Origin of the sequence: Paraburkholderia sp. 35.1 (assembly GCF_050436525.1) — a bacterium.
GTDB classification, from domain to species: domain Bacteria; phylum Pseudomonadota; class Gammaproteobacteria; order Burkholderiales; family Burkholderiaceae; genus Paraburkholderia; species Paraburkholderia tuberum.
The window spans coordinates 1,832,439-1,890,109 of record NZ_JBNDMJ010000003.1; the positions used below are offsets into that span (position 1 = coordinate 1,832,439).

A 57,671-nucleotide genomic window follows, 5' to 3' on the forward strand; every position below is an offset into this window, starting at 1 on the left:
GTGCCCTGCTGGATGTCAGTGGAGGTCAGCAACCGTGCCTTGAGTAGAATGACGAGCACGAACCCGAGGATCGCACCGACGAGCGGACGCGTGGCGTAGAGCGGCCACCAATGGGTCAGGTCGAGCTTACCGGTGTAACAAGCGTGCCCAACGAAGTCGACAAGCGATCGCAGAATGGCGCCGAGCGTCCCCCCCATAAACCCAAGCAGCAGCAACAACTGGATCTGGCCGACCTGCGTGGCGCCGGTCTGGTAGGCGAGCTTGTCGATCGCTGCCTGGTAGGAGCGAATGGTCGCATTGGTCGTCGACGCAGAGGTGGTCGAACCCACCTCTTCTTTGGGTCCCGTATCAAACTCAAGCAGATCCCGCAGTCGCAGTTGCAGTTCGGCGTCCAGCGACCCACGGTAAGTCAGCGAGTGATGTTCTGGATCATAGTGGAAAGCGGCAGGGCCGTCCTTGAGGTGCACGCCGGCCGGTAGTTCCCATGACACCGAGCTCTCGACGAAAGTCGCCTCGTTGAACTTCCGAATGGTGACGTACGCCCAGCTAATCGTGCCGAACGCCACCACCAGATGGCACAAGATGAGAATAGTCTTCTGCCATTGGGTAGCTGGGTGTAGCGGGTCATTTTGGTTGTCTCCGGATGCCTCTGCTGGAGCTGGGGTCGGAGCCGGAGGCAGGTTCATGTCACTCATGTCATTCTCGTCTTCTTTGTTGTGTCAGCAGATCGTGGCCAATCGCCGCAGGGCCGGGATGATGCCCGGCACTATGTCGACCAACGCGTCGCGCGGACGCCCCGTCGGCAGTGGCAGGTGCGCATAGCGGGCGAGCCTAAGGGCCCGCAGGACAGCGTACCAGGCAATGAGATCGTCCTCCTCGTCGGACAGGGCCTGCGGCCAAGCCTGTCGAAACTGCGGAAAAAACGGATCGGGACCGTGTACAGCAGCGGCGTAGCCCAGCGTCGCCAGCGGGTCTCCGCTCAGACAGCCCTCGAAGTCAATCAATCCGGCGACACGACCGTCTTCCTTGACAAGTATGTTGCCAAAGTTGACGTCGCCCCAAACGAGTCGCCGCGTCGCGCGCGCTGGTGCCGGCGGCCCGGCGCGAACAACGCGCTCGATTTCGCCCGCGAGCGTCGGCTCAAGCAGGCTATGGTGCTTAATCGACACCAAACCGGAACGCATCGCGTCGTGGACGAAGGAGTCCCATGAAGCGTCGCGCGCCGCCACGCTCGATACGAGCTCGCCCGAACCTACGAACGTAAGATCCTGCAGCCGGTAGAGATGCCCGGCAAGATCTTCAGCCAGGACGCGACGACGCGCGTCGTCGAAACCGGGCAGCCGGTCGGACAGAGTCTCGCCCTCGATGCGACGATATGCCACGTAGTTGAGCGGCGCAGACGGTCCAGCTCGCGAATCGCCAATCGGCTGCGGCACAGGCAAACCGGCACGGCAACAGCGCAGCAGCAGGTCGGGCTCTTGGTGCACGAGCGCCGACCGGGACGCCGGGTAAAACCGCACGATCACATCGTCGTCGCGTTCGGTGCGCACGCGGCACTTGAAAGTCATCATGCCCTGATGCAGCAGTTCGACGACGAGCACGCGTGTGCGCAACAGACCGCCGACAACGCGCGCCGCGGCCTCGGTGAGCGTAGAGACCGACGTGTGGTCCGGGGTGTTAGCCATGCACCGTCTCCAGGGCGCGCAGATCGGGCCGGAAGAACAGGCGCGCAAAATCGTCAAGCTGCGCTTCGTAGTTGCGATGTGCGCGCAGCCAGTCCCGCGTCAACGGATCGAATGTCAAGTCGAGCGTGCTCGCATAATGAACAATCCGGAACCAGAGCACGACGTTGCGATCTAGAGTTGCGGTCGGAACGTAGGGCCCGTGTGGGTAGTCAAAGCGGACCATCTTCATCACTCGTCGCGCCGCGTCGCGAGCCCCATTCTGTGGGTCGAAGGCTTCGCCCGTACGCAGATCGAAGGCGACCGCATTGGCCGTGAAGTCAAACTGGTCCAGGACGTCCACGATGTCTTCACAAGGCCAAAGGCCCGGGGCAAAATCCGCGACAGGGATCAGATCGGCGTACCTCACCTCACGGTCCGTGGGGTACCAGCGCGGTGAGCCGTAGGGGGTGGCATCCAGGCGGCCGGTACACCCGAGGTAGTCGATCGCCGACGCAACGGATGTGCCCTGCAGGAAGAAGTCGAAGTCCTTGGGGGCTGCTGGAACCCCCATTAGTACATTACGGACGACGCCCCCCGCCACGTAAACCCTCAGGTCATCGAAGGTCTGCATCGCCTCGGCCAGCGAAGGGTAGCCACACCAGACCTCAAGGTGTCTTCGAACGTCGACAAAAGCGTGGGTTAGAGTCATCGTCTTAGGCTGCGGCAGCCACACGGCTGCTTTCTATTTGGCCGCCGATTGTAGCAGGCTGAATCTCGGTCATAACTACGGCCCGTAGCGCCAGCGCCCATATAGCGCGGCATGTCCAAGGCGTGGCGCCGTCCGACATGCCGCTAAACCTTGTGACGCCTATTCCGTCTCCGCACTCCGCGCGTCGAAGGTTGCCAGCAAATAGAGCGCCAGCGCCCCAGAGAGATTTACCGCAAGCTCCGCGTGCCTTGACGCTGGTCTGGCCGCGCGCTTTCCCGTACCGTGGGCGTCACTTAGCCTGTTTCTCAGTGCGCCCAACCCCTCCACGACCGACTGGCACCCACCAAGGATTTGCTTGAACACGCCCTCGGTATGCTGGCTTGGAGCAAGGTTCAACGCCTTGGAAGTAAGACGGTATAGCTCAGGCAACTCGGGCGAGTCTCCGTAGACAATCTCAAGTTCATCAAGTATGTGCTTGCACGTGGTCTCAAGGAGGGTCCGGGCCATCGTTATGGCTCCTTCTGGGTCAGCCTGTCGCCGTTCTAGCGCTTTGCGCCAAGCCGTCTGGAGGTACTCAGCATCAAACTTCTCAATCGCGGCAGTTACTACGTGATCAGCCGGGCTAGATGCACCCTGCTCAATTCGCTCCAAGAGCGGCCTGAACTCGTTCCACAAGTAGGCTCGGCGCTCCGCATAGGTTGGGAACTTCTGCTTTATGAACTGCCAGAACTGGCTCAGGTCTCGGCAGGTTCTAACGAACTTCGGGGCCAGAGCCGCATATTCTGGGCGCGCAAGCAGTGAAGCCCGCAGGCTGCCATAGTCGCCCTCGTAAGCAGGGCCGTTGGTGGCGTGCGACACGAGGATGTTTTGCAGCGATTCAACTTCGTCCAGCAGTTGTGAAGAGTGCGGCACGCTCAATCTCCTGGGCAATGCAACCCGTTGCAAAAAAAGATCGGACAACGCGCCCCCGCTAGGATGCCGCCTGTTCGTAGCGGGAGCGTAGGCGCATGACAGTCTGGCGGCTCGTATGCAAGTCGCGGGCGATTGATGCTATGGAGTGCCCCTGTGCGAGCCTTTCTCGCGCCTGGGCCTCTTGCTTCTCTCCGAGCGCCCGGGGCCGGCCGAGCAACTTGCCTCCGTCGCGTGCGCGAGCGATGCCGGCAGCCGTGCGTTCCAGAAGCAAGTCGCGCTCGAACTCCGCAACGGCGGACAGAACGGACATCGTCATCTTCCCTGCCGCGCTTGTCAGGTCGGCCCCACCGAGCGCGAGACAATGCACGCGGATGCCCGCCCGCTCCAGGTCCTCGACAGTTGAGCGCACATCCATCGCGTTGCGCCCAAGCCGGTCGAGCTTCGTCACCACCAGCACGTCGCCGGCCTCCAGCCGGTCGCGCAGCTTGGCGAAGCCTTTGCGCTGGCTCGCCGCAACGGACCCAGAGACGCACTCGGCGACCACGCGGCGCGGCTCGATGTTGAAACCCGCCGCCCGTATCTCATGGACTTGATTGTCGGTGGTCTGCTCGGCGGTTGACACACGGCAATACGCGAAAACTCGGCCCATTGTTGTTCTCCAGTTCGAAAAGGCTGTACGAAACAATGACAGGGTACAAAACTGTGTCAAGCAGATTTTTGGACAGGTCGCCGGAGGCAGTCCGAAAACGACCGGTTTTGGACAAGCTATGTAGCTAAATCGGGCAGCAAACGACCCGTTGCAGCCGGTCGAGCAGTCTCTGTTCTAAGGGTAGGTATCGGAGTGGAACGATCATTCCGTGCCGTCGCCTGGGGGGCAAGTCATCGGCCTCTGCGGACGCTTAGACCCGTGAGTTGGTGAGGCGGCTTACGCCGTGCAAGGATGACGTCTTGCTCGACCCTCGAATTGCTCTCGAACTTAAGTTTGATTTCTCTATAAGCAATCAGCTTGTCGTTCACCAGATCGAAAGGAAGCGCCCGCAAGGTTAGGGATGGTGTTCAGAACTCGTTTTGCCGCACTGAGCCATCCACATAGGGCCGATGCGGTGGAAGCGGTGCGGCACCTGGCTCGAATGCAGCGCTACGTTCGGCATAAGGAAGGCGCCGATTGCCTGCCCGCGCGGGCGGCTTTTGCGCTCATGCAGCGGCCTCGCGCATCAGTCGTTCGCGCGTCATCCACAGATTGCTTAGAGCGAACAGCGTGTGCAACTCTGCGGGTTCTTCATCAAGCCGCGATAGCGCAACTTTAGATGCCACCGTGCGCGGCGATGAACATGGCGACGGCCGACCGGCAATAGGATTCGATTTCGTTGTCATCCTCTGCTCTCGCCTCATCGAAGCGTGCGACAAGCAGAAGATCGGATCCTTTGAAAAGCGCGGCAAACAAGCGGGCGGATCGGAGAGCATCGGGTACGTTCAGAATCGCTTTCGCGTGCAACTGACGCAACACGGCCTCGATTTGGGCGATGACATGGGCGGGCCCGGCTTCGTAATGGAGCTTGCTTAACGACTTTTGATTCGTCTTGTCGGCCAAAACCATGGCTTCGACACTGCGGACGTCCGGGCTCAACAGCGTGCGAAGCAGGGATGATCCCACCGCCATGAGCTGATCTTCGGCTGAACCGTCGACGCTTTCAGAAAGGGCCTGGGGTGCAAATTGATGGCAGTGGGCCACCATGGCCGCGCTGAACAGCGCCTCCTTGTTCTCGAAGTGCCGATAGATGCTGAGCTTGGATATCTTCGCCCGCTGCGCGACCTTGTCCATGGTCGTCGCTTGAAAACCCAATTCCACAAAGAGCTCGCAGGCGGCGTCGACGATCGTTTGGCGAAGCGCCTCGTTGGCGGGCCGGCCGCGCCGGCTCTGGCTGTTTTCGGTCACAACAATTCCAGTACTTGACAGTATTCAAATTCTTGCACTACGATACCACGCAGTATCTTAAATGTGCAAGCCAAGGACAGGTTTCAACCAGTTGCCCAAATCAGGTTTCCCCGGGGCGCCTGGCGATATCGAATGCGGGATTGTGGGGCCGATCAATACAGCCATCAGCAACTTTCTCGCCAATGCCGAAGCCCTACTCGCTGACCGTCTCAAGCGCGTATCGCTGGACGATATTGCACACCACGCCCAGCCCACCCCTCCAATCACAACACGGAGCCCATCACCATGGATGACGTCATCATCATCGGCGGCAGCTTCGCCGGCCTCGCCGCCGCCCTGCAGCTCGGTCGTGCCCGCCGCAAGGTCACGGTTCTCGATACCGGCCGGCCGCGCAACCGCTTTGCAGGCCACTCGCATGGCTTGCTCGGCCACGATCACAAGCCACCGCTGGACATCCTGGTCGAGGCGCGGCAGCAGTTGACGCGCTATCCAACGATCAGGCTGGTCAATGCCCGGGCCGAGAGCGTGTCTGGCGCCATCGACGATTTCTGCGTCGTCACTGACGATAACGAAAGCCTGAGGGCGCACCGCCTGATCCTGAGCTATGGCGTCGCCGACCAGATGCCTGATGTTCCGGGCTTTGCCGAAAGCTGGGGCACGTCCATCGTGCCCTGCCCCTATTGCGACGGCTTTGAAGTCGCCGGCCAGCATTGGGGCCTCGTCTGGTCCAGCCCGCAGTCGCACCAGTCTGCCAGGCTGTTCCGCGATTGGACGGACAAGCTGACTGTCTTCGCCGATGGTCATGACATTGCGCCCGATATCCAAGTCGATCTGGCGCGTCGCAACATACCTGTCGTCGATGGCCGGATCGTCGAGATCGCCCATCACAAGGGCCATATCAACACCGTCAATCTCGATACCCGCCGCAATGTCGCGGTCGACGTCCTGTTCGCCCATCCGCGCAACAAGCCGTCCGCACGCCTGCATGAATCACTGGGCCTCGCCACGGTCGATACGCCCACCGGCATCGTCCTCAAAGTCGACGAGCGCCGCCAAACCAGCATGCCCGGCATCTACGCCGCTGGCGACCTCGCCACGCCCTTCTTGCCCTCGGTCACCCAGGCTTCATCGCAGGGCGCGATGGCGGGTATCTTCGCCCAGCAGTCGATGGTGGTTTGAGAGCACAGATCCCTGCTCTTGTTGCGTCGTCGCCTTCGAAAAGGTTGGCGTAAATCGACGCGGCGAAAGGCGGATCGTCGAGTCAAGGAGATGACATGGCAAAGCAAAGTGCTGATCAGGTGGGTGACTGGAATGGTCAAAGCGGGGAGCGCTGGGTCGCCAACCAGGCCCGGCTCGACGCTCTGGTGGCGGTGTTCGGCCAGGCCGCGATCGAAGCCGCCGCGCCCGCGACGGGTGAGCGCGTGCTGGACATCGGCTGCGGCGCGGGTGCGTCAAGTCTGGCTCTGGCCGCTCGCGTCGGCGCGGGGGGCCAAGTGCTGGGCGTGGACATATCCGAACCGCTGATCGATCGAGCGCGCGCGCTTGCGCGCCACGATACGCCGGCCCTGTTTCAGGTGGCCGACGCCAGCAGCGCAGAGCTGCCCGAAGGCGCGTTCGACATTCTGTTCTCGCGTTTCGGCGTGATGTTTTTCCCCGATCCGACAGCGGCGTTCGCCCATATGCGACGCGCGCTCCGGCCGGGCGGCCGGGTCGCTTTCGTCTGCTGGCGCGGTGCGGCCGAGAACGATTGGATGCGACTGCCGGTGGGCGCGCTCAAGGACATCGTCCCGCCGAGCGCGCTCCCCGATCCCGAAGCGCCCGGCCCGTTTTCGTTCGGCGACCGGAAGCACGTGGCGCGCATCCTGACGGCGGCCGGTTTCACCGAAATCGTTATCTCGCCCTTCGACGCGGCCGTCCCATTCGGCGAGGGCGAAACGCGGGACGCGGCGATCGACGACGCAGTGAGGATGACGCTTGAGGTCGGCCCGCTGTCGCGTGCGCTCGCTGGTCAGCCCGACGACATCCGCGCCCGTGCCTCCGCCGCAGTTCGTGCCGCCTTCGCGAGCCTCCCCGGCGAGGGGTCGGTGATGATCAACGGCGCGGCATGGGTCGTCATGGCACGAAATCCGGCAAGCTGACAGGGATTAACAGGGGAGATGCCTCCGCTCGGTGGAACAGGGCGTCTTTGGCCGGCCAGATTGATGTCCCTTCTGGCCGCTGAACGAGCGCTCGCCTTGCGACAATCAGATGGCCGGTTGCGAAGCAGAGCCGACGCCTGAGCGGCCTTCCGGCGGCGCATGTGACCGGCAGTTTGTGGCCGAACTGGGCCTGACGACCAGACACCGTACGCCCGATCAAGTCCAGACTTCTACAGGTGCATTGGATGACGGGAATCGCCTCTTGAGTCGATTACTTGACGAACCCTCGCTGCCTTCTCTCCGCGTCGATCCGCTCCACTTCACCTTGCCAGTGCTTTTCTTGGTCGGCGTCATTGGCGTTCATCGCGCGAAGCACGTTATTCATCGCCTCTATCTTGGCTCGCCTCAAGTTCGCCTTGACGCGAAGCGTCTCATAGTCGCCATAGTCCACGGGTTTATAAGCTCCGCCCAGCACCGAGTGTGCATAGATTCTGTACATCTCAGTGGCAATGACGGCTGCCTGCTCGCCATCCATGCCTTCGCTTTCCAACGCGAGTACAAACGCATGCGTGTCCATTGAACATCCTTATCGCAGTTCATTCACTTCGGCAGGTGACGCCAACACAGCCCACTCCCATGTCGCGGAACCTGCGGGCCATTTTGACGTCCACGTCCTTCCCCAAAGGAGGATTGCATACCAACCCTGACAGCCTTACAGTAAATGTATCCATGACCGAACACACATCGTCATAGCGAAGCCAGCCGCTCTGTCGGTGAAAGCGCATCAGCCCTGAATGCGGGCGGCCCCACTGAAGTCTTTATATGGGCGCGTGACGGGCCGGCGCCACTATGGCAACCGGAACACCGTCTGCTTCTCGGCACGGAACTGCCCCAGCTCGTTCAGCGCTTCATCTACACGGCCCCGGATCTCCTTCTTCATTCGGGATCACTTCCAGATGTGTAAAAGGATGCCCGTGGCGAGCCCGATAGCGACCGCAGCGGACCAGATTTGGTTGCGCAGGCCGGACACGGCAATCGTCAAGTCCTGCTTCGTCGCAAGCTGGTCGATCGAGGTCCCCTCGTTGATGCACTCGGCCAACGCTTCAGCCGCTTCCTGGGTCATGCCGCCCTTGGTTTGCATGTGCCGTGCAAATTTGAGAGTGTCGATCATGCTCTTCTCCGTTGTGTCAGCTAACAGCAGGGTGGTCTCACGGACCAGCCGGCCGTCAGGATGGTCCCACAGACCAGGCTGCCGTCAGGGTGGTCTCACAGACCAGGCTGCCGTCAGGGTGGTCTCACGGACCAGCCGGCCGTCAGGATGGTCCCACAGACCAGGCTGCCGTCAGGGTGGTCTCACAGACCAGGCTGCCGTCAGGGTGGTCTCACAGACCAGGCTGCCGTCAGGGTGGTCTCACAGACCAGGCTGCCGTCAGGGTGGTCTCACAGACCAGGCTGCCGTCAGGGTGGTCTCACAGACCAGGCTGCCGTCAGGGTGGTCTCACAGACCAGGCTGCCGTGCCAGCGCGACTGCTTGGTTGATGCGGTGGATCGTGTCGGCATGCGTGCTGCGGAAGTACAGGCTGGTCTCCTGGTGCTCGCCGAACACCGTGACGATCGCACGGGCTTCATCGAGCGTGAAGACAGCCTGCAAGCGGTTGCGAGCGTTGCGAGCTTCGAACGCCGGGCGGGGTAGCATCCCCTTAGCCATCCACCGGTAAAGCACCTGGAGGTCCCGGTTTAATGCCTGCGCCAGCTCGTCGAGCATGACCGTTTTCGCGCTGCCACGCGCTACGCCGTTCTGCTCGATGTCGCGCGTCTTCGCGAAGGCGTCAAGCATCGGGAGATTACGCCGGCAGTCCTCGCCCTCACTCACCTCGAATCCGGCAACGCGACGCGCCTCAAACTGCGTCTGTCGCGCGCGTTGTAAAACCTCGGTCCGATAGGTCGGGTCGTCCTGATACCGCTGGCGACGACGAGCGTTGCGTTCCTCGCCCCAGTAGCGATCCTTCTTCGAATCTGTAGGAGCCGTTTTGGTAGTTCCCATGCGCCCTCCTAGTTTGTCTGGATGCAACTATGACATGGCAATGGGACATATGTTAGATATTTCGCATACCTAATTTTTGCAACCGGTTTCAAAATCTGTGTATCCACCTCCCCGACAACATCGCTACGCGCGCAGCCACACGATTGTCTGGCAGCTAAAAGCGCATCAGTCGCCAGCCTCGAATGCGCGTGCCGCCGCCAAACCCGTTATAGGGGCGCGTGACGGGCCGGTGCCATTGGGGCAACCGGAACACCGTCTGCGACCTATCAAAGACAAGGGTGACGAACTGGAAACGATGCACGACGGGCTCTATGTCATTCGCACCTCCCAACTGTCAGCCCATGTCATGCCATGTCTTGTGAGGTTTGCTATAGGCAGCCACCGCTCAGGCACATCGGTAAACGAATTTAGGTTTGCGTGCGTGTTCTTAAGAGCATGCAACCGGTTTCAAAATCCGCATAAAAAAGACGACAACGCTCATTTGAGATGTCATAGATGACTGTGAGCGGTGAGACCATCGCTCCAGCTTTTAGCCCGCCCCAAGGTCCCATATCGGCGTTGCGTCGACGCCAAGGTCTTCGATTATCGAGCACGCCGCCACCAACAATTCGACTCGATCATGGGTAGACAGACTCCCTAAGAAGCTTCTGACGTAGCGCGACGCGTCGGACAGCGCCCTATCGCCACAAGCCTGCCCCCGCTCCGCTCGCCAGCGGACGCTATCGAGAAACTGAGTGCGTGCTTCTCGCGGAAGCCGGGCACTGACGAGATAGCTGCGTGCTTCGCTCGTAGTCAGTTGAATTCGCTTGAACTCAATCCCGAGGAATTCAATCCCGTCTCGTACGTCACGCGGCTCTTCCCAGTCGATTTGCAAGGGCCCCGCCGGATGCCTTTCAAAAAACTGCTGAAAACGGCACACTTGTGCACTCACATCGTCTTGCGACTCTCCCAGCACAAACAGGTCGTCGCCGTAAGAAAACACGCGGCCAGGCGGTAACGGCTGCAACCCTGCTTCGATTAGCCAGTAAGCGACAAGCGGTGATGAGGCTGCGCCTTGTGGCAGAGCCAGCGAGGGTCCGGATGCAAAAGACTCGTCACATCTCCGTAGGTAATGCTCATATCTTCGGTGGTCTCTTTCTCTCTGGTCGATTGCCTCCTTTACGTCGATTGCTACAGTGTGTTGAATGACCTTGGGCGTGAGTGGCAACACCTCCTGCGCCAAGTCAAGTCGTATGTTGTCAAAGCAGTTCCGAATATCGACCTTCGCGCAGTGAGTCAGCAGAGGGTTGTCTTTGAGCATTTGCGTGATCGTCTCCACGACGGTCGACATACCTCCGCCATACAAAGCCTGTCCGCGATACATACGACACGAAGCCGCAGCCAGTGCCGCATCCACCAATCGCTGACGCGTGGAACGTACGATTCCGAACGTGTAGAACGTCCGCCAACGGCCATCGCCTTTTGACTTGCCTCGGCGATAGAACGGCTCCAAGCAAGGGACCGAAGGATCAAGCGACCACGGCAGCATTTCGCCCCCCTCTTGCTGATCTCTCCATCGTGCGTAGAGCGCCGCCTCGCGCTCGGGCAAAGTCTGAAATCGGAATGGCCCTTTGCCACCGAGCCACGTTTCGTGGAGAACATGGAAGTGGACCAAACGTGACCGCAAAAAGGTCTTCACCGCCTCCCTTAGTACTCGCTTAGGCCGCTCGGTCGTCAGACACAATGACTCTTGCCGAACGCCCTCGATCAATTCCCCGTAGCGCTTAGCGCAACGCCGACGCCATTGTTGAAAATTAGGATCGCATCGGTAGCCATAAACCAGCGGACTGAGACCACGGTCCCGCACGAGTCGGGGAATGATACGAGGCAGTTGCCGAGTCGATCCGGCTGCATGCTGGGGGGAAAGCAACCTGTTCGCCGACGCGCCACGCGATTCCGCCGGGATGATTGTTGACCGAGCATCGGCAATGGAGCGAGGCGTGATGATCATTTGCTCACCTCATACAGAGAGAGCGAGTCGCCCCCGGTGCTCAGCCGAGAGTCGATCCAGCGACCAATATCCTCCTGACGCCATGCAACCGCCCGGCGACCGATACGCACTGGAGCAGGAAAACTCCCGCTTTTGATCATGACGTAGATGGAGCTTTTGCGGAGGCCTGTAAGCCCGCAGACATCAGGCAGCCGGTAAAGACGCAGTCCGAATTGTGTGTTTTCCATAGGAGTTCATCCGTGTCCGAATGGCTCCATTGTGGGAAATCGCACGGCGGCAACAAGAGGGGTGGATTTTGAAACCAGTTGCAAAACGCGGTATTCGATGCGGAGATGCACCGTGGCGTCGAACTTTGATGAGGAACGCGCGAGAACGCATTTCCGTACGTTTTCCGTACGACGGCAACAGAAAAGTTGCCCTATTCGCCAACTTGCTGTTTTATATATGCTTTTTGGTGCGCCCGGCTGGGATCGAACCAGCAACCCCTGCCTTCGGAGGGCAGTACTCTATCCATTGAGCTACGGGCGCTTCACCACAAAACTGCGGGGAATCTACGCGAAAGCGCGCCAACCAGAACGGACGCGACGCCAACGCGAGAGACCGCAAGGATACCCGGTTTCGGCCGAACCGTCCACAGGACGGCCTCCGACGCCCATCCGAGCGTCTTCCCCGAGCTCTGCCATCGTCCATGCCGATCCGGGTAAACGCCTGCTGAACACCGTCCTGGCCCCCTCGCCGCCGCCGAAAGCTTGCGTCTATAATCGTCCGTGGCTGATAAAGAACAAGAAGTTGCCGTCGCGCTGTACCGCTCACACACCCACGGAGACGAGACAAGCATGAGCGAAGCACCACACGGAGCCCCGATTAAAACCCCAGCACAGCTCATCGCCGCGGTCATCGCCGGGTTTGCTGTGCCGATCGTCATCATCGTTCTGCTCGCCGTCTACGTCGATAATTCGACGCGCACCGGCGCCGGCACCGACTCTCTCTCCGAAGCCGAAGTCACCTCCCGCATCCATCCGATCGCCCAAGTCGAGATCCGCGACGCCAACGCACCGCGCGTCTACAAGACCGGCGAGGAAGTCTACAAGGCGGTCTGCTCGGCGTGTCACGCGTCGGGTGCCGCAGGCGCGCCGAAATTCACCAACACCGCCGACTGGGCGCCGCGCATCGCGCAGGGCTTCGACACGCTGTGGCACACCGCGCTGTCCGGCAAGGGCGCCATGCCGCCGCGCGGCGGCACGAGCCCCGACGACTACAGTGACTTCGAGATCGCGCGCGCGGTCGTCTATATGGCGAACAATTCGGGCGCGAGCTTCCCCGAGCCGGCGCTGCCGGCATCCGGCGCGGCCGCGGCATCCGGCGCGGCAGCGGCATCCGGTGCAGCAGCGGCATCCGGTGCAGCAGGTGCATCGAATGCGGGCGCGGCCCAGGCCGCCGCGGCGATGGCCGCAATGGCCAGCGTGCCGCAGACTCCCGCCCCGGCAGCAGGTGGCGCGCAAAGCGCGGACGCCTCGCAGGCCGGCAAAGCGCTGTATCAGTCGGTATGCCAGGCCTGTCACGCGACCGGCGTGCTGAACGCGCCGAAGTTCGGTGACAAGGAAGCATGGGCGCCGCGCCTGAAGGACCCGATGAACACCGTCTATAACTACGCGCTGCACGGCAAGGGCGCGATGCCGCCGAAGGGCGGCTCGAACGCATCGGATGCGGACGTGAAGGCCGCGGTCGACTATATGGTCAGCGCGGTGAAGTAAAGCACGCGGCATCGGTCGTCGCTGAAATGAAAAATCCCTGCATGCGCTAACGCGATGCAGGGATTTTTTATGTGCAATCGCAAGCAACCGCACCTGGTGGGCACTTGCCGTCCCGCCCGCTCACGACTTCTGCAACAACGCCTTCAGGCTCGCGAGCCGGTCCTTCGGCGACATCGGCGCTTCTTCCGGTGTCGGCGGCGGCGCATCGTCGAGCAGCATTTCGTTGATGAAGCGCGACGCCTCGCAGACGACCGTCTCCCGCGCCCGCTTGCGCTTCTTGCACCAGTTCAGATGCAAGCTGCGCTGCGCGCGCGTGATCGCGACGTACATCAGCCGGCGTTCCTCCTCGATGCGCGCGTCATCGATCGGCTCGTCGTCCGCGCCGCCGCGATGCGGCATGATGCCTTCCTCGACGCCGACCAGGAACACGTGCGGATACTCGAGCCCCTTCGACGCATGCACGGTCGACAGCCGCACCGCATCCGGATCTTCCTCGCGGCCTTCGAGCATCGACATCAGCGCGACCGTCTGGATCAGCCCGAGCAGGTTCTTGCCGGTGTCGCCGAAGCCGTCGGCGGTGTCGTAGCCGGTCGCCTCGCTGCCGCTGCCGTGCTCCGGCTCTTCCTTCGTGCCCTTGCGCTTGAGCCACTCGATGAACTCCAGCACGTTCTGCCACTTCGCCTGCGCCTGGCGTTCGTCGAACGCGTCGTACAGATACGCTTCGTAGTGGATCGCCTCCATCAGCTCATTGAGTAGCGTGCCCGCCGCGTCCTTCTCCGCGCGGTCGCTCAGGCGCTGCATGAAGTCGCAGAACGCGCGCATCGGCTCGATCTGACGCGGCGACAGACGCGCCTCGATGCCGCCCATGTAAACCGCCTCGAACAGCGACACCTTCGCCTGACCCGCGAACGCGCCGAGCGCCTCCAGCGTCGTATTGCCGACGCCGCGACGCGGTGTCGTGATCGCGCGGATGAACGCGGGATCGTCGTTCGCGTTGGCGATCAGACGCAGGTACGCGCAGATGTCCTTGATCTCGGCCTTATCGAAGAACGACTGGCCGCCCGACAGCACGTACGGAATCCGTTCGCGGCGCAGCACCTGCTCGAAGATGCGCGCCTGGAAGTTGCCGCGATAGAGGATCGCGTAGTCGCGGAAATTCGCGCGCCGCTCGAACTTGTGCGCGGACAGCCGAAACACGACGGACTCCGCCTCGTGCTCCTCGTCGTTGCAGCCCGTCACCGTGATCGTGTCGCCCATACCGTGCTCGGACCACAGCTTCTTCTCGAACAGCTTCGGATTGTTCGCGATCACGTTGTTCGCGGCGCTCAGGATGCGCACCGTCGAGCGGTAATTCTGTTCGAGCTTGATCAGGTGCAGGTTCGGGAAATCCTTGCCGAGCTGGCCGAGGTTTTCGAGGGTCGCGCCGCGCCAGCCGTAGATCGCCTGATCGTCGTCGCCGACCGCCGTGAACGCCGCGCGCTTGCCGGCCAGGAGCTTCACCAGTTCGTACTGGCATGCGTTGGTGTCCTGATACTCGTCGATCAGCAGATAGCGCAGCTTGTTCTGCCAGCGGTCGCGCACCTGCTCGTTGTTCGCGAACAGTTCGGCGGGCAGACGGATCAGATCGTCGAAATCGACCGCCTGGTACGCATGCAGCGTCGCCACGTAGTTGCGATAGACGATCGCCGCCTGATGCTCGTCCTCGGTCGAGGCGGTCGCGATCGCCTGCTCGGGCATGATCAGGCCATTCTTCCACAGCGAGATGATCGACTGGATCTTGCGAATGAAGCCCTTGTCCGTCGAGCCGACCTGCTCCTGGATCATGCCGAAGCAGTCGTCGGAATCCATGATCGAGAACTGCGGCTTCAGGCCGACATGCTCCGCCTCCTGACGCAAAATCTGCACGCCGAGCGAGTGGAAGGTACACACCGTCAGCTGGTTCACGGGCACCTTGCGGCCTTCCTTTCCGGGTGAGGTCAGCGTCTTGCCTTCGAGCAGCTTGCCGACGCGCTCGCGCATCTCCGCCGCGGCCTTGTTCGTGAACGTGACGGCGGCGATGTGGCGTGGCTCGAAGCCCTTCGCTTCGATCAGGTGCGCGATTTTCTGCGTGATCACGCGCGTCTTGCCGCTGCCGGCGCCGGCGAGCACGAGACAGGGACCGTCGAGATAACGGACCGCTTCACTTTGAGCGGGGTTCAGGCCTGCGGACATCGTTTGTGGACGGGTAATACGGTTGAGGGCCGCTGAGGTCGGACCGGCGGGTGGCGCCGGCCGAAGGCCCGGGGCATGCTGCGCGGCGCAGTGCGCGCGAGAGGTGCGATGTTAACATGGCCACTGCGATGGCCACCGCGATGGCCACCGCGATGGACGCCCTCGTTGGATGCCTCGATGGTTCGGACGCCCCGACGGGCTGCGCGCAACGCCGGCAGTCATGCTCAGCCCCCAGTCCAGCCCACAAATGCCACAATGACCAGATTGCGCGCCGCCGCCGCGGTGGCAAGGCGGCGCGCCGCTCCTCCAGGAAGACTCGCATGTCCGCATCGCTGAAAATTGGATTGATGGGCTACGGCTTCGCCGGCGCGACGTTTCACGCACCGGTGATCGAACACTGCGGACGCGCGAGGGTCGCCGCGATTGCGACCGGGCAATCCGAGCGCGCGCACGCCGACTTTCCGCACGCGAAAATCGTCGCCGATCTCGACGCGCTGCTCGCGCTCGACGACATCGACTGCGTCGTGATCGCGACGCCCAACGACACCCACTTCGACCTCGCGCGCCGCACCCTCGAAGCCGGCAAGCACGTGGTCGTCGACAAGCCTGTCACGCTGAGCGCCGCCGACGCCCACACGCTTGCCAATATCGCGCTCGCGCGCGGCAAGCTGTTCGCGCCCTTTCACAACCGCCGCTGGGACGGCGATTTTCTGACCGTGCGCGATCTGCTCGCGCGCGTGGAACTGGGTCGCCTCACGCAGTACGAATCGCATTTCGACCGCTTCCGGCCGGGCGTGCGTCAGCGCTGGCGCGAAGACGTGACGCGCGGCGGCGGTCTGCTGTTCGATCTCGGTCCGCATCTGATCGACCAGGCGCTCGCCCTCTTCGGCGCGCCGAAGACCGTATCGGCGACGGTGCGCACCCATCGCGACGACGCAAGTGCACCCGACTACGTGCACATTCAGCTCGGCTACGACGAGTTCGAGGTCGTGCTGCACGCAAGCGCGTTGACCGCGTTGCCGGGAGCGCGCTTTGCGATCCACGGCACGCGCGGCAGCTACGTGAAGTACGGCCTCGACACCCAGGAAGATCAGCTGAAAGCGGGCCTGCGCCCCGGCGACGCAGGCTTCGGCGCCGGCAACAGCCCCGGCGTGCTGCGCGTGCTCGAAGGCGACGAGGAAGTCGAGTGCGAATTGCCGACCCGCAACGGCGAGTACGCAGGCTTCTATATTGCGTTGGCCGACGCGATCCAGAACCGCGTCGCATTTCCGATCAGCACGCGCGACGCGGTCGACGTGATGACGATCATCGACCTGGCCGCGCGCAGTTCCGAGCAGGGTGTGCGACTGCCGTTCGAGCGCATTCGCTGAACCCCGCCCCGCTGTGCGTCGACACCGCGCCACCACGATCTGTGTACCAAAAACGGGACCGCCTTTAGCGCCGCGAACGCTGTCGGCGCTGGCTTTCCTGACGTTCCGAAAAAGGAACATAACGTTACAAATTCGCCCGCTGCAGAGTCAGCGGGCATTCTTCGTCAGCCGTTGCTAGTGAGGTAGCAACCCAACACGACAACGACTCCGGGAGAATCCATGTCTCGAATCATCCGTGCCCTTGTTGCATGCGCGCTGCTCGGCTCCGTCGCCGCCTGCGTGGTAACGCCCCCGCCGACGCCGCATCCGGGCCCGACTCCGCAGCAGATCGCGGACCAGCGTCTGCATCAGGTCGACGGCCGCATCGACAATCTCGCGCACCGTATCGATAACCGCGTGAATCAGGGCTATTACCCGCCGCCGCAAGGCGCCGCGCTGCATCATCGTCTCGAGACGATTCGCCAGGAAGCGCATGACATGGCCGCCCAGCATGGCGGCGGTTTGTCCGCGGAAGAACAGCGCGTGCTGAATCAGGAACTGGACAATGCGGCTCATGCGATCGGCGAGTGAGTCAGCGAGCAAGTGGGCAAACCGAATCGGCAAACGAGCCACCAGGTGAGCCCCCACTACCGCTCATCGTGCGGTCACGGATGGCACCGGGAGAAGCAACTGAAAAGCGCGGGCACCACGGTCCGCGCTTTTCTTTTTGACGCCCCCGAACAGCCACAGCCGGCCCCACACCGCTCCCGGGCCTTTATTTGACAAGCCCCGGCCCGTCGCGTAAATTCGCCGCACGCGTCGGGAGAGCGTGCTGGCAGGCGAAAAATCGCAGGCCGCGCCGCCGAAGGGGCACACCCGCAAACTCTCAGGCAAAAGGACCGACCGCGTCGAAAAACCCGTCTTCCGGCGGCTTTTTCGCACTCTGGAGAGCGGCAGTAGCCATCCGCGTCGCACGTCGTGCACCGCAGGCAGGCTGCCCACCGAAGGGGCGCGCGTTTCACCGTGACGGATCGAGCTCATTGAGCCAGTCGCGGCGGCGCAATCTCTCAGGTATCGAGGACAGAGGGGTCATGCAGAACCACGCTCGCAGGCACACGGCCGCGAGGCAGTGCGCCGCATGGCCTTTTTTGTTTCGCGAGATGCCCGAGGCCCCATGACCGAACTCAAACACACCCCGCTCCACGCCGCTCACCGCGCGCTCAATGCTCGCATGGTCGACTTCGGCGGCTGGGACATGCCCGTCAACTACGGCTCGCAGATCGAGGAACATCGCGCGGTGCGTACCGACGCCGGCATGTTCGACGTGTCCCACATGTGCGTGGTCGACTTCACCGGCGAGCGCGTCCGCGCGTTCTTCGAATACGCGCTCGCGAACAACGTCGCGAAGCTGCAAACGCCGGGCCGCGCGCTCTACTCCTGCATGCTGAATCCGAACGGCGGCGTGATCGACGACCTGATCGTCTATTACTTCGCCGAAGACCACTTCCGCGTGGTCGTCAACGCCGGCACCGCCGACAAAGACATCGCCTGGTTCGGCCAGCTCAACGCGGGCGGCTTCGGTCTCACCATCACGCCGCGCCGCGATCTGGCGATCGTCGCCGTGCAAGGCCCGAACGCACGCGAAAAGGCCTGGCAAACCGTGCCGGCCGCGCGCGCCGCGACTGAAACGCTGAAGCCGTTCAACGCCGCGCGCGTCGACGGCACGCCGTTCGGCGAGCTGACCGTCGCGCGCACCGGCTATACCGGTGAAGACGGCTTCGAGATCATCGTGCCGGCTACCCACGTCGAAGCGCTGTGGAATGCGCTCGCGGCCCACGGCGTGCGCCCGGCCGGTCTCGGCGCGCGCGATACGCTGCGCCTCGAAGCCGGCATGAACCTGTACGGCCAGGACATGGACGACAATGTCTCGCCGCTCGACGCGGGCCTCGCATGGACCGTCGACCTGGCCTCGCCGCGCGAGTTCGTCGGCAAGAGCAGCCTCGAAGCCGACGGCTCGCGCGCCGCGTTCGTCGGCCTGATCCTGCTGAAGGAAAACGGCAAGGCCGCGGGCGTGCTGCGCGCACATCAGAAAGTCGTCACGCCGCACGGCGGCGGCGAAATCACCAGCGGCACGTTCTCGCCGACCATGCAGGAATCGATCGCCTTCGCGCGCGTGCCGAAAGGCGTGCAGCCGGGCGACACCGTGCACGTCCAGATTCGCGACAAAGCCTGTCCCGCAAGCGTGGTAAAACTGCCGTTCGTGCGCAACGGCAAGGTGCTGGCGGTCTGAGCGGCCGGCGCACGCCCCTAAATTCAAACACTACCGAACATACCGTTCAGGAGCATCCAATGAGCATCCCGGCCGAACTGAAATACACCGAATCGCACGAATGGGTCCGCACCGAAGCGGACGGCACGCTGACGGTCGGTATCACCGACCACGCGCAGGAAGCGCTCGGCGACATCGTCTTCTTCGAAGTCCAGGAACTCGGCAAGTCCGTGACCGCGGGCGACACCGTCGCCGTGATCGAATCGGTGAAGGCCGCCTCCGATATCTACGCGCCGGTCTCGGGCGAAGTCATCGAGGCGAACACGACCGTCGCCGACTCGCCCGACACCGTCAACAGCACGCCGTACGACAGCTGGCTGTTCAAGATCAAGCCGGCCGCCGATGCGTCGCTCGACCGTCTGCTCGACGCCGAGGCGTACGCGAAGTCGATCGGCGCCTGAGTCGCCGTTTGTTTTAACCGTCAGGCGCGGCGCTCGCACAACGGCGCGCCGCGCCGCCAGGAACACCCATGAAGCTCGAACACCCGGATCGTCTGATGAACCGCACTCCTCTCTCGCTCGCCGCGCTCGAAGTGCACGACGCCTTCGCCGAACGGCATATCGGCCCGGATACGGCCGACCAGCAAGCGATGCTCGAAGCACTCGGCTTCGCGTCGCGCGCGGCATTGATCGACGCCGTCATCCCGAAGACGATCCGCCGCACCGAAACGCTGCCGCTCGGCCCCTTCGCGCAACCGAAGAGCGAAGCCGAAGCGCTCGCCGCCTTGCGCGAGCTCGCGGACAAGAACCAGGTGTTCCGCTCCTACATCGGCCAGGGCTATTACAACGCCCATACGCCGACGGTGATCCTGCGCAACGTGCTCGAAAATCCGGCGTGGTACACCGCGTACACGCCGTACCAGCCTGAAATTTCCCAAGGCCGTCTGGAAGCGCTCCTGAACTTCCAGCAGATGGTCACCGACCTGACCGGCCTCGCGATCTCGAACGCATCGCTGCTCGACGAAGCGACCGCCGCCGCCGAAGCGATGACGCTGCTGCAACGCGTCGGCAAACCGAAGTCGAACGTGTTCTTCGTTGCCGACGACGTGCTGCCGCAGACCATCGAAGTCGTGAAGACGCGCGCGACGCCGGTCGGCATCGAAGTGAAAGTCGGCCCGGCCGCTGAAGCCGCCGACGCCAACGCATTCGGCGTGCTGCTGCAATACCCGGGCGTGAACGGCGACGTGCGCGACTACCGCGCGCTGACCGAAGCGATCCACGCGGCGGGCGGCCATGTCGTCGTCGCCGCCGACCTGCTCGCGCTGACGCTGCTTACGCCGCCGGGCGAATGGGGCGCGGACGTCGCGGTCGGCAATACGCAGCGTTTCGGCGTGCCGGTCGGCTTCGGCGGCCCGCATGCCGCGTACCTCGCGGTGCGCGACGAATTCAAGCGGCAAATGCCGGGACGTCTGGTCGGCGTAACCGTCGACGCGCAAGGCAACCCCGCGCTGCGTCTCGCGCTGCAAACGCGCGAGCAACACATCCGCCGCGAGAAGGCGACCTCGAACGTGTGCACCGCGCAGGCGCTGCTCGCGATCATGGCGAGCATGTACGCGGTCTATCACGGCCCGCGTGGCCTGAAGACGATCGCACTGCGCGTCAATCGCATCGCCACGCTGCTCGCCGAAGGCGCGAAGCAGCTTGGCTATAAGCTCGTCAACGAAACTTTCTTCGACACGCTCACGTTCGACACCGGCGCCCGCACGCAAGCGCTGCACGACGCGGCGACGGCCAGGCGCATCAACCTGCGCCACGTGAGCGCGACGCAAGTCGGCCTGTCGATCGACGAAACCACCACGCGCCACGATCTGGCCGACCTGCTCGCGGTGTTCGCTCAAGCGGCCTTCGCGAGCGACGTGCCGCAAGTCGACGCGCTCGACACCGCGCTCAACGCATCGAACTCTGCGTCGGTGCCGGCCGCGCTCGAACGCACGAGCGCGTACCTGACGCATCACGTGTTCAACCGTCATCATTCGGAAACGGAAATGCTGCGCTATCTGCGCAGCCTGTCGGACAGGGACCTCGCGCTGGATCGCTCGATGATCCCGCTCGGCTCCTGCACGATGAAGCTGAATGCGACGTCGGAAATGCTGCCGGTCACGTGGCCCGAGTTCGGCCAGATCCATCCGTTCGCACCGACCGAACAAACCGTCGGCTACCGCGAGATGATCGATCAGCTCGAAGAGATGCTGGTCGCCGCGACCGGCTATGCGGCCGTGTCGCTGCAGCCGAACGCGGGCTCGCAGGGCGAGTACGCGGGTCTTTTGATCATCCACGCCTATCACGCGTCGCGCGACGAAGCGCATCGCGATGTCTGCCTGATTCCCGCTTCGGCGCACGGCACGAATCCGGCGTCGGCGCAAATGGCCGGCATGCAGGTCGTGGTCGTGGCATGCGACGCGCAGGGCAACGTCGATATCGAAGACCTGAAGAAGAAGGCCGCGCAGCACGCCGATAAGCTCGCGGCGATCATGATCACGTACCCGTCGACGCACGGCGTGTTCGAGCAGAACGTCCGCGAAATCTGCGAGATCGTGCATGCGCACGGCGGCCAGGTGTACGTGGACGGCGCGAACATGAACGCGATGGTCGGCCTGTGCGCGCCGGGTCAGTTCGGCGGCGACGTCTCGCACCTGAACCTGCACAAGACCTTCTGCATTCCGCACGGCGGCGGCGGACCGGGCGTCGGTCCGGTCGCGGTCGGCGCGCATCTCGCGCAGTTCCTGCCGAACCAGACTTCGTCGGGCTACCAGCGCTCGGAGGATGGCATCGGCGCGGTGTCGGCCGCGCCGTACGGCTCGGCGTCGATCCTGCCGATCTCGTGGATGTACGTCGCGATGATGGGCGCGAAGAACCTGACCGCCGCGACCGAAACCGCGATCCTCAACGCGAACTACGTCGCCAACAAGCTCGCGCCGCACTATCCGGTGTTGTACTCGGGCCCCGGCGGCCTCGTCGCACACGAGTGCATTCTCGATCTGCGTCCGATCAAGGACACGAGCGGCATCACCGTCGACGACGTCGCGAAGCGCCTCGCCGACTATGGCTTCCACGCGCCGACGATGAGCTTCCCGGTACCGGGCACGCTGATGGTCGAACCGACCGAGTCGGAGTCGAAGGAAGAGCTCGACCGCTTCATCGAGGCGATGATCGCGATCCGCGAGGAAATCCGCGCGGTCGAGGAAGGCCGCGCGGAGCGCGAGGACAATCCGCTGAAGCACGCGCCGCACACGGCGGCGGTCGTGATCTCGGACGATTGGAAGCACGCGTATGCGCGCGAGACCGCAGCCTACCCGCTGAAGACGCTGATCGCGAACAAGTACTGGCCGCCGGTCGGTCGCGCGGACAACGTGTACGGCGATCGCAACCTGTTCTGCTCGTGCGTGCCGATCGCCGATTACGAGTAAGCAGCGCGAGTCGGCGAGACGTCATGCGCGGCGCGGTGAAGGTCCGTCGGCGTTTGCGAGCGGTCCACCCGCGGTCCTGTCGTTGAAAGCCGCAACCGGCTAACATCACACACCGAATCAGCCTAACGAGGAGTTTCGCATGGCGCGAAAGGTGCGATTGATGCAAAGCCGGGCCGAGGCGGCAGGCGTCCGTCCGTGGCGGCCCGCTTACGCGGTACTGTTGGCCGCAGCGGCCGCGTTGCTGCCGCTGCGCGCGGCGCAGGCCGCGATGAATTTCTGCGCGGCGCCGGCGCTGCAAACGAGCGAGCGCACCAATGCCGACCCCGGCGTCAAGGCGCTCGTCGCCAACGTGCAGGCACATCTGAACGAGCAGCCGCATGCGCTCGCCAAATTGCACACCGAGGGCACGCTGCCGCACGAGGGCATCTACGATCAGAGCGTCGAAGCGGAGAAGGATCTCGACCTGCTGCGCGACGCCGCGCTCGCGTGGCGCGCGACCAGCGACGACCGCTTCCTGAAGCTCGTCGACCGTCTGCTGTACGCGTGGGTCACGACCTATCAGCCGAGCTTCAATCCGATCGACGAAACGCGTTTCGAAGGTCTGATCCTCGCGTACGACATGACCGCGAGCGCGTTGCCCGTCAAAACGCGCAACGCGGCGATGGCCTTTCTGACGAAGCTCGCGAACGGCTACATCGCGCAGATCGACGCGCAGCCGCGGCCGCTCACGGGCACGTTCCGCAACAATTGGCAAAGCCACCGCATCAAGCTGATCGCGATGGCGGCATTCACGCTCGACAACCGCAAGATGATCAACGCCGCGCAGCGGCTGTTCGTCGAGCATATCGGCGACAACATCGCCCCGGACGGCTCGACGATCGACTTCGGCGAGCGCGATGCGCTGCACTACGTGACCTACGATCTGCAACCGCTGGTGACGGCCGCGCTCGCCGCGCGCCGCCACAACCGCAACTGGCTGCAAGAAAAGGGCGCGAACGGCGCGACGCTGCTCGCCGCGCTGAATTGGCTCGTGCCGTTTGCTACCGGCGCTCAGACGCATGAGGAATTCGTGCATTCGAACGTCGCGTTCGATGCAAAGCGTCGCGAGGCCGGCTTGCCCGGCTATTCGGGTCCGTGGGATCCGAAGAACGCGACGGAACTGTTTCACCTGGCGGCCCGTCTCGATGGACGCTTTACGCCAGTCGCGCTGCAGCTCGCACCGACGCCGCCCGCGTGGCTCGCCGTGTGCTTGCCGCTGCCGGCGCGCTAAACTCTTTATCTATAGGCAGGGAGCAGTACATGGCAGTCAGCGTCTTCGATCTCTTCAAAATCGGCATTGGTCCGTCGAGCTCGCACACGGTCGGGCCGATGCGCGCGGCGCTGATGTTCGTCCAGGGACTCGAGCGCGACGGGCTGCTCGCTTCCACCGCATCGGTGAAGGCGGAGCTGTACGGCTCGCTCGGCGCGACCGGCAAGGGCCACGGCACCGATCGCGGCGTCATGCTGGGCCTGATGGGCGACGCGCCCGACACCGTCGATCCCGAGACGATCGCGCAACGGCTCGAAGCAGTGCGCACGTCGCGCCAACTCGCGCTGCTCGGCACGCACGAGGTGCCCTTCGTGCAGAAAGAGCACATCGCGTTTTATCGTCAGGCGCTGCCCGAGCATCCGAACGGCCTGAAGCTGTTCGCCTTCGATGCGCAAGGGGCAACGCTGCGCGAGTCGACCTATCTGTCGGTCGGCGGCGGCTTCGTCGTGACGGCCGGCGCGCCGAACACGAAGGTGTTGAGCGCCGTCGATCAGCTTCCGCATTCGTTCCGTACCGGCAACGAATTGCTCGGTCTCTGTGCGGCGAGCGGCAAGAGCATCGCGCAGTTGATGTGGGAAAACGAGCGCGTCTGGCACAGCGAGGAAGAGACGCGCGCCGGTCTGCTGAAGATCTGGGACGTGATGCAATCATGCGTCGCGCGCGGATGCGGCATCAACAATCCCGATGCCGATGGTCACTTGCCCGGACCTTTCCAGGTGAAGCGGCGCGCGCCGCAGCTGTATCGCACGTTGACGGGCAACCCTGAGCGCGCGTTGCAGGACCCGCTGTCCATGGTCGACTGGATCAACCTGTACGCAATCGCCGTCAACGAAGAGAACGCGGCGGGCGGGCGCGTCGTCACCGCGCCGACCAATGGCGCGGCCGGCATCATTCCGGCGGTGCTGCATTACTACACGCGCTTCATGCCGGGCGCGAACGAGCAGGGCGTGATCGACTTCCTGATGACGGCCGCCGCGATCGGCATCCTGTACAAGCTGAATGCGTCGATCTCCGGTGCGGAGGTGGGCTGTCAGGGTGAAGTCGGCGTCGCATGCTCGATGGCCGCGGGCGCGCTGGCCGCCGTGATGGGCGGCACGCCGAAGCAGGTCGAGAACGCCGCGGAAATTGGCATGGAGCACAACCTCGGGCTCACCTGCGATCCGGTTGGCGGCATGGTGCAGATTCCGTGCATCGAGCGCAATGCGATGGCATCGGTGAAGGCGGTCAATGCCGCGCGCATGGCGTTGCGCGGTGACGGCAGCCACTATGTGTCGCTCGATTCGGTGATCAAGACGATGCGCGAAACCGGCGCGGACATGAAGACCAAGTACAAGGAAACGTCGCGCGGCGGCCTCGCGGTAAATATCGTCGAGTGTTGAGTCGTTGAGCGCGGCATTCAATTGCGTGCGATCGCATCGGAAAAGCGCGGGCCCTGCGGCTCGCGTTTTCATTTGCGCAATCGTGTTGCGCGCACGCCGATCGAACAGTTGCGCTGCGCCATGACAGCGCCCACGTGCTCGGCGTAAGCTGTCGAAGCGCCCATCGGCCGCTGTTGCACGTTCCGCCGATGCGGCTCCATCCCAACGCACCCACGCACTGCCAGGAGGCTTCTTCGCAATGTCGCTGCCGAATACTCCCGCTTCCCATTCCGCTTCCAATTCCGCTATCGCTTCCCATACCGCACGCACGACCGGCGCGCGCCTCGTCGTCGAGGCGTTGCTCACACACGGCGTCGAGCGCGTGTTCTGCGTCCCCGGCGAAAGCTTTCTCGCCGTGCTCGATTCGCTGCACGACGAAACCGGGCGCATCCAGACGATCGTCTGCCGTCACGAAGCCGCGGCCGCGAACATGGCCGAAGCGCTCGGCAAGCTGACCGGCCGCCCGGGTGTCGCACTCGTCACGCGCGGGCCGGGCGCGACGCATGCGTCGATCGGCGTTCACACTGCGTTTCAGGACTCCACGCCGATGATTCTGCTGATCGGTCAGTGCGCGCGCGAACATCTCGATCGCGAGGCATTTCAGGAGATCGACTACCGGCGCATGTTCGGTCAGATGGCGAAGTGGGTCGCGCAGATCGACGACCCGAAGCGCATCCCCGAATATCTGAGCCATGCGTTTCATACGGCCACCTCGGGGAGGCCCGGGCCGGTCGTGCTGGCGCTGCCCGAAGACGTGCTGAGCGATGCCTGCGACGCGGTACCTGGCGCACCCGCTTATCACCGCGTGGCGGCGTCGCCATCGGCCGCGCAGATCGCGAAGCTGCGCGAGTTGCTCGAAGGCGCGCAACGGCCGATGGTGATCGCCGGCGGCAGCGGCTGGACAGCGGCCGCATGCGCGGACCTGCGGCGTTTCATCGAAAACTGGCAGTTGCCGATTGGCCTCGCGTTCCGCTTCCAGGACACCTTCGACAACGAGCATCCGAACTATGCGGGCGACGTCGGTCTCGGCATCAATCCGGCGCTCGCTCAGCGCATTCGCGACGCGGACTTGCTGCTCGCGCTCGGTCCGCGCCTCGGCGAAGCGACGACCAACGGCTACACGCTGCTCGACATCCCGAAGACGAAGCAGACGCTCGTGCACGTGCATCAGGGCGCGGAAGAACTGGGCCGCGTATATGCGGCCGATCTGCCGATCGTCTCGGGCATGCCTGAGCTTGCGGCGATGCTTGCGGAACTGGAACCATCGTCTTCCGGCAGGCTCGCCTGGGCGGGTGCCGCTGAGGAAGCGCATCGCGCGTATCTGGATTGGCGCAAGCCGCGCCCAATTCCCGGCGACGTGCAGATGGGCGAAGTGATCCAGCAGTTACGCGCCCACTTGCCCGACGACGCGATCCTCACGAACGGCGCCGGCAATTACGCGACGTGGCTGCATCGGCATTTCTCGTATCGGCACTTCCGTTCTCAGCTCGCGCCGACGAGCGGCGCGATGGGCTACGGCGTGCCGGCGGCGCTCGCGGCAAAGTCGCTGTATCCACAGCGCGCGGTGGTCGCGCTCGCCGGCGACGGCTGCTTCATGATGGCCGCGCAGGAGCTCGCGACAGCGATGCAGTACGACCTGCGCGTGCTGTTCATCGTCGTCAACAACAGCCAGTTCGGGACGATCCGCATGCATCAGGAGCGACACTATCCGCATCGCGTGCATGGCACCGGCCTCACGAATCCGGACTTCGCGGCATTCGCGCGATCGTTCGGCGCGCATGGCGAAACCGTTGAACGTACCGGGGATTTTTTGCCGGCGTTGCAACGCGCGATCGAATCGCAGCTGCCGGCCGTGATCGAAATTCGCATGCCGCAGGAAGCGAGCACGCCCGCGGCGACGCTCGAGATGATTCGTGAGCAGGGGAGGAAGATGCGCGGGCAGTGAAAATCGCCACGTGGCCTGACAGCGTGTCGAACGCGTCGCCCATAAAAAACCCCGCCAGAGCGGGGTTTTCTATCAACCGTAGTCAGCAAAAGACTTACTTGCCGCCCACGCTTTGCAGCGTCGTCCACTTGCCATCGACGACCTTGTACAGCGTGATACCGCCCGTTCTTCAGATCGCCGCGCGCGTCGTACGCGAGGTTGGCCGACGTCACGGCCGGCTTCGACGTCTTGGCGAGCACCGGCAGGTACTTGGCAGGATCGGTCGAGTTCGCGTTCTTCATCGCGGTGAACATCGCCATCGCGCCATCGAACGCGTACGGCGAGTACGTTTGCACGTCTTCGTTGAAGCGCGCCTTGTACTTCTCGACGTATGCCTTGCCGCCCGGCATTTCTTCGAGCGGCAGACCGGCGAGCGAAGCCACCGTGCCGTTCGCCGCATCGCCGGCGAGCTTGATGAAGGTCGGCGTGTGGACCATTTCGCCGCCCATCAGCGGCGCCTTCACGCCGAGTTGCTTCATCTGCTTGACCATCGGTGCGGCTTGCGAATCCGCGCCGCCGTAATAGATCAGATCCGGGTTCGACGACTTCAGCTTGGTCAGGATCGACTTGAAGTCGACGGCCTTGTCGTTCGTGTATTCGCGATCGACGATCGTCGCGCCTGCCGCCTTCGCAGCCTTCTCGAACTGATCCGCAAGACCCTGGCCGTAAGCGGTGCGATCGTCGACGATCGCGATCTTCTTCATGCCGAGGTTCTTCACCGCGAACGCGCCAGCGACCGAGCCTTGCTGCGTGTCGGACGTCATCATGCGGAAGGTGGTCTTGAAGCCCTGCTGCGTGTATTCCGGCGCCGTCGCCATCGCGATCTGCGGAATGCCCGCGTTCGCGTAGATGCGCGAGGCCGGAATCGTCGTGCCCGAGTTGAAGTGGCCCAGCATGCCCTTGATGCCGTCATCCACGAGCTTCTGCGCGACCGTCGTGCCGGTGCGCGGGTCGGCCTGGTCGTCGGCCGAGTCGAGCACGATGCGAACCTGCTTGCCGCCGATCACCGGCTTCGTCGCGTTGAACTCTTCGACCGCGAGCGTGATGCCGTTCTGGAAGTCCTTGCCATAGTGCGCCTGTGCGCCCGTCATCGGACCGGCGAAACCGATCTTCACGTCTTCCGTCGATTGAGCGTTGGCCGTCCCCGCCAGCGACATGGCGGCAACCAGAGCTGCGCCTGCCAGCTGTTTCATTTTGTGTTGCATAGCTTCTCCTTGATACCAGGTGTGGATGAAGCGGTGTCGGGGTCGCCGTGCCGCTTCCTTTCTATTGAAGAAATCGCCGAGGTTCGCTCAACCGATCGTCATCAAATTCGCATTGCCGCCTGCCGCCGCGGTATTCACGCTGACCGAGCGCTCGGTGAGCAGACGCTCGAGCGCATAGTCCTCGTCGCCGCTCGCGAGCGCACGGGCCGCGACGCCCTGCACCGACACGATCGGCCCCGCGCGCTTCGCGACCTCCTTCACGAGCGCGAGCAGCTCATCGCTGTCGCCTTCGAACAGCACGGCGTCGAACGGCACGTCGGCGCTCTTCTTCACGCTCGCGTGGGCCTTCAGCGACGCCGGCAATTGCGAAACCAATTGTTCACCGGCCGCGCCCTCGAACAACGCACGATTTCCCGTAGCCAGCGCCGCCGCGAACTGCGCGCGCGCGCCGCTCGCCGTCGACGCGATACACAGCACCGTGCCGCGCGGGCCCAGCGTGTACGTATTGCGCTCGCCGGTCGGCCCCGACAGTACCGCGGTCGCGCCCGCCGGCACATGCGACAGATAGCCGTCGCAACGCGCGGCAAGCTGCGGCTCGCGCTCGGCGATCAGCCAGTCGCGCAACGCGCTCAGCGCGGCCACCGGATTGTCGCCCTGTTCTGCAGCCTGCGCCGCCTGCGGTACTTCGACCACCAGCGCCTGCGCGAGCGACTTCGGCAAACCAGCCGGACGCGTTGCGAGCAGACGCTGCAGGTATAACGCACCGCCGGCCTTCGGCCCCGTACCCGACAGTCCTTCGCCACCGAACGGCTGCACCCCGACCACCGCGCCGATCACGTTGCGGTTCACGTAGATGTTGCCTACGTGCGCGCGGCTGATCACGTGCGCGATCGTTTCGTCGATGCGCGTGTGGATGCCGAGCGTCAAACCATAACCCGTCGCGCGAATCTGTTCGAGCAGCTTGTCGAGCTGGCTGCGGCGATAGCGCACCACGTGCAGCACCGGACCGAACACTTCGCGCTTCAGCTCGTCGATGCTGTCGAGCTCGATCAGCGTCGGCGGCACGAAAGTACCCTGCGTCGCGCCCTCCGGCAGCGGCAGTTGCTCGACCTTGCGGCCCTTGTCGCGCATCGCCGCGATGTGGGCGTCGATGCCGCGCTTCGCGTCCAGGTCGATCACCGGGCCGACGTCGGTCGACAGCCGATCCGGGTTGCCGAGCGCGAGCTCGCGCATCGCGCCCGTCAGCATTTCGAGGGTGCGGTCCGCGACATCGTCCTGCAGACAAAGAACGCGCAACGCCGAACACCGTTGACCGGCGGAGTCGAAAGACGACTGCAGCACGTCGGCGACGACCTGCTCGGCGAGCGCCGACGAGTCGACGATCATCGCGTTCTGCCCGCCGGTTTCGGCGATCAGCGGAATCGGCTTGCCATCCGGATCGAGTCGGCCGGACAGCGTCTTGTTGATCAGACGCGCGACTTCGGTCGAGCCGGTGAACATCACCGCACGCGTGCGCGGATCGGCGACCAGCGCGGCTCCGACCGTCTCGCCATTGCCCGGCAGCAGTTGCACCGCGCCCGCCGGCACGCCCGCTTCGCGCAGAATTCGCACCGCCTGAGCTGCGATCAGCGGCGTCTGCTCGGCCGGTTTCGCGAGCACCGTGTTGCCGGCCGCGAGCGCGGCGGCCACCTGGCCCATGAAAATCGCCAGCGGGAAATTCCACGGGCTGATACAGACCACCGGACCGAGCGGCCGATGCGTGTCGTTCGAAAACTCGTCGCGGATCTGCGTCGAGTAGTAGCGCAGGAAGTCGATCGCTTCGCGGATTTCCGCGACCGCGTTGGCGAGCGATTTGCCCGCTTCGCGCACCACGAGGCCCATTAGCGTATGCATCTGCGCTTCGAGCAGATCCGCCGCGCGCGCGAGGCAATCCGCGCGCGCCTCGACCGGCGTCGCCTGCCAGATCGGCGCGGCGGCCACCGCATGGCCGAGCGCGGCGCTCACGTGCTCCGCCGTCGCTTCGACGACCGTGCCGACGAGATCACGATGGTCGGCCGGGTTGCGCACGTCGCGCCCGGCGCCGACGGCGATCTGGTTGTCTTCGAGCATCGGCGCGGCGCGCCACGGATGATGCGCGCTCGCGAGCAGCGCCGACGACAGCGACGCGAGCCGATGCTCGTTCGACAGATCGAAGCCCATCGAATTGAGCCGTTGCGCGCCATACAGATTGCGCGGCAGCGGAATGCGCGCGTGCGGCGCGCCGAGCGGCACGATTCTCGACGCTTCCTCGACCGGATCGGCGACCAGCTCCTTGATCGCGACGGATTCGTCGGCGATGCGGTTCACGAACGACGTGTTCGCGCCGTTCTCGAGCAGCCGGCGCACGAGGTACGCGAGCAGCGTCTCATGCGTACCGACCGGTGCGTACACGCGGCACGGGCGGTTCAGCTTGTCGCGGCCGGTGACTTCTTCGTAGAGCTGCTCGCCCATGCCGTGCAGGCACTGGAACTCGTACTGGCCGGGGTAGTAGTTGTTGCCTGCGAGCTGATAGATCGCCGAAAGCGTGTGCGCGTTGTGCGTCGCGAACTGCGGATAGACGGCATCGGGCGCGCCGAGCAGTTTCTTCGCGCAGGCGAGGTACGACACGTCGGTGTAGACCTTGCGCGTGTAGACCGGATAGCCTTCGAGGCCGTCGACCTGCGCGCGCTTGATTTCCGTATCCCAGTACGCGCCCTTCACGAGCCGCACCATGACACGGTGACGGCTGCGGCGCGCCAGATCGATCAGGTAGTCGATCACGAACGGGCAGCGCTTCTGATATGCCTGCACGACGAAGCCGATGCCGTTCCAGCCTTGCAGCTCCGAATCGAAGCACAGCGCTTCGAGCAGGTCGAGCGAGAGTTCGAGGCGGTCGGCTTCTTCGGCGTCGATATTGAGGCCGATGTCGTAGCGGCGCGCAAGGATCGCGAGCGAACGCACGCGCGGCAGCAGCTCGCTCATTGTGCGTTCCTGCTGCGCGCGCGAGTAGCGCGGATGCAGCGCCGACAGCTTGATCGAGATGCCGGGGCCCTCGTAGATGCCGCGGCCGCCCGCGGCCTTGCCGATCGCGTGGATCGCCTGCTCGTACGACGCGTAGTAGCGCTGCGCGTCGGCCTCGGTGGTGGCCGCTTCGCCGAGCATGTCGTATGAATAGCGGAAACCGCGCGCCTCGTACTTGCGGCTGTTCGCGAGCGCTTCGGAAATGTTCTCGCCGGTCACGAACTGCTCGCCCATCAGGCGCATCGCCATGTCGACGCCCTTGCGGATCAGCGGCTCGCCGCCCTTGCCGATCAGGCGCGTGAGCGCCGACGACAGGCTCGTCTCGCTATTGGTCGTCACCAGCTTGCCGGTGATCATCAGGCCCCAGGTCGCCGCGTTGACGAACAGCGACGGCGCCTGGCCGACGTGCGATTTCCAGTCGCCCTTGCTGATCTTGTCGCGGATCAGCGCGTCGCGGGTCGCGCGGTCGGGAATGCGCAGCAGCGCCTCGGCGAGGCACATCAGCGCGACGCCTTCCTGGCTCGACAGCGAAAACTCGTGGATCAGCCCTTCGACGCCGCCGCCCTTGCTCTTCGAGCGCAGCGTTTCGACGAGTTTGCCGGCCATCGCCTGCACGTCGCCGGCGAGGTTGGCCGGCAGACGCGCCTGGCCGAGCAGGAACGGCACGCACTCAGGTTCAGGGCGGCGATACGCGGCGGTGATCGCCGCGCGCAGCACCGACTGCGGTTGCACGTTCTGCGCGAAATCGAGGAACGGATGGGACGCGCCGTCTTCCTCGTTCTCGACCGCCGCGCCGTCGGCGAGATCGGCCGTGCCGGTCGCGCCTGACAGTTCGGGCGGCAACTGGCCGTGCTCGATCTTTTCGAGGTAGGCGAAAATCGCCTGCTTGATCAACCAGTGCGGGGTGCGCTCGAGGCGGGTGGCGGCATCTTTGAGCCGGGAACGCAGGAGGTCGTCGACCTTGACGCCAAGGGTGGTGCTAGCCATGTTTCCTTCTCTGATATCGGGCGCGAGCCTGGCGAAAGACTAAAAGTTGAGCGAATCGTACGCCTCCAAATAAAAAGGTGCAACCAAATCGGCAGGTTGGTTGCACCCCGTCGGAAGCCTTATGGAACATGGGTTTCCGGGCGATGACCGACAGTCGAACCGGGGTGTTTTCGATCGGTACTTTCCCTGGCGTGATTCTTTTTGAAATAAGCCTTATCAAACGACTTCGCGCGCCGATATACAGAAGCACGAAGACGGACGGCCCGAAACGTCGGTTTCAGGGCACGCAGAAAAGATAAACGGGGTTCTCGAGGGTTGGTGTAATGGAAAAGTGGCTGGTAATACTGGGCATCTGGGCGCTGTGCGCGGCCTGTGCGGTGTTTTTCATTCGAGGCGCGACACGGGGCTCGAATCGGCGCGAAGAGGAGCGCAAGCGTGCGAGCGCGGCCTCGCGTGGATCGGCGGGCGATACGCGAAACGCGCTGAACGACTGAGATCAGGAGAGGCGCGAAACGGCTCATGAAGCCGGATGCGCGCGAATGTGGGGATTCGCGACTGGATTGGCGCGGGGAGTTGCGCCTGAAGATCGCTGTTGGATCAGCGCGGCCCGAGCGACGGCGCAACCGGCTCGAACCGCGCACAGACATCGCCGGGCGATACCAACTGGTCATGCAGACCACACAGCCGGCTATCGGCGACGCTCGCACCGAACCCTGAACTGAACACGGCAAGCCCTGGGATGCGCTGCTCGAGCGCATCCCGTTCGCTCACGCGATGCCGGCATGCGGCGCAGCAGGGCGCGTCCGCCGCGCAGCTGCGCTCTACGGCGCCTACGTATGGCGCAGCGCCGGCGCCACGATCCATCGAAATCTTCATGGCGTTATCCGAGGCTGTTCCAGTACGACGCGAACACGTGTGCGGACAGCGCGTAACCGATCGCGATATTGACCACCACGCCCGCCGTGAACGCGAGGAACGGCTTCAGACCGGTCGCGGCAAGCGAGCGCAAGCGCGTCGTCAGACCGATGCTCAGGAAGCAGAAGGTGAACGCCCACGTGCGCAGCACCGTGATCGGCGCGACGAACTCCGGCGTGACGACCTTACGGTAATCGGCGAGTGAATAATGGCTCGCGATCCACGTGACCAACGCCGACGCGATCACGAAGCCGATCACGAACTTGGGGAAACGCGCCCAGATCTCACCGGCATTCGCGCGCGCGGCGACGCCGCTGTCCTGCGCTTCCCAGCGCGTCGTCGCGACGATTGCGAGCACGAACGCCCAGATGCCGATCCAGATGTCGCGGCCGACCACCTTCATCAGCGTGAAGGCCTGCAACGACGCTTCCGGCGCGCCGGCGATCGCGCCGCCTGCGTGGCGCGCGAAATCGCCGTAGGCCTGGGCGGCGGCGATGCCCGCGGCGTCGGCGAATTCGGAGGTGCCGATCCAGGCGCCGGCGACGGCCGTCGGCAGTCCGAGCGAGCGCGACGCGAACGGCAGCACGAAGATCATCACGATCGCCCACAGCACGACCAGCGTGATCGCGACCGACGCCTGCTCGCGTTTCGCCCGTACCGCGCCGGCAATCGCGATCGCTGCCGACACGCCGCACACCGCGCCGCCGACACCGAGCACGGCGGCAAAGCGTCGATCGAGTCCGAATGCTCGCGCAACGAGAAAGATCACGAAGAACGTCACCAATGAGACGATGCTCGCCTGGACGACCGCGACCGGACCGGCCCACACGAGCAGCGTGAACGGCAGCGTCGCGCCGAGCAGCACGATACCGACCTTGATGTAAAACTCGACGCGCAGCCCGGCCGCGAGCCACTCCGGCAGCGTGAACAGGTTCGACACGAGCAGCCCGAGCGCGAGCGCGACGAGCGGCGGCTCGAGGTTGTACCTGGACGCGTCGACCCATGCGCCGAGCGTCAGAATCAGCGCGGAAGCGACGAACACCACGACGAACGCGGCGAGAAACGCGCCGACGCGCTGCCGGAGCAGGGCGACGCTCGCGCCGAACAGCACCGCGAATGTCGCGAATAGCGCGAAGTAGTTGGGTAGATGCTTGCCGATGTCCTGCGCGGCCTGCGCGACGCTCGACCATTTGGCCGGCGCGACCGCGAGCCACTTGATGCTGCTGCCCGACGCGAACAGCGCCCACGCGATCACGATCACGAGCAGGCCGACGCCCGCGGCGAGCCAGTCTTCGGTCAGCGAAAAGCCGCTGCCTCGTGCGGTTTGCGCGTCTTGTGTACCTTGCCGCTGACCCGGCGCGGCGCCCTCCGGCACGGTGTGATGGGTGTCGCTCATTGCAGATGCCCCGCGAAAGTTGAGTGGCATCGGCGCGAAGTTATTGTCGTTTAGCCCCAAAATGCGCCGATTTGGCGACTATAGGCGAGCGGGATCGCAAAGCGAAACGATCATTCGCTCTATGGATATGACTCAAAGAAGTATGGCGGGCGTCATCTGGCCCGTGGCGTCAGATGTCGAGCGGATCGACTTCGAGGTTCCAGCGCAGCACGCCCTTGAGCACGCGCAACAGTGGCTGCCACGCGCGCAGCGTAGCCTGCAGCGCCGCGCGCGATGCGCTTTCGATCAGCAGCTGCGCGCGATGCACGTGCATCACCTTGACGATCGTGAGCGGCACTGCGTCGTAGACGGTGACGCGCCCGGCGGCAGGAATCCGCGCAAGTTCGGCGGCGGCCTGCTGCAGAAACGCGAGCGCCGCTTCGAGCGTGCGGCCTTCGGCGCGCAACAGCGCCTGGTACACGAACGGCGGCAGGTGCGCGTCGCGTCGCTCGGCGAGCGTCGCATTGGCGAAGCCGACGTAGTCATGACGGCACAGCGCGTGATACAGCGCGTGACGCGGATAGCGCGTCTGCACCAGCACTTCGCCCGGCAGACCGGCGCGGCCCGCGCGGCCGCTCACCTGCATCAGCTGCGCGAACAGGCGCTCGCTCGCGCGGAAATCATGCGAAAACAGCGCGGTATCGGCGTTCAGCACGCCAACCAGTGACACGCGCTGGAAATCGTGTCCCTTCGCGATCATCTGCGTGCCGACCAGAATATCGACCTCGCCCGCGTGCACGTCCGAGAACAACGCCTGCGCGCTGCCCTTGCGGCGCGTGCTGTCGGCGTCGATTCGCAGCACGCGGGCGCCCGGCACCGCGCTCGCAAGCGTTTCCTCGACGCGCTGCGTGCCGCGCCCGAGCGGTGCGATATCGACGTTGCCGCACTCCGGGCACGAACGCGGGATACGAGACTCCCAGCCGCAGTGATGGCAGCGCAGCGCGCGCTCGGGCTTGTGCAGCACGACGTAGGCGCTGCAGCGCGGACAACCGGCCACCCAGCCGCACGCGTCGCAGGCGAGTTGCGGCGCGTAGCCACGGCGGTTGAGGAACACGAGGCTCTGCTCGCCGCGTTCGAGCCGCGCCTTCATCGCGGCGATCAACGGGCCCGACAAACCTTCGATCGATGCCCGCCCGCGTCGGCGCTCGTCTTCGAGATCGATGAGACGCACGCTCGGCAGTACGGCCTCGGCGACGGCGCGGCGCGACAGCGTGAGCCGCTCGTAGCGGCCCTGATCTGCCTGCCACCAGCTCTCGAGCGACGGCGTCGCCGAGCCAAGCACGACCGGCACGCCGAGTTGCTTCGCCCGATAGATCGCGAGATCGCGCGCCGAATAGCGCAAGCCTTCCTGCTGCTTGTAGGCCGGATCGTGCTCCTCGTCGACGACGATGATCGCCAGCCGCGGCAGCGACGCGAGCACCGCGAGCCGCGTGCCGAGCACGATGCGCGCGCGGCCGGTGTGCGCGGCGAACCAGTTGCGGGCGCGCTCGCCTTCGGCGAGGCCGCTATGCAGCGTGACGATCGCGCTGGCGTCGAGCGCGGCGAAGCGGGCGCGGAACGCCGCCTCGAACTGCGGCGTCAGGTTGATTTCCGGTACCAGCACGAGCGCTTGCGCATCGGGCTTGCCGGCCAGAATCGCGGCGAGCGCGCGCAGATACACCTCGGTCTTGCCGCTGCCCGTCACCCCGTGCAGCAGGAACGGCGCGAAGCCGTGGGCGTCGTGGATCGCTTCGACGGCACTCGCCTGTTCGTCGGTGAGGGTTGGCAGGGCAGGCGCGGGCATGTTCGGCAGCGACGCGGCGGCGGGCACCGTGGCGGCGTCGATCACATCGAGCGTGACCCAGCCTGCCGTCTGCCATGTGTCGAGTGTCGCCAGCGCCTTCGGATGCAGCGCGCGGGCGTCGGCAGCGAGGAGGAAGTCGGCTCGAGCGAGCGCTTGAGCGAGCGCTCGGAGCGCGGTCGCGCGGGCCGGCAAGGCGTCAGGCAATACCGTGCGGCCCTCGGCCGTCAACCGATAGCGCTCTTCCGGCGCGAACAGCCGCGACCAGCGCGACGCGTCGCGCAGCGCCTGCGGCAACCCCGGCAGCGCCACCTCGCCGAGACCGCGCTGATAGTAGTCCGCGGCGAATGCGGCGAGCGCGAGCCAATGTGTCGACACCGGCGGACACGCGGTGCAGACCTGATCCACATCACGCAGGCGCTCGGCCGGCACGTCGCTGTGAGCGGTCACTTCGCAAACGAGCCCCACCACGTGCCGCTTGCCAAACGGAACACTGACGAGCGTGCCTACGACAGCCGCCGTGGAGATGTCGCAGCGGTAGTCGAACAGGGTCGGCAGCGGATGGTCGAGCGCGACGCGGACGAACATTTCGTTCACTCGGCGTGGCGCTGAGGATGAGCCGGCAGGAGGCCAACTCGCGGCGCGGGGTGGGTCGCATGGGACGCGAAGCCGTAGAAGTTAAAGTAAAACCTTAATTTCACCGCTAAGTTTTGGATTCGACTGAACAATTGCGCTCGGCTCGCGGCCCTGTGGATAACTTTGTTGAGAACTTCGCTTCGACGGGCCGCAAACGGCGCCGCGACGGCCTTGTGTGGGATTCCGCACATTTCATCACGCGCCCCGCAAACCCTTGCCCGGCAAGGCTCAGATCAAATGCGCCGAGTATGTGCAAGGGTCGGGGCACGATTAAAGTCTCTGCCGCGCCGCAGCGTGCGAAGTGTGCATAAGTCAGCTCTTGACTTTCGTAAGACCACCATCTGGCGGCGGATTCGCGGAGCCGCGGTCCTTAGGGCGAGAGCCCAATTCGCTGCGGTGCAACAAGAAACGGTAATGATTACACACTCACGCGGGCGTAGGTGCGCCACTACGAATAACGCGGCTGTGACGATGCACTTCGTCGACCAGTTCAGCAACATGCTCTGGCGGCGTGAACTGTGAAATGCCGTGACCCAGATTGAAAACGTGGCCGGGATGGTTGCCGAAACTGTTGAGCACCGCGCGCGCTTCCATGCGGATCGCGGCAGGCGGCGCAAACAGCACCGACGGATCGATGTTGCCCTGAAGCGCCACCTTGCCACCGACACGTTCGCGCGCCGTGCCGAGGTTCACTGTCCAGTCGAGGCCCACCGCGTCGACGCCGCTCGCGGCGATGTCGTCGAGCCACAAGCCGCCCCCCTTCGTGAACGCGATTACGGGCACTTTTTCGCCGTCGTGTTCGCGCTTCAGCTGGCTGACCACCTGCTCGATGTAGCGCAGCGAAAAGCGCTGATAGATGCCATCGGCGAGCGCTCCGCCCCATGTGTCGAAAATCATCACCGCTTGCGCGCCGGCTTCGATCTGCGCGTTCAGATATGCCGCGACCGAGCGCGCGTTGACCTCGAGAATCCGCTGCAGCAGATCGGGACGCGCGTACAGCATCGATTTGACGGTGCGAAAGTCCGCCGAGCCGCTTCCTTCCACCATGTAGCACGCGAGCGTCCATGGGCTGCCTGAGAAGCCGATCAGAGGCACGCGCTGGCGGCCTTGCGCGTCCTTCAGCGCCGAGCGGATTTCACGCACGGCGTCGGTCACGTAGCGCAGTGTCGCGTCGATGTCGGGCACCGCCAGGCGCGCGACGTCGTCTTCGGTGCGCACCGGACGGGCAAATCTCGGCCCTTCGCCGTTGACGAACTCGAGACCGAGGCCCATCGCGTCGGGCACGGTCAGGATGTCGGAGAACAGGATCGCGGCGTCGAGCGGATAGCGATCGAGGGGCTGCAAGGTGACTTCCGTCGCGAAAGCCGGGTTCTTCGCGAGACCGAGGAAACTGCCCGCGCGGCCGCGCGTGGCGTTGTATTCCGGCAGATAGCGGCCAGCCTGCCGCATCAGCCAGATCGGCGTGTAGTCGGTGGGCTGGCGCAGCAGCGCGCGCAGAAAAGTGTCGTTCAGGAGTTGATGGGCCACGTTGCGTGCGACTGAAGAGCTGAGGGCAAAGGAGCATTTTACCGGAGGCGGCTCCGGACATCGCGCGTCGCGGGGTAATGAATGTGGCGACGACGCGTCGTGGGAAGCGGGCGGGAAGCAGCTCGGACGCACCTCGATCAGCTACCGCCCGCCACTGCCCGCACGGGCCCAGGGTCGATGTCTTCCGCTGCCCGGGTCGCCCTGGCTGAACGGCCGATGTTCAAGCCCGCGCTGCCAAGCTACTATCCAACAGCTTTACCAATGAATTGCACACTACACACCACCAGGATACTCGATGAAGAAGGCAGCACTCGCAATGCTCGGCGCGCTCGCCGGCGTCCTGATGCACGTCGGCGTAGCCAGCGCGCAAAACGCCGCGCCCGCGCCCTCCAGGCTCGACGACATCATCAGCCGCGGCACGCTGCGCGCTTGCACTACCGGCGACTACAAGCCGTATTCGTTCTACAGGGGCGATGGCCAGTTCGAGGGCATCGATATCGACATGGCTGAATCGCTCGCGAAGTCGCTCGGCGTGAAGGTCGAGTTCGTCAAGACGTCGTGGTCGAACCTGATGAACGACTTCGTCGCAAAGTGCGACATCGGCATTGGCGGTGTGTCGCCGACGCTCGAGCGCCAGAAGCATGCGTTCTTCACACAGGCTTACATGATCGACGGCAAAACGCCGATCGTCCGTTGCGACGACGTCAACAAATATCAGACGGTCGCGCAGATCGATCAACCGTCCACACGAGTGATCGTCAATCCGGGGGGCACCAACGAGAAGTTCGCGAAGCAATACTTCACGCACGCAAACGTGACCGTTTATCCGGATAACGTGACGATCTTCAAGCAGATCCTCGCGGGCAAGGCGGACGTGATGGTGACGGATGCGTCGGAAACGCTGCTGCAGCAGAAACTCAATCCCGGCCTCTGCTCGGTGCATCCGGACAAGCCGTTCCAGTACGGCGAGAAGGCCTGGTTGCTGCCGCGCGGGGATGTCGCGTTCCAGCAATACGTCGATCAGTGGCTGCATCTCGCTCGAGCGACCGGCGAGTATCAGGCTATCTCGGACAAGTGGTTGAAGTAAGCCGACCGTGTCCGTTGGAGGCCGTCAGCTGCTGACTGATTGGGAGGGCGCCCTGCGCGCGCCTGGAGATTTGGGTGCCGGCAATGATGTAACGAAGGGCGACGTCGTCGGGTCGTATAACTGTCCGGGTCAGGTCCAAGGTGCAGCGATGCGCCCCTTTCCAATACGCGGCACAAGCGGACTCGCTTTGCTGCATTGCATCACAGGTTTTTCATCGAATTGCGATGTATTTCGGGGCAGGGTCACAGCGCTGGTTCCGCAGGAAATTCGTCGCTCGAACGCTGCAGACGCAACCATTTCATGCTGATGAGTGACCCAATTTCTGCTGCACCAGACGTCATGAATGGCATCAATCATGCGTATTAAATTGCGGCGTAGTCATCGGTAATAACTACGTTTTAAAGGTTTCATTTTGGCAATAAATCCCGCAGCGCCTTATCTGGCGGGCGTTACAACCTGAAACACTTTGTTACCGCGTTCATAGGGTAATTCGCCCACAATGCCCTCAACGGTTTCAACACGGATGTGGCTGTGTGCGTGGTGTGAGCGGATACGATGCACTTGCCGGTCGGCGCTTGCCGAAGCCCTGTAAAGGGGCATCCCTGCTGGGGCCGTCATCGACGCAGGGGCGTCGTGATAACCGTCCCATCTTTGGTCTCCTCGCGCTAACCCCGTAGCGTGTGGTTTTTAGCGGGCTCCAGGCCCGCTTTTTTTTCGCCTGCTCAAACGTTTGCGCGCGACGAATCCTCGCCGCGCAACTCCTGTTCTACCGTACCTATTTGGCATATTTGGCTGCGCAGCGTGCTGCGGCGGCGTCACGCCGTCTTGTCCTCTCTGAGTTTCAACTCGCCGATCATCCGTTCGCGCATCACGAATTTTTGCACCTTGCCGGTCACGGTCATCGGCAGTTCTTCGACGAAGCGGATATATCGCGGCACCTTGTAATGCGCAATCTGTCCCTGGCAGAACTGCTGGATTTCTTCTGCCGTCGCCTGTTCGCCGGTCCGCAGCACGATCCACGCGCATACTTCTTCGCCATACCTGGTATCGGGCACGCCGAACACCTGCACGCTCTGGATCTTCGGGTGACGGAACAGAAACTCCTCGATCTCGCGCGGATAGATGTTTTCACCGCCGCGAATCAGCATGTCCTTCAGCCGGCCTACGATGTTGCAATAGCCTTCGGCGTCGAGCGTCGCCAGGTCGCCCGTGTGCATCCAGCCGTCGACGATACACTCGTGCGTCTTCGCTTCGTCCCCCCAGTAACCGAGCATCACCGAGTAGCCGCGCGTGCATAGCTCGCCCGTTTCGCCGACCGGCACGATATTGCCGAGCGGATCGACGATTTTCACTTCGAGATGCGGCTGGATGCGCCCGACTGTCGTCGTACGCTTGTCGAGCGGATCGGTCGTCGAGCTCTGGAACGAGACTGGGCTGGTTTCCGTCATGCCGTAGGCGATCGTGATCTCGCTCAGGTGCATCTTCGAGACGACCTTCTTCATCGTCTCGATCGGGCACGGCGAGCCCGCCATGATGCCGGTGCGCAGCCGCGAGAAGTCGTACGAGGCGAAGCTCGGATGGTCGAGTTCTGCGATGAACATCGTCGGGACGCCGTGCAGCGCGGTGCATTTTTCCTCCGCGGTCGCGGTGAGTGTCGCGGCCGGATCGAAGCCCTCGCCCGGAAACACCATGTTCGCCCCGACCGACACGCACGCGAGCACCGCCAGCACCATCCCGAAGCAGTGGTACAGCGGCACTGGAATGCACAGGCCGTCCTGCTCGCTGAGCCGCATCGCCATCGCGATATAGCCCGCGTTGTTCACGACGTTGCGATGCGTCAGCGTCGCGCCCTTCGGATTGCCCGTCGTGCCGCTCGTGAACTGGATGTTGATCGGCTCCCGGCACGACAGCGTCGCGCCGATCGCATCGAGCCGAGTGGCGTCGAACGACGCACGGCCACGCTCGATCACGTCGGAAAAGCTCAGCATGCCTGGGGTCTCCGTGTCGCACATGCGGATCACGTAGCGCAGTTCCGGCAGCCGCGCGGCATGCAGTTCACCCGGCGGCTGCGTCGCCAATTCGGGCGCGAGTTCCTGCAGCATCTCGAGGTACATCGACGTCTTGAAGCGCTCGGCGGTGATGATCGCCTTGCAACCGGCCTTGTTCAGCGCGTATTCGAGCTCCGCGAGCCGGTAGGCAGGATTGATGTTGACGAGGATCGCGCCGATACGCGCGGTCGCGAACTGCGTCAGCAGCCACTCGACGCGGTTCGGCGACCAGATGCCGACGCGATCGCCCTTCGCGATGCCGAGTGCAAGCAGCCCGGACGCAAGCACATCCACTTCCTGCGCGAATTCGCTCCACGTCCAGCGGATGCGCTGCTCCCGAAACACCACGGCCGGCCGGTCGGGAAAGCGCGCCGCGGTGTCGCGCAGAAGCTCGCCGACGGTCGCTTCGCTCAACGGATTTTCAGTCGACCCGCGCACATACGACAGTCCATCCGCGGGTTCGATGAGCGCACCTTCTCCCGAGCTATGCGTTGCCATGGTGTTGTCTCCGTGAGCGCAAGCGCGCTCGATTGAAATGAATTTGAAATCGATTGTGCACCGGCGCGTATCCTGCCGGCATCAAGTCTTACCCGCACCGCGTCGCATCGACCGCGGCGAGCGGCGACCGTCCGTTTCTCCAACCTCGTCGATTTTGCCGACCTTTACGTAAACGTCAACTAGCTATCAAAAAAAAGCAGCCGCGCAGGCTGCTTTCTTCTACTACGTGCTGCTTTAGTGCTGGCCGCGCAGCTTGCGCAGACGCTGGATTGCCGCGAGCTGCGCCGTCGCGTACGCGAGTTCCGCCTGTGCGGTCGCGTACTCGAGGTTCGAGCCCGTGTTCTGCAGCGCCTCTTCCGCACGCTTGCGTGCGTCTTCGGCCTTGGCTTCGTCGAGATCCTTGCCGCGGATCGCGGTGTCGGCGAGAACCGTCACTGCACCCGGTTGGACTTCGAGGATGCCGCCGGCGACGAACACAAACTCTTCTTCGCCGTTTTCAACTTCGATGCGCACCGCACCCGGACGGATCCGCGTGATGAGCGGCGTGTGGCCCGGCAGAATGCCGAGTTCACCCGCTTCGCCTGGCAGCGCGACGAACTTCGCCTGGCCCGAAAAGATTTGCTCTTCCGCGCTGACGACGTCTACTTTAATGGTTGCCATATGTGTCGACTCCTGTCGACGAGAGTTAGCGCTTGAGTGCTGACTCCCGTCCCATGCAAGGCGGGTTGAGCGTAATCAGAGACGCTGGCTTTGCGCAACACTACCGTTTTGGCAGCCGTGATGCGCGAGGTCGGCGCCCGCTTCGTTACACCCGACCTTTACTGGATCTTCTTGGCTTTTTCGAAGGCTTCGTCGATCGTGCCGACCATGTAGAACGCTTGCTCCGGCAGGTGGTCGCACTCGCCTTCGACGATCATCTTGAAGCCACGGATCGTTTCCTTCAGCGGCACGTACTTGCCCGGCGAACCCGTGAACACTTCAGCGACGTGGAACGGCTGCGACAGGAAACGCTGAATCTTACGAGCGCGCGCGACGGCGAGCTTGTCTTCCGGCGCGAGTTCGTCCATGCCCAGAATCGCGATAATGTCGCGCAGTTCCTTGTAGCGCTGCAGCGTTTGCTGCACGCCGCGCGTGATCGAATAGTGCTCTTCGCCGATCACGTGCGGGTCGATCTGACGCGAGGTCGAATCGAGCGGGTCCACCGCGGGGTAGATACCGAGCGAAGCGATGTCACGCGACAGCACGACGGTTGCGTCGAGGTGGCCGAAGGTCGTAGCCGGCGACGGGTCGGTCAAGTCGTCTGCAGGGACGTACACGGCCTGCACCGACGTGATCGAGCCAGTCTTGGTCGACGTAATACGCTCTTGCAACTTACCCATTTCTTCAGCCAGCGTCGGCTGATAGCCCACTGCCGACGGCATACGGCCGAGCAGTGCCGACACTTCGGTACCGGCCAGCGTGAAACGGTAGATGTTGTCGACGAAGAACAGCACGTCGAGGCCTTCGTCACGGAAGTGCTCGGCCATCGTCAGGCCGGTCAGCGCGACGCGCAGACGGTTGCCCGGCGGCTCGTTCATCTGGCCGTACACGAGCGCGACCTTGTCGAGAACGTTCGAGTCCTTCATTTCATGATAGAAGTCGTTCCCTTCGCGGGTACGCTCGCCCACACCGGCGAACACGGAGTAGCCGCCGTGTTCCTTCGCGATGTTGTTGATCAGTTCCATCATGTTCACGGTCTTGCCCACGCCGGCGCCACCGAACAGACCCACCTTACCGCCCTTCGCGAACGGGCAGATCAGGTCGATAACCTTGATGCCGGTTTCGAGCAGCTCGGTCGACGGCGACAGTTGGTCGAACGCCGGAGCCTTCTGGTGGATCGCACGCGTGGTTTCGCTCGAGATCGGGCCGGCTTCGTCGATCGGACGGCCAAGCACGTCCATGATACGGCCGAGGGTCGGCTTGCCGACCGGCACGCTGATCGGGTTGCCCGTGTTCTTCACGATCGTGCCGCGGCGCAGACCATCCGAAGCACCCAGACAGATGGTACGGACCACGCCGTCGCCCAGCTGCTGCTGGACTTCGAGCGTCAGTTCCGAACCTTCCAGAATGAGCGCGTCGTAGATCTTCGGCATGGTTTCACGCGGAAATTCCACGTCGATCACCGCGCCGATGCACTGTACGATCTTGCCTTCTACCAAAGCAGTAGTACTCATCGCTTTTCCTTTAGATACTCAATTCTTCACTCGCGCAAAGGCGCAGTTTCTCCGATGGGTGCGCCGCTCGGGCGCACACGCAACGACCTGCCTGACCGGGGTCAGACGGCCGCCGCTCCACCGACGATTTCCGACAGTTCTTTCGTGATCGCGGCCTGACGGCTCTTGTTGTAGACGAGCTGCAGATCGTTGATGACCGTCTTCGCGTTGTCCGAAGCGGCTTTCATCGCGACCATGCGGGCCGACTGCTCCGATGCCATGTTTTCCGCGACGGCCTGATAGACCAGCGCTTCGACATAACGCACCAGCAGTTCGTCCACCACTGCCTGCGCATCCGGCTCGTAGATGTAGTCCCACTGCGTGCTCGGCGTCGTACCGTCTTCTTCCGTGCGCTCGAACTGGTCCGCCGACAATGGCAGCAGTTGCTCGATCACCGGCTCCTGCTTCATCGTGTTGACGAAGCGCGTGTACGCGAGGTACACCGCCGAAATCTTCCCTTCCGAGTACAGGTCGAGCTGCACCTTCACAGCGCCGATCAGTTTTTCCAGATGCGGCGTATCGCCCAGTTGCACGACGTTCGACACGACTTTCGCCTGCAGTCGGTTCAGGAAGCCCAGGCCCTTGCTGCCGATCGCGGTTGCCTCGATCGTCTTGCCCTGGCCTTCCAGCTCCTTGAACTTCTGCAGCGACGCACGCAGCACGTTGGTGTTCATCCCCCCGCACAGACCTTTATCAGTCGTGACGAGGATGATGCCGGCCGCCTTCGCGCCTTCGTTCGACACCATGAACGGGTGACGATACTCCGGGTTCGCACGGCTCATGTGCTCGGCGATATCGCGGACCTTGTCGGCATACGGGCGAGCAGCGCGCATGCGCTCCTGAGCGCGGCGCATCTTCGATGCGGCCACCATCTCCATCGCTTTCGTGATCTTGCGCGTGTTTTGCACGCTCTTGATCTTGCCGCGAATTTCCTTCATTCCAGCCATTGCTTGCTCCTTTGTCGGCCCGAGTTAGCGCTTTAGCGCTAACTCGGGTCCCATGCAATGCGGCCGAAGTAGCGCGGGAGCATTCGCATGCGGCCCGCGCCGCTTCAAGGTCCGTTTATGCCTTGCGGATCACTCGCGGATCAATAAGCGCCGGACTTCTTGAAGTCTTTGACGGCCGTGTGCAGCAGGCCTTCGTCGTCCTTCGAGAGTTCCTTGGTGTCTTCGATACGCTTGACGAGGTCAGCATGGCTCGACTTCAGGTGGTCGCGCAAGCCCTTTTCGAACGGCAGGACTTGAGCAACTTCGAGGTCGTCGAGATAGCCGTTGTTCGCCGCGAACAGCGACACAGCCAGTTCCCACACTTGCAGCGGCTGATACTGCGGCTGCTTCAGCAGTTCCGTCACGCGGCGGCCGCGCTCGAGCTGCTTGCGGGTCGCTTCGTCGAGGTCCGATGCGAACTGCGCGAACGCAGCGAGTTCACGGTACTGCGCCAGGTCGGTACGGATACCGCCCGACAGCTTCTTCACGACCTTCGTCTGAGCCGCGCCACCCACACGCGACACCGACACGCCAGCGTTAATCGCCGGGCGGATACCTGCGTTGAAAAGGTCGGTTTCAAGAAAGATCTGGCCGTCGGTAATCGAGATCACGTTCGTCGGAACGAATGCGGTCACGTCGCCTGCCTGCGTTTCGATGACCGGCAGTGCCGTCAGCGAACCGCTCTTGCCCTTCACTTCGCCGTTGGTGAACTTCTCGACGTACTCTTCCGACACGCGAGCAGCACGCTCGAGCAGACGCGAGTGCAGATAGAACACGTCACCCGGATAAGCTTCACGGCCCGGCGGGCGGCGCAGCAGCAGCGAGATCTGACGGTATGCCCAAGCCTGCTTGGTCAAGTCGTCGTAAACGATCAGCGCGTCCTGACCGCGGTCGCGGAAGTATTCGCCCATCGTGCAGCCGGCGTACGGTGCGAGGTACTGCATCGCAGCCGATTCCGAAGCCGAAGCGGACACGACGATCGTGTATTCCAGCGCGCCGGTTTCTTCCAGCTTGCGCACCACGTTCATGATCGACGAAGCCTTCTGGCCGATCGCGACGTAGATACAGAAGAGGTTCTTGCCCTTCTGGTTGATGATCGCGTCGACTGCGACTGCGGTCTTGCCGCACTGGCGGTCGCCGATGATCAGCTCACGCTGGCCACGGCCGATCGGCACCATCGCGTCGATCGACTTCAGACCGGTCTGGACCGGTTCCGAAACCGACTTACGCCAGATCACGCCCGGAGCAATCTTTTCGATTGCATCGGTCTTCTTCGCGTTGATCGGGCCTTTGCCGTCGATCGGGTTGCCGAGTGTGTCGACCACGCGGCCGAGCAGTTCCGGACCCACCGGCACTTCCAGAATGCGGCCCGTCGTCTTGACGATGTCGCCTTCCGAAATGTGTTCGTATTCACCCAGAATCACGGCGCCGACCGAGTCGCGCTCGAGGTTCAGCGCGAGACCGAAGGTGTTGCCCGGAAATTCGAGCATTTCGCCCTGCATCACTTCCGACAGGCCGTGGATACGCACGATACCGTCGGTCACGGAGATCACGGTGCCCTGGTTGCGAACGTCTGCGCTCGCGTCAAGGCCCTGGATCCGGCTCTTGATCAGCTCGCTGATCTCAGAGGGATTGAGTTGCATTATTCGCTCCTGATAGTCAATTCTGTTGCGTGCCAGCCGCTAAAACGCGAAGCGCTTCAGGCCGTCAGGGCCGTTTGCATGCTGGCGAGCCGCGCGCGGACCGAGGTATCGAGCACTTCGTCGCCGACCGTCACGCGTACGCCGCCGATCAGCGAGTGATCGACTTCGACCGTCGGCTTCAGCTTGCGCTTGAACTTGCGTTCGAGGCTTGCGACGAGTTCGTTCAACTGCGCACCTTCGAGCGGGAATGCGCTGACGATCAGCACATCTGCTGCCCCTTCGCGGGCGTTCTTCAACTCTTCGAACTGCGAGGCGATTTCCGGCAGCAGCTGCAGGCGATGGTTGTCCACCAGCATCTGCACCAGATTCTTCGCTTGCGCGTTGTCCTTGAGCGGCGACTTGACCGCGGCCAGCAGCAGATCGCTTACCTGGGCACGGCTCACTTTCGGGCTCGAGGCGATCGACAGCACTTCGGGCAGACGCGCAACCTGTGCCAGCTCCTGCACGAGCGTGGACCAGGCGGCGATGTCACCAGCTTCGGCCACGCCAAACAGCGCTTCCGCGTACGGACGGGCGATGGTTGCAAGTTCGGCCATGATCAGAGCTCGGCTTTCAGTTGATTCAGCAGGTCAGCATGAGCCGCCTGGTCGACTTCGCGCTGCAGGATCTGTTCAGCGCCCTTCACAGCGAGTGCAGCAACTTCGCCACGCAGCGCTTCGCGCGCCTTCACGACTTGCTGATCCGCGTCGGCCTTCGCCTGCGCGATGATGCGGGCGGCTTCCGCCTGCGCCTGAGCCTTGATTTCGTCGGCGACTGCGACAGCGCGCTTTTCAGCGTCGGCAATGCGTTGCTGGCCGTCGTTGCGAGCCTGAGCCAGTTCCTGGTCGACGCGCTTGTGAGCGGCTTCGAGTTCCTGCTTGCCCTTTTCCGCGGCGGACAGACCGTCGGCGATCTTCCTCGCGCGCTCGTCGATGGCGTTGATCAGCGGCGGCCACACGAATTTCATCGTGAACCACGCGAGGATCAGGAACACGACCATTTGCGCAAACAGGGTTGCGTTGAGATTCACGGTGTTTCCTTAAACGTTGCTAGTTCGGAAAGTGAAACGGCAAGGCGCTCATCGATTCTGCTCGATCAGCGCCCCAGTACCCGTTCCGCCCTGCGCCTTTACCTGTTATAGCTCAGGCGCAAACCTCCGAGGAACCTCAGCCTGCCAGCTTCGAGAGCAGCGGGTTCGCGAACGCAAACAGCATTGCCACACCAACGCCAATCAGGAACGCCGCATCGATCAGACCAGCCAGCAGGAACATCTTGGTTTGCAGCGGGTTCATCAGTTCCGGTTGACGGGCGCATGCTTCGATGTACTTGCCGCCCATCAGACCGATACCGATACAGGCGCCGATAGCACCCAGGCCGATGATGATGCCGATACCGATGGCGGTCAGACCCTGGATGTTGGCGATGAAAGCTTGCATGATCACTCCTTTGTGAAAAGTCTTTTAGAACTGGTTGGAACTGGGATTTGAAAAACTACGATTCTTTTACCGACGGCGCAGGTTAGTGCGTGTCGTGTGCCTGGCCGATGTACACCAGCGTCAGCATCATGAAAATGAACGCCTGCAGCAGAACGATCAGGATGTGGAAGATTGACCACACTGTGCCGGCGACCACGTGGCCGATGAAGCCAAGCACCGTCGTGTCCGCGCCGAAGCTCCAGAGGCTGCCGAGCAGGGCAATCAGCAGGAACAACAGTTCGCCCGCGTACATGTTGCCGAACAACCGCATGCCGAGCGAGACCGTCTTCGCGACGAACTCGATGATGTTCAGTGCGAGGTTCGGGATCCACAGCAGCGGATGCGCGCCGAACGGAGCGGACAGCAGTTCATGCACGAAGCCGCCAACGCCCTTGATCTTGAAGTTGTAGTAAATCATCAGCACGAACACGCCGAGCGCGATACCGATCGTGCCGTTCAGGTCGGCGGTCGGCACGATGCGGTGGTGCGGGATGGCTTCGGACAGACCCAGCCAGCCGATCACACGGCCCGGCAGGTCGACGGGAATGAAGTCGAGTGAGTTCATTAGCGCGACCCAGACGAACACGGTCAGCGCGAGCGGCGCGATGAAGGTGCGCGAGCCGTGGATCATGGCCTTCGATTGATCCTCGACCATTTCGACAAGCATTTCGATCGCGCATTGGAAGCGACCCGGCACGCCGGCCGTTGCCTTGCGGGCTGCCAGATGCAGCACGAAGATCGTGACGAGGCCGCACACGATCGACCAGAAAAGGGTGTCGAGATTCCACACATGGATGTCGAAAATCGACGTCTGGTGTGCGGTGGAAAAGTTCTGCAAGTGGTGCGCGATGTACTCGGACGGATCCATTGCGCGCGTGCCTTCGCTAGCTGCCATATCGTTAAAGCCACCCAAATTGTCGAAAATCGTTCGAGGCCGCTCCCGCCGGAACACTGTGTCGCGGGAACGCGCCGGGTGCGGGCCCTGTCTCACCCGCACACCCGTGCCGGCGCTGCGCGCCGGCCTTAAATTCTTTTTGCTGCTGTTTTTTGTGCTGCTACCTTAGCGCCACGCCAAGGCGATCCAGTAAGTCTTCAGCGCGATGAGGTAGGTCACGAGCAGCGGAATCCAGCGTACGTCGTGATACCAGAAGGCGATTGCAACAAACATCGCAATCGTTGTCCCCATCTTGAGTGCTTCGCCGATCATCCAGCTCATCACGGTCTCGGCGCCGCCCTGCTTTTTCAGTCGTGCCGCGAACAACGCGCCCGGCACCCAGCAGATCGCCCCCCCGAGGAACGCGGACAGCGCAGCAGCGCCCGGCGGCTTGTAGAACAGCCACCACAACAGCGTTGCGACCAGGGACAAAACCATTTGCGCTGCGACGACCCTGAACGGCGTTACGCGCGATGGACGACCCACGCCGGGACCAAACAGCTTTTCCGCCTCGGCCCGCGTGAGCGGAACGATATTGTTATCTTCCTGCGCGTCATCCCACGCTTCGGCCGGATCGAACTGCCGACTGGAGGACATCTCGGGTGCGGAGCGTTCAGCGCGGTGTCTGTCGTCACCATTCTCCGGCGACAGATTCGACGTTTTGACCGCCATCGCAATGTTCCGAAAGTCTCGTTCAGCCCGCGAGTTTACGCAGCGCTTACGGGGTTGCCGTGCAATTAAATCCGGGCGATTGTAAGCGATAGTTGCAGGCAATTCAAGACTTTAGGCCAGCCTATAACCGCGTGAAACTTCCCTTCACGATGCGGTAAAACGTACGCTAACGACGCGAAACACGTCAAATGTAAGGCGGGCGGGGGGCGGCAAAACCCGTGCGGGTGGTCGCGTGGATCAAAGCTCGTTGGCAGTGCGTTCCGACGCAGCGGCAGACGTCTCGAAAATGCAACAAATGCCTCTTTTTTAAGGGCTGAACGGGATGGCTCTTCTAATGAACTGAATCAGCCTCACCGCAAATTTCGATGATGATCGGGTCGCTTTTGATAGCGGCTCGTCAGGATGATTATCGCGTGAATGGGGAGCGTCTGAAGCTAGGATTCCTGATTATTCGTGCATCGGTTGTTTTGGAATCCGCAATAGTCGCTCGCACCGAGGTAGACCAACTCGCGGCAGTGCTCATGCACAGGCCGCCAGCCGTTCACCACTCTTGCCTGCTGAGCGCCAATCTGTGCTCAGACGTTCGCGTTCCCGCGCAAACGAACCAGAATGCCTTCCAGCGCGTCGAGATCGCCGAAGTCCACCAGCACCTGGCCGCGACCGCGTCGGCCGAGCTTGATTTTCACCGTAGCGGACAGCAGATCCGACAGTTCCTCTTCCAGGCGTCGCGTGTCACGGCCGCCGTCCGGATTCGCGCGGGCCTTGGCCGCCGGCGTCACCTTCGTGGTCATCGCAACCAGCTTTTCCGTCTCGCGCACAGACAGGCGCTTGTTGACGACCTGGTTGGCCAGCGTGATCTGCGTCGCGGCATCGACGGCGAGCAGCGCGCGAGCGTGGCCCATGTCGAGATCGCCGGCGAGCAACATCGTCTGTACCGGTGTCGCAAGGTTCAGCAGACGCAGCAGGTTCGACACCGCGCTGCGCGAGCGGCCCACCGACTCTGCCGCCTGCTCATGCGTGAAATTGAATTCGTCGAGCAGGCGCTGGATCCCCTGGGCCTCTTCGAGGGGATTCAGATCCTCGCGCTGGATGTTTTCGATCAGCGCCATCGCCGCGGCGGCCTGGTCGGGCACGTCCTTCACAAGCACCGGCACCTCGTCGAGGCCCGCAAGCCGCGCCGCGCGAAAACGCCGCTCCCCCGCGATGATCTCATAGCGGTCCGCCGCGATCGGACGCACGAGAATCGGCTGCATCAGCCCTTGCGCGCGGATGCTCGCCGCAAGCTCCTGCAGCGCGCCTTCGTCCATGCGCGTGCGCGGCTGGTATTTGCCCGCCTGCATCTTGCCGAGCGGCAATACGTTCGGCGCGCCGTCGATCACCGCTGCCTCGGTGATATCGGCGGTGCCGCCGAGCAATGCCTCCAGACCGCGGCCCAGTCCCTTCTTTCTTGCTACTGCATTCATCGTGCTTCCTCGATCCGCTTAGGATGCCTGGGGCGCGTCATTCAGCGCGCGCACCCGCTCAATCATTTCGACGCCGAACTGCACGTACGCCTGCGCGCCTCGCGACGCCCTGTCGAACACCACACCGGGCAGCCCATAGCTGGGCGCCTCGGCCAATCGCACGTTGCGTGGAATCACCGCGTCGAAGACCTTGTCGCCGAAGTGCTCTTTCAATTGATCCGAGACTTGCTGTTGCAACGTAATGCGCGGATCGAACATGACGCGCAGCAGACCGATCACCTTGAGGTCGCGATTCAGATTCGCATGGACCTGCTTGATCGTGTTGACGAGGTCGGACAGACCTTCGAGCGCGAAGTATTCGCACTGCATCGGAATGACGACGCCGTGCGCGGCGCATAGTCCGTTGAGCGTCAGCAGTGACAAAGCCGGCGGGCAATCGATCAGCACGAAATCGTACTCGCCCTCGACCCCGGCGAGCGCCGCCTTCAGTTGACGCTCGCGATTCTGCATGCTGACGAGTTCGACCTCGGCGCCCGCGAGCTCACGGTTCGCGGGAAGCACGTCGTATCCGACCGCCTCGGGCCGTACGCGCGCATCGGCCACCGACACGTTGTCCACGAGCACCTCGTAGACCGTGTTCGTACATTCGGCCTTGTCGATACCGCTGCCCATCGTGGCGTTGCCTTGCGGGTCCAGATCGATGAGAAGGACTCGCTGTCCCTGCGCTGCCAGGCTCGCGGCCAGATTGACTGTGGTGGTCGTCTTGCCGACGCCGCCCTTCTGGTTCGCAACGCAGAAGATTTTTGCCATCGTTGGTGTGTCCCTTTTGCTGCTTGGATGAAGTGAAAATCGTTGAGGGTGCTGACAGGCCGAAGTGGCCGTCAGCTTTCGGGGTCCACTCGCACCTCGATCAGATGCCGCTCGGCATCGAGCGACGGCACGTTCAGCCGGATGATCTGTTCCACGTGAGCGCCCGCCGGCAGACGCGCGATTTCGGTATCCGGCCACATACCCTTCATCGCCCAAATTGCGCCCTGCTCCGCAACCAGATGACGGGCCAGTGTAACGAAATCCGAGAGTTCTGCGAACGCGCGCGAGACAATTACGTCGAACTTTGCCGGTACTTCGGCGCCAGGCCGCAGCGTCTCCACCCGACCGGTCAGAATCGACAGGTTCGCGAGGCCCAGTTCCGCCTTCGCCTGCGACTGAAAGGCAGTCTTCTTATGGACGATGTCGTTCGTCGTGATGGTCCAATCGGGCAGCACGATCGCGAGCACGATGCCCGGCAGCCCCCCGCCCGAACCGACGTCGAGCACCGACGACGGCCCGCGCGGCGCCAGGTGCGGCACGATCGATAGCGAATCGAGAATGTGCTGGATTAGCATCTGCCTCGGATCGCGGATCGCTGTCAGGTTGTAGACGTTGTTCCACTTCGCGAGCAGCGCGACGTAATCGAGCAGCTTGCGCTGCTGCGCGTCGCTGAGTTCGAGACCAAGTTCACGGACACCCTCCGCCAGCAATGACGCCAAGGCCTGCTGGTCGATTCCCCTCTGCGCTGCCGTCATTGAACCACCGGCGTGCTGTCGGCGCCGGGCTCGGCGGACTTCGACGGACGACGCCCGAGGCCACGCTTCAGATGGACCATCAGCAGCGAGATGGCGGCAGGCGTGATACCGGAAATACGCGACGCCTGTCCGATCGTTTCCGGCCGGAACTGCATCAACTTCTGGCGAGCTTCGAACGACAGCCCACGGACCTCGGTGTAGTCCAGCCCTTCAGGCAGACGCGTGTTCTCTTGCGCCTCGTTGCGTTCGATCTCACCGGCCTGTCGGTCGATGTAGCCCTGATATTTGATGCCGATTTCGATCTGTTCCTTGATTTGCGCGAGCAGCACGGGGTCTTCCGCAAGTGCTTCGGGCGCGCCACAAGTGCCGTCACGCAGCCCGCAGACGCCGTCGTAGCAGACGCCCGGACGACGCAGCAGGTCCGCGAGACTGTATTCGTGGTCGATTGGCTTGCCAAGCAAGGCGGTCGCCTCTTCTGCCGATAAGGTCTTAGGATTGACCCAGGTCGAACGCAAGCGCTGTGTTTCACGTGAAACAGCGTCACGCTTGCGACTGAAGGCGTCCCAGCGGGCATCATCGACCACGCCGAGTTCGCGCCCGATCTCCGTCAGCCGCGTATCGGCGTTGTCTTCGCGCAAGCTCAGACGGTACTCCGCGCGGCTCGTGAACATCCGGTACGGCTCGGACACCCCGCGCGTGACTAGATCGTCCACGAGCACGCCGAGATAAGCCTGGTCGCGACGCGGACACCATGCTTCCTTGCTTTGCACAAACAGACCGGCGTTGATGCCGGCCAGAGTGCCCTGTGCAGCTGCCTCTTCGTAGCCGGTCGTACCGTTGATCTGTCCGGCGAAGAACAGGCCACTGATTACCTTCGTTTCTAGGGATGCCTTCAGGCCACGCGGATCGAAAAAGTCGTACTCGATCGCGTAGCCGGGGCGCAGGATATGCGCATGCTCGAGCCCACGCATGGAACGCACCAGCTCGAGCTGCACGTCGAAGGGCAGGCTCGTCGAGATCCCGTTCGGATAGAACTCGTTGGTCGTCAGACCTTCCGGCTCGAGGTAGATCTGATGCGATTCCTTCGACGCAAACCGGTGAATCTTGTCCTCGATCGACGGGCAATAGCGTGGCCCCACCCCCTCGATGACGCCCGTGTACATTGGCGAACGATCGAGACCGCCGCGAATGATGTCGTGTGTCCGTTGATTCGTATGCGTGACCCAGCACGGCACCTGGCGCGGGTGCTGCTCGACACGCCCGAGGAACGAAAACACCGGCACCGGGTCCAGATCGCCGGGCTGCTCTTCGAGCTGCGAATAGTCGATCGTGCGACCGTCGATTCGCGGTGGCGTACCGGTCTTAAGCCGGCCCTGCGGTAGCTTCAGCTCTTTCAACCGCGCCGACAGCGAAACCGCAGCCGGGTCGCCCGCGCGTCCGGCGGTGTAGTTGTTCAACCCCACGTGAATCTTGCCGTCGAGGAACGTGCCCGCGGTTAGCACCACCGCGCGCGACCGGAAACGAATACCCACTTGCGTGATGGCGCCGACCACGCGGTCGCCCTCGACCATCAGATCGTCGACGGCCTGCTGAAATAGCCAGAGGTTCGGCTGATTCTCTAGACGATGGCGGATCGCCGCTTTGTACAGCACGCGGTCAGCCTGAGCGCGCGTCGCGCGGACCGCCGGTCCTTTCGACGAATTCAGGATCCGAAACTGGATGCCGCTTTCGTCGGTAGCGGCCGCCATGGCGCCACCCAGCGCGTCGACCTCCTTGACCAGATGGCCCTTGCCAATGCCGCCAATCGACGGATTGCAGCTCATCTGACCAAGGGTCTCGATGTTATGGGTCAAAAGCAGCGTTTTGTTGCCCATGCGCGCCGACGCTAAAGCAGCTTCGGTGCCGGCATGACCGCCGCCGACGACGATTACGTCAAATTCTGTGGGAAAAAGCATCGCGGGATCTCACGCCAGATCGTCGCGTGAGCCTTCAAAAGAAATGTATGGGCGAATTATAACGGGTTCAGTTTCGGCCCGAATTTCGTCCGAGTGGTGAAACAATAAAAAAGCGGTGTGTTTCACGTGAAACACACCGCTTCCAGAGACAGCGATCAGCGAAATAAGCGCGGGCTTATGCGACCTTTTTGGCAAGACCGAGATAGGTTTCGATCACCCGGGGATTTTGCGCGAGGTCGGTTGCCGGTCCTTCCAGTGCCAACTCGCCGGTTTCCAGCACGTAGCCGTAGTCCGAGATCTGCAATGCAGCGCGCGCATTCTGCTCGATCAGCAGCGTCGCGACGCCCGTCTGCCGCAAGGCGCTGATGATGTGAAAGATTTCCTTCACGATCAGCGGCGCGAGACCGAGGCTCGGCTCGTCCAGCATTAGCAGATCGGGCTTGCCCATCAGGGCGCGGCCGACCGCGAGCATCTGCCGCTCGCCGCCGGAAAGCGTGCCGGCCGCCTGCTTGCGCCGCTCCTTCAGCCGCGGAAACAGTTCGAACACCGGTTCCAGCTGATCGAGAAAGTTGCGCTCCCCTGCTCGCTTGCGCCGGTAGGCGCCAAGCAGCAGATTGTCCTCGACGGTCATCGAAGCGAAAAGCTCGCGCTTTTCCGGCACCAGGCACATACCAAGCGCAACGCGTTTTTCGACCGGCGTCGCGCTGACGTCGTCGCCCTGATAGGAAACCGCGCCTTTCGCATGCCCGGACGTCGGCAACGCGCCCATGATCGCATTCAGCAGCGTCGACTTTCCCGCGCCGTTCGGGCCGATCACGGAGACGATCTGCCCCGCCCGCACCTTGATCGCCGCATTGTGCAGCGCTTCAACCTTGCCGTAGCGCACGGACAGTTGGCTCACTTCGAGAATCGGTCCCGTTGCCGCCACGCCGGTCGTTGTCATGTCGTCCATCATTCCACCCCACCCAGATACGCTTCGAGCACCGCCGGATCCTGCTGGACTTCCTGCGGCAGGCCCTCAGCGATCCGCGTGCCGAACTCCATCACCACGAGCCGGTCCGTCAAATTCATCACGAAATCCATGTCGTGCTCGACGAGCAGCACGCTCATCCCTTCTGTCTTCAGTCTGCGCAGCAGTTCGGCGAGCTGAAGCTTTTCCTGATACCGGAGACCAGCGGCCGGTTCATCGAGCAATAGCAGAGTCGGGTCGCAGCACAGGGCGCGCGCAATTTCGAGAATCCGCTGTTGACCAAGCGCCAGGCTGCCCGCTTCGTCATACATGTGCTGTTCGAGGCCGACGCGGCGAATCTGCCGAGCGGCTTCGGCCATCAACCGCTGCTCTTCGGAGCTGTTCAGCCGCACGACACTGCGCCACACGCCCGCATGGCCACGTAGATGCGCACCGATCGCGACGTTTTCGAGCACGGACATACCCGACAGCAGCTTCACGTGCTGGAACGTCCGGCCGATGCCGCGCTTGACGATTTCACGCGAACTCAGCGCATCGATGCGCTCGCCGCGGAACGTGATCTCGCCGCTTGTCGCCTGCAGCACACCGGTCACGAGATTGAAGGTCGTCGACTTGCCCGCGCCGTTCGGTCCGATCAGCCCGATGATCTGCCCTGCTTTGACCTCGAAGCTGACGTCGTTCACCGCGACCAGACCGCCGAACTGCTTGCGCGCCTTGTTCACCGTCAGCAGGTCTTCGCCGGTCTGTGGCTTGTTGCGCTGCGGCAAAGGATCCGCGTGATCGACGAGATGCGCCCGCGGGCCACGCGGGAAAAAGCGCGCGACGAACGGCCAGACGCCCTGCCGCGCGTACTGCAGAAGCAGCACCATGATGATGCCGAACACGATCACTTCGAAGTTGCCGTTCTCGCCGAGCAGTTTTGGCAGCAGCGTCTGCAAATAGTCCTGCAGCACGGTCAGGATCGCCGCGCCGAGCACCGCGCCCCAGACGTGCGAGACGCCGCCCACCACCGCCATGAACAGGAACTCGATGCCGTGATTCAGTCCAAACGGCGTCGGATTCACGGCGCGCTGCAAGTGCGCGTACAGAAAACCCGAGACCGACGCAAGCACCGCCGCATAGACGAAAATCACGACGCGCATCCAGCCGGTGTTGACGCCCATTGCCTCGGCCATCAGACCGCCGCCGCGCAACGCGCGGATTGCGCGACCCGGCCGGCTATTAAGCAGATTCTGAACAGAGACGACCGCACCGAGCACGACCACCCAGATCAGGTAATAGATATGGCGGCCGGACTCAAGATTGATCCCGAAAACATTCAACACCGGGATGCCGTTGATGCCGTCGTACTTGCCGAGCATGTCGAGATTGCCGAACAGGTAGAACAGCGCGAGCCCCCACGCAATC

Annotated in this window: 46 protein-coding genes, 1 tRNA gene, 2 pseudogenes and 2 riboswitches (2 of these 51 cut by a window edge); of the genes and pseudogenes, 13 read left to right on the forward strand and 36 right to left on the reverse strand. The window is 63.3% G+C overall.

The features are described 5' to 3' along the window. From OKW27_RS28640 to OKW27_RS28670, 7 genes and pseudogenes are all read right to left on the reverse strand, one after another. Positions 1 to 695, reverse strand: the 5' portion of a protein-coding gene (locus OKW27_RS28640; RefSeq protein ID WP_429335484.1) for a hypothetical protein. It extends 124 nt beyond the left edge of the window; only the first 695 of its 819 coding nucleotides appear in the window; the start codon lies at positions 693 to 695; its stop codon lies beyond the left edge, outside the window. A 24-nt stretch (positions 696 to 719) separates the two neighbouring features. Beyond that, on the reverse strand, positions 720 to 1,685 hold the full coding sequence (locus tag OKW27_RS28645; protein ID WP_429335485.1) for a phosphotransferase family protein: 966 nt from the start codon (positions 1,683 to 1,685) through the stop codon (positions 720 to 722). Then, the gene (locus tag OKW27_RS28650) at positions 1,678 to 2,373 is read right to left on the reverse strand and encodes a hypothetical protein (protein ID WP_429335486.1); all 696 of its coding nucleotides are present in this window, start codon (positions 2,371 to 2,373) and stop codon (positions 1,678 to 1,680) included. Before OKW27_RS28650 ends, OKW27_RS28645 begins: the two co-directional genes overlap by 8 nt. Positions 2,374 to 2,532: 159 nt before the next feature. Beyond that, entirely contained in the window at positions 2,533 to 3,285 is a 753-nt protein-coding gene (locus OKW27_RS28655) for an abortive infection family protein (protein ID WP_429335487.1), read from the reverse strand. Between the two features lie 58 nt (positions 3,286 to 3,343). Next, complete coding sequence (locus tag OKW27_RS28660; RefSeq protein WP_429335488.1) at positions 3,344 to 3,934, reverse strand: recombinase family protein; 591 nt, start codon at positions 3,932 to 3,934, stop codon at positions 3,344 to 3,346. 545 nt (positions 3,935 to 4,479) lie between these two features. Then, positions 4,480 to 4,601: pseudogene (locus OKW27_RS28665) on the reverse strand (IS5/IS1182 family transposase); the annotation flags it as partial. Continuing rightward, complete coding sequence (locus tag OKW27_RS28670) at positions 4,589 to 5,221, reverse strand: TetR/AcrR family transcriptional regulator (protein WP_018421953.1); 633 nt, start codon at positions 5,219 to 5,221, stop codon at positions 4,589 to 4,591. The gene OKW27_RS28670 and the pseudogene OKW27_RS28665, both read right to left, overlap by 13 nt. A gap of 285 nt (positions 5,222 to 5,506) precedes the next feature. Here OKW27_RS28670 and OKW27_RS28675 point away from each other — a divergent pair, with 285 nt between their 5' ends. Continuing rightward, on the forward strand, positions 5,507 to 6,400 hold the full coding sequence (locus OKW27_RS28675; protein WP_018421952.1) for an NAD(P)/FAD-dependent oxidoreductase: 894 nt from the start codon (positions 5,507 to 5,509) through the stop codon (positions 6,398 to 6,400). A gap of 95 nt (positions 6,401 to 6,495) precedes the next feature. Further along, entirely contained in the window at positions 6,496 to 7,359 is an 864-nt protein-coding gene (locus OKW27_RS28680) for a class I SAM-dependent methyltransferase (RefSeq protein WP_184062109.1), read from the forward strand. Between the two features lie 271 nt (positions 7,360 to 7,630). Here the strand turns inward: OKW27_RS28680 and OKW27_RS28685 are convergent, their stop codons facing one another. The 6 genes from OKW27_RS28685 to OKW27_RS28710 form a co-directional block, all read right to left on the reverse strand. Further along, on the reverse strand, positions 7,631 to 7,936 hold the full coding sequence (locus tag OKW27_RS28685; protein WP_184061027.1) for a hypothetical protein: 306 nt from the start codon (positions 7,934 to 7,936) through the stop codon (positions 7,631 to 7,633). Positions 7,937 to 8,305: 369 nt separating this feature from the next. Next, positions 8,306 to 8,530, reverse strand: coding sequence for a hypothetical protein (locus OKW27_RS28690; protein WP_429335489.1), 225 nt, complete (start codon positions 8,528 to 8,530; stop codon positions 8,306 to 8,308). Between the two features lie 327 nt (positions 8,531 to 8,857). After that, the gene (locus OKW27_RS28695) at positions 8,858 to 9,403 is read right to left on the reverse strand and encodes a hypothetical protein (RefSeq protein WP_429335490.1); all 546 of its coding nucleotides are present in this window, start codon (positions 9,401 to 9,403) and stop codon (positions 8,858 to 8,860) included. A 529-nt stretch (positions 9,404 to 9,932) separates the two neighbouring features. After that, positions 9,933 to 10,733, reverse strand: a complete 801-nt coding sequence (locus tag OKW27_RS28700) for a reverse transcriptase domain-containing protein (protein WP_429335491.1) — start codon at positions 10,731 to 10,733, stop codon at positions 9,933 to 9,935. A 656-nt stretch (positions 10,734 to 11,389) separates the two neighbouring features. Continuing rightward, the gene (locus tag OKW27_RS28705; protein ID WP_429335492.1) at positions 11,390 to 11,620 is read right to left on the reverse strand and encodes a helix-turn-helix transcriptional regulator; all 231 of its coding nucleotides are present in this window, start codon (positions 11,618 to 11,620) and stop codon (positions 11,390 to 11,392) included. A 225-nt stretch (positions 11,621 to 11,845) separates the two neighbouring features. After that, positions 11,846 to 11,921: transfer RNA gene (locus OKW27_RS28710), tRNA-Arg, on the reverse strand. A gap of 308 nt (positions 11,922 to 12,229) precedes the next feature. Here OKW27_RS28710 and OKW27_RS28715 point away from each other — a divergent pair. Continuing rightward, the gene (locus tag OKW27_RS28715; protein ID WP_429335493.1) at positions 12,230 to 13,147 is read left to right on the forward strand and encodes a c-type cytochrome; all 918 of its coding nucleotides are present in this window, start codon (positions 12,230 to 12,232) and stop codon (positions 13,145 to 13,147) included. A gap of 120 nt (positions 13,148 to 13,267) precedes the next feature. On the opposite strand, the gene OKW27_RS28720 is transcribed toward OKW27_RS28715, so the two are convergent. After that, the gene (locus OKW27_RS28720; RefSeq protein WP_429335494.1) at positions 13,268 to 15,358 is read right to left on the reverse strand and encodes a UvrD-helicase domain-containing protein; all 2,091 of its coding nucleotides are present in this window, start codon (positions 15,356 to 15,358) and stop codon (positions 13,268 to 13,270) included. A gap of 320 nt (positions 15,359 to 15,678) precedes the next feature. Here OKW27_RS28720 and OKW27_RS28725 point away from each other — a divergent pair, with 320 nt between their 5' ends. The 8 genes from OKW27_RS28725 to OKW27_RS28760 all read left to right on the forward strand — a co-directional run bounded on the left by OKW27_RS28725 (position 15,679) and on the right by OKW27_RS28760 (position 27,114). Beyond that, the gene (locus OKW27_RS28725) at positions 15,679 to 16,728 is read left to right on the forward strand and encodes an oxidoreductase (RefSeq protein WP_429335495.1); all 1,050 of its coding nucleotides are present in this window, start codon (positions 15,679 to 15,681) and stop codon (positions 16,726 to 16,728) included. A gap of 219 nt (positions 16,729 to 16,947) precedes the next feature. Next, entirely contained in the window at positions 16,948 to 17,298 is a 351-nt protein-coding gene (locus OKW27_RS28730) for a hypothetical protein (protein ID WP_429335496.1), read from the forward strand. 219 nt (positions 17,299 to 17,517) lie between these two features. Further along, positions 17,518 to 17,619: riboswitch (glycine riboswitch) on the forward strand. A 21-nt stretch (positions 17,620 to 17,640) separates the two neighbouring features. Beyond that, positions 17,641 to 17,801: riboswitch (glycine riboswitch) on the forward strand. An 80-nt stretch (positions 17,802 to 17,881) separates the two neighbouring features. Then, entirely contained in the window at positions 17,882 to 18,997 is a 1,116-nt protein-coding gene (gene gcvT, locus OKW27_RS28735; protein WP_429335497.1) for a glycine cleavage system aminomethyltransferase GcvT, read from the forward strand. 59 nt (positions 18,998 to 19,056) lie between these two features. Next, positions 19,057 to 19,437, forward strand: coding sequence for a glycine cleavage system protein GcvH (gene gcvH, locus OKW27_RS28740; RefSeq protein WP_090802422.1), 381 nt, complete (start codon positions 19,057 to 19,059; stop codon positions 19,435 to 19,437). A gap of 68 nt (positions 19,438 to 19,505) precedes the next feature. Then, entirely contained in the window at positions 19,506 to 22,442 is a 2,937-nt protein-coding gene (gene gcvP / locus OKW27_RS28745; protein WP_429335498.1) for an aminomethyl-transferring glycine dehydrogenase, read from the forward strand. A gap of 139 nt (positions 22,443 to 22,581) precedes the next feature. Continuing rightward, positions 22,582 to 23,712: an alginate lyase family protein gene (locus tag OKW27_RS28750; protein ID WP_429335499.1), complete on the forward strand. Its 1,131-nt coding sequence runs from the start codon at positions 22,582 to 22,584 to the stop codon at positions 23,710 to 23,712. Positions 23,713 to 23,741: 29 nt separating this feature from the next. Continuing rightward, positions 23,742 to 25,130: an L-serine ammonia-lyase gene (locus OKW27_RS28755; RefSeq protein WP_429335500.1), complete on the forward strand. Its 1,389-nt coding sequence runs from the start codon at positions 23,742 to 23,744 to the stop codon at positions 25,128 to 25,130. A 238-nt stretch (positions 25,131 to 25,368) separates the two neighbouring features. Beyond that, positions 25,369 to 27,114: a thiamine pyrophosphate-binding protein gene (locus tag OKW27_RS28760; protein ID WP_429335501.1), complete on the forward strand. Its 1,746-nt coding sequence runs from the start codon at positions 25,369 to 25,371 to the stop codon at positions 27,112 to 27,114. 94 nt (positions 27,115 to 27,208) lie between these two features. On the opposite strand, the pseudogene OKW27_RS28765 reads toward OKW27_RS28760, so the two are convergent. Both OKW27_RS28765 and putA read right to left on the reverse strand, forming a co-directional pair. Further along, positions 27,209 to 28,358, reverse strand: a pseudogene (locus OKW27_RS28765) (branched-chain amino acid ABC transporter substrate-binding protein). A gap of 87 nt (positions 28,359 to 28,445) precedes the next feature. After that, positions 28,446 to 32,384, reverse strand: a complete 3,939-nt coding sequence (putA, locus tag OKW27_RS28770) for a trifunctional transcriptional regulator/proline dehydrogenase/L-glutamate gamma-semialdehyde dehydrogenase (RefSeq protein WP_429335502.1) — start codon at positions 32,382 to 32,384, stop codon at positions 28,446 to 28,448. Between the two features lie 323 nt (positions 32,385 to 32,707). On the opposite strand from putA, the gene OKW27_RS28775 reads away from it, so the two are divergent. Then, positions 32,708 to 32,878 carry a hypothetical protein gene (locus OKW27_RS28775; protein WP_429335503.1) on the forward strand — a complete coding sequence of 57 codons (171 nt, stop codon included), beginning with the start codon at positions 32,708 to 32,710 and terminating at the stop codon, positions 32,876 to 32,878. Positions 32,879 to 32,981: 103 nt separating this feature from the next. On the opposite strand, the gene OKW27_RS28780 is transcribed toward OKW27_RS28775, so the two are convergent. The 4 genes from OKW27_RS28780 to hemE form a co-directional block, all read right to left on the reverse strand. Further along, positions 32,982 to 33,155 (reverse strand): hypothetical protein, encoded by a 174-nt coding sequence (locus OKW27_RS28780; protein ID WP_260321177.1) that lies wholly within the window; start codon positions 33,153 to 33,155, stop codon positions 32,982 to 32,984. Between the two features lie 109 nt (positions 33,156 to 33,264). Continuing rightward, positions 33,265 to 34,695, reverse strand: a complete 1,431-nt coding sequence (locus tag OKW27_RS28785; RefSeq protein ID WP_429335504.1) for a YeiH family protein — start codon at positions 34,693 to 34,695, stop codon at positions 33,265 to 33,267. 169 nt (positions 34,696 to 34,864) lie between these two features. Next, on the reverse strand, positions 34,865 to 37,102 hold the full coding sequence (locus OKW27_RS28790; RefSeq protein ID WP_429335505.1) for a primosomal protein N': 2,238 nt from the start codon (positions 37,100 to 37,102) through the stop codon (positions 34,865 to 34,867). 474 nt (positions 37,103 to 37,576) lie between these two features. Then, on the reverse strand, positions 37,577 to 38,677 hold the full coding sequence (gene hemE / locus OKW27_RS28795) for a uroporphyrinogen decarboxylase (protein ID WP_429335506.1): 1,101 nt from the start codon (positions 38,675 to 38,677) through the stop codon (positions 37,577 to 37,579). Positions 38,678 to 38,972: 295 nt separating this feature from the next. Here hemE and OKW27_RS28800 point away from each other — a divergent pair, with 295 nt between their 5' ends. Continuing rightward, the gene (locus tag OKW27_RS28800; RefSeq protein ID WP_184051712.1) at positions 38,973 to 39,764 is read left to right on the forward strand and encodes a transporter substrate-binding domain-containing protein; all 792 of its coding nucleotides are present in this window, start codon (positions 38,973 to 38,975) and stop codon (positions 39,762 to 39,764) included. 815 nt (positions 39,765 to 40,579) lie between these two features. Here OKW27_RS28800 and OKW27_RS28805 read toward each other — a convergent pair. The 16 genes from OKW27_RS28805 to OKW27_RS28880 all read right to left on the reverse strand — a co-directional run. Continuing rightward, a complete protein-coding gene (locus OKW27_RS28805) occupies positions 40,580 to 42,310 on the reverse strand; it encodes an AMP-binding protein (RefSeq protein WP_429335507.1) in 1,731 nt (576 codons plus the stop codon). Between the two features lie 234 nt (positions 42,311 to 42,544). Continuing rightward, entirely contained in the window at positions 42,545 to 42,970 is a 426-nt protein-coding gene (locus OKW27_RS28810; protein ID WP_090802403.1) for a F0F1 ATP synthase subunit epsilon, read from the reverse strand. A 158-nt stretch (positions 42,971 to 43,128) separates the two neighbouring features. Continuing rightward, entirely contained in the window at positions 43,129 to 44,523 is a 1,395-nt protein-coding gene (gene atpD / locus OKW27_RS28815) for a F0F1 ATP synthase subunit beta (protein WP_090802401.1), read from the reverse strand. A 101-nt stretch (positions 44,524 to 44,624) separates the two neighbouring features. Next, positions 44,625 to 45,509 (reverse strand): F0F1 ATP synthase subunit gamma, encoded by an 885-nt coding sequence (atpG, locus tag OKW27_RS28820; protein ID WP_090802400.1) that lies wholly within the window; start codon positions 45,507 to 45,509, stop codon positions 44,625 to 44,627. Between the two features lie 140 nt (positions 45,510 to 45,649). Beyond that, a complete protein-coding gene (atpA, locus tag OKW27_RS28825) occupies positions 45,650 to 47,191 on the reverse strand; it encodes a F0F1 ATP synthase subunit alpha (RefSeq protein ID WP_090802398.1) in 1,542 nt (513 codons plus the stop codon). 56 nt (positions 47,192 to 47,247) lie between these two features. Continuing rightward, positions 47,248 to 47,787, reverse strand: a complete 540-nt coding sequence (locus tag OKW27_RS28830) for a F0F1 ATP synthase subunit delta (RefSeq protein WP_090802396.1) — start codon at positions 47,785 to 47,787, stop codon at positions 47,248 to 47,250. 2 nt (positions 47,788 to 47,789) lie between these two features. Beyond that, on the reverse strand, positions 47,790 to 48,260 hold the full coding sequence (locus tag OKW27_RS28835; protein WP_090802394.1) for a F0F1 ATP synthase subunit B: 471 nt from the start codon (positions 48,258 to 48,260) through the stop codon (positions 47,790 to 47,792). A gap of 136 nt (positions 48,261 to 48,396) precedes the next feature. Further along, on the reverse strand, positions 48,397 to 48,666 hold the full coding sequence (gene atpE / locus OKW27_RS28840; RefSeq protein ID WP_007180033.1) for a F0F1 ATP synthase subunit C: 270 nt from the start codon (positions 48,664 to 48,666) through the stop codon (positions 48,397 to 48,399). Between the two features lie 82 nt (positions 48,667 to 48,748). After that, complete coding sequence (gene atpB / locus OKW27_RS28845; protein WP_090802392.1) at positions 48,749 to 49,600, reverse strand: F0F1 ATP synthase subunit A; 852 nt, start codon at positions 49,598 to 49,600, stop codon at positions 48,749 to 48,751. Between the two features lie 165 nt (positions 49,601 to 49,765). Beyond that, positions 49,766 to 50,311: an ATP synthase subunit I gene (locus OKW27_RS28850; protein ID WP_090802391.1), complete on the reverse strand. Its 546-nt coding sequence runs from the start codon at positions 50,309 to 50,311 to the stop codon at positions 49,766 to 49,768. 575 nt (positions 50,312 to 50,886) lie between these two features. Then, positions 50,887 to 51,774, reverse strand: coding sequence for a ParB/RepB/Spo0J family partition protein (locus OKW27_RS28855; protein ID WP_090802389.1), 888 nt, complete (start codon positions 51,772 to 51,774; stop codon positions 50,887 to 50,889). An 18-nt stretch (positions 51,775 to 51,792) separates the two neighbouring features. Continuing rightward, a complete protein-coding gene (locus OKW27_RS28860) occupies positions 51,793 to 52,584 on the reverse strand; it encodes a ParA family protein (RefSeq protein WP_090802387.1) in 792 nt (263 codons plus the stop codon). Positions 52,585 to 52,655: 71 nt separating this feature from the next. Continuing rightward, complete coding sequence (gene rsmG / locus OKW27_RS28865) at positions 52,656 to 53,339, reverse strand: 16S rRNA (guanine(527)-N(7))-methyltransferase RsmG (protein ID WP_429335508.1); 684 nt, start codon at positions 53,337 to 53,339, stop codon at positions 52,656 to 52,658. Further along, complete coding sequence (gene mnmG, locus OKW27_RS28870) at positions 53,336 to 55,294, reverse strand: tRNA uridine-5-carboxymethylaminomethyl(34) synthesis enzyme MnmG (protein WP_429335509.1); 1,959 nt, start codon at positions 55,292 to 55,294, stop codon at positions 53,336 to 53,338. Before mnmG ends, rsmG begins: the two co-directional genes overlap by 4 nt. A gap of 175 nt (positions 55,295 to 55,469) precedes the next feature. Further along, positions 55,470 to 56,246 (reverse strand): ABC transporter ATP-binding protein, encoded by a 777-nt coding sequence (locus tag OKW27_RS28875; protein WP_090802382.1) that lies wholly within the window; start codon positions 56,244 to 56,246, stop codon positions 55,470 to 55,472. Continuing rightward, a protein-coding gene (locus tag OKW27_RS28880) for an ABC transporter permease subunit (protein ID WP_429335510.1) crosses the window boundary here: on the reverse strand, positions 56,246 to 57,671 show its 3' portion. Its footprint extends 359 nt past the window's final position; 1,426 of the gene's 1,785 nt are visible here — the last part of the coding sequence; the start codon falls outside the window, past its right edge; the stop codon is at positions 56,246 to 56,248. The genes OKW27_RS28875 and OKW27_RS28880 overlap by 1 nt, the downstream gene beginning before the upstream one ends.

Excerpts from the sequence above, each read along its gene's own strand:
- OKW27_RS28645 (WP_429335485.1), bottom strand. The coding sequence starts at position 1,685 with ATGGCTAACACCCCGGACCACACGTCGGTCTCTACGCTCACCGAGGCC.
- OKW27_RS28650 (WP_429335486.1), bottom strand. The coding sequence starts at position 2,373 with ATGACTCTAACCCACGCTTTTGTCGACGTTCGAAGACACCTTGAGGTC.
- OKW27_RS28660 (WP_429335488.1), bottom strand. The coding sequence starts at position 3,934 with ATGGGCCGAGTTTTCGCGTATTGCCGTGTGTCAACCGCCGAGCAGACC.
- OKW27_RS28675 (WP_018421952.1), top strand. The coding sequence starts at position 5,507 with ATGGATGACGTCATCATCATCGGCGGCAGCTTCGCCGGCCTCGCCGCC.
- OKW27_RS28680 (WP_184062109.1), top strand. The coding sequence starts at position 6,496 with ATGGCAAAGCAAAGTGCTGATCAGGTGGGTGACTGGAATGGTCAAAGC.
- OKW27_RS28685 (WP_184061027.1), bottom strand. The coding sequence starts at position 7,936 with ATGGACACGCATGCGTTTGTACTCGCGTTGGAAAGCGAAGGCATGGAT.
- OKW27_RS28690 (WP_429335489.1), bottom strand. The coding sequence starts at position 8,530 with ATGATCGACACTCTCAAATTTGCACGGCACATGCAAACCAAGGGCGGC.
- OKW27_RS28695 (WP_429335490.1), bottom strand. The coding sequence starts at position 9,403 with ATGGGAACTACCAAAACGGCTCCTACAGATTCGAAGAAGGATCGCTAC.
- OKW27_RS28700 (WP_429335491.1), bottom strand. The coding sequence starts at position 10,733 with ATGTCGACCGTCGTGGAGACGATCACGCAAATGCTCAAAGACAACCCT.
- OKW27_RS28705 (WP_429335492.1), bottom strand. The coding sequence starts at position 11,620 with ATGGAAAACACACAATTCGGACTGCGTCTTTACCGGCTGCCTGATGTC.
- OKW27_RS28715 (WP_429335493.1), top strand. The coding sequence starts at position 12,230 with ATGAGCGAAGCACCACACGGAGCCCCGATTAAAACCCCAGCACAGCTC.
- OKW27_RS28720 (WP_429335494.1), bottom strand. The coding sequence starts at position 15,358 with ATGTCCGCAGGCCTGAACCCCGCTCAAAGTGAAGCGGTCCGTTATCTC.
- OKW27_RS28725 (WP_429335495.1), top strand. The coding sequence starts at position 15,679 with ATGTCCGCATCGCTGAAAATTGGATTGATGGGCTACGGCTTCGCCGGC.
- OKW27_RS28730 (WP_429335496.1), top strand. The coding sequence starts at position 16,948 with ATGTCTCGAATCATCCGTGCCCTTGTTGCATGCGCGCTGCTCGGCTCC.
- gcvT (WP_429335497.1), top strand. The coding sequence starts at position 17,882 with ATGACCGAACTCAAACACACCCCGCTCCACGCCGCTCACCGCGCGCTC.
- gcvH (WP_090802422.1), top strand. The coding sequence starts at position 19,057 with ATGAGCATCCCGGCCGAACTGAAATACACCGAATCGCACGAATGGGTC.
- gcvP (WP_429335498.1), top strand. The coding sequence starts at position 19,506 with ATGAAGCTCGAACACCCGGATCGTCTGATGAACCGCACTCCTCTCTCG.
- OKW27_RS28750 (WP_429335499.1), top strand. The coding sequence starts at position 22,582 with ATGGCGCGAAAGGTGCGATTGATGCAAAGCCGGGCCGAGGCGGCAGGC.
- OKW27_RS28755 (WP_429335500.1), top strand. The coding sequence starts at position 23,742 with ATGGCAGTCAGCGTCTTCGATCTCTTCAAAATCGGCATTGGTCCGTCG.
- OKW27_RS28760 (WP_429335501.1), top strand. The coding sequence starts at position 25,369 with ATGTCGCTGCCGAATACTCCCGCTTCCCATTCCGCTTCCAATTCCGCT.
- putA (WP_429335502.1), bottom strand. The coding sequence starts at position 32,384 with ATGGCTAGCACCACCCTTGGCGTCAAGGTCGACGACCTCCTGCGTTCC.
- OKW27_RS28775 (WP_429335503.1), top strand. The coding sequence starts at position 32,708 with ATGGAAAAGTGGCTGGTAATACTGGGCATCTGGGCGCTGTGCGCGGCC.
- OKW27_RS28785 (WP_429335504.1), bottom strand. The coding sequence starts at position 34,695 with ATGAGCGACACCCATCACACCGTGCCGGAGGGCGCCGCGCCGGGTCAG.
- OKW27_RS28790 (WP_429335505.1), bottom strand. The coding sequence starts at position 37,102 with ATGTTCGTCCGCGTCGCGCTCGACCATCCGCTGCCGACCCTGTTCGAC.
- OKW27_RS28800 (WP_184051712.1), top strand. The coding sequence starts at position 38,973 with ATGAAGAAGGCAGCACTCGCAATGCTCGGCGCGCTCGCCGGCGTCCTG.
- OKW27_RS28805 (WP_429335507.1), bottom strand. The coding sequence starts at position 42,310 with ATGGCAACGCATAGCTCGGGAGAAGGTGCGCTCATCGAACCCGCGGAT.
- OKW27_RS28810 (WP_090802403.1), bottom strand. The coding sequence starts at position 42,970 with ATGGCAACCATTAAAGTAGACGTCGTCAGCGCGGAAGAGCAAATCTTT.
- atpD (WP_090802401.1), bottom strand. The coding sequence starts at position 44,523 with ATGAGTACTACTGCTTTGGTAGAAGGCAAGATCGTACAGTGCATCGGC.
- atpG (WP_090802400.1), bottom strand. The coding sequence starts at position 45,509 with ATGGCTGGAATGAAGGAAATTCGCGGCAAGATCAAGAGCGTGCAAAAC.
- atpA (WP_090802398.1), bottom strand. The coding sequence starts at position 47,191 with ATGCAACTCAATCCCTCTGAGATCAGCGAGCTGATCAAGAGCCGGATC.
- OKW27_RS28830 (WP_090802396.1), bottom strand. The coding sequence starts at position 47,787 with ATGGCCGAACTTGCAACCATCGCCCGTCCGTACGCGGAAGCGCTGTTT.
- atpE (WP_007180033.1), bottom strand. The coding sequence starts at position 48,666 with ATGCAAGCTTTCATCGCCAACATCCAGGGTCTGACCGCCATCGGTATC.
- atpB (WP_090802392.1), bottom strand. The coding sequence starts at position 49,600 with ATGGCAGCTAGCGAAGGCACGCGCGCAATGGATCCGTCCGAGTACATC.
- OKW27_RS28850 (WP_090802391.1), bottom strand. The coding sequence starts at position 50,311 with ATGGCGGTCAAAACGTCGAATCTGTCGCCGGAGAATGGTGACGACAGA.
- OKW27_RS28855 (WP_090802389.1), bottom strand. The coding sequence starts at position 51,774 with ATGAATGCAGTAGCAAGAAAGAAGGGACTGGGCCGCGGTCTGGAGGCA.
- OKW27_RS28860 (WP_090802387.1), bottom strand. The coding sequence starts at position 52,584 with ATGGCAAAAATCTTCTGCGTTGCGAACCAGAAGGGCGGCGTCGGCAAG.
- rsmG (WP_429335508.1), bottom strand. The coding sequence starts at position 53,339 with ATGACGGCAGCGCAGAGGGGAATCGACCAGCAGGCCTTGGCGTCATTG.
- mnmG (WP_429335509.1), bottom strand. The coding sequence starts at position 55,294 with ATGCTTTTTCCCACAGAATTTGACGTAATCGTCGTCGGCGGCGGTCAT.
- OKW27_RS28875 (WP_090802382.1), bottom strand. The coding sequence starts at position 56,246 with ATGGACGACATGACAACGACCGGCGTGGCGGCAACGGGACCGATTCTC.